The 57,003-nt window shown below is 68.4% G+C and carries 48 protein-coding genes, 2 tRNA genes and 1 pseudogene (1 of these 51 only partly in view); 29 read left to right on the top strand and 22 right to left on the bottom strand.

The window, feature by feature from the left end; all coding sequences use genetic code 11:
• Both V6B97_RS11030 and V6B97_RS11025 read left to right on the top strand, forming a co-directional pair.
• Nucleotides 1–1,013, top strand: the 3' portion of a protein-coding gene (locus V6B97_RS11030) for a DUF294 nucleotidyltransferase-like domain-containing protein (protein ID WP_333506555.1). It extends 1,009 nt beyond the left edge of the window; 1,013 of the gene's 2,022 nt are visible here — the last part of the coding sequence; its start codon lies beyond the left edge, outside the window; its stop codon occupies nt 1,011–1,013.
• Nucleotides 1,010–1,849: an exonuclease domain-containing protein gene (locus V6B97_RS11025; RefSeq protein ID WP_333506554.1), complete on the top strand. Its 840-nt coding sequence runs from the start codon at nt 1,010–1,012 to the stop codon at nt 1,847–1,849. The genes V6B97_RS11030 and V6B97_RS11025 overlap by 4 nt, the downstream gene beginning before the upstream one ends.
• 177 nt (nt 1,850–2,026) lie before the next feature.
• Here the strand turns inward: V6B97_RS11025 and V6B97_RS11020 are convergent, their stop codons facing one another.
• A complete protein-coding gene (locus tag V6B97_RS11020; protein ID WP_333506553.1) occupies nt 2,027–2,536 on the bottom strand; it encodes a 4Fe-4S dicluster domain-containing protein in 510 nt (169 codons plus the stop codon).
• A 10-nt stretch (nt 2,537–2,546) separates the two neighbouring features.
• Nucleotides 2,547–4,694: a molybdopterin-dependent oxidoreductase gene (locus tag V6B97_RS11015; RefSeq protein ID WP_442935482.1), complete on the bottom strand. Its 2,148-nt coding sequence runs from the start codon at nt 4,692–4,694 to the stop codon at nt 2,547–2,549.
• 480 nt (nt 4,695–5,174) lie between these two features.
• Here V6B97_RS11015 and V6B97_RS11010 point away from each other — a divergent pair, with 480 nt between their 5' ends.
• The 16 genes from V6B97_RS11010 to V6B97_RS10935 all read left to right on the top strand — a co-directional run bounded on the left by V6B97_RS11010 (nt 5,175) and on the right by V6B97_RS10935 (nt 23,176).
• Nucleotides 5,175–6,356 carry an iron-containing alcohol dehydrogenase gene (locus tag V6B97_RS11010; protein ID WP_333506551.1) on the top strand — a complete coding sequence of 394 codons (1,182 nt, stop codon included), beginning with the start codon at nt 5,175–5,177 and terminating at the stop codon, nt 6,354–6,356.
• A gap of 277 nt (nt 6,357–6,633) precedes the next feature.
• The gene (locus V6B97_RS11005) at nt 6,634–7,194 is read left to right on the top strand and encodes a 4Fe-4S dicluster domain-containing protein (RefSeq protein WP_116305517.1); all 561 of its coding nucleotides are present in this window, start codon (nt 6,634–6,636) and stop codon (nt 7,192–7,194) included.
• The gene (locus tag V6B97_RS11000; protein WP_333506550.1) at nt 7,191–8,180 is read left to right on the top strand and encodes a CoB--CoM heterodisulfide reductase iron-sulfur subunit B family protein; all 990 of its coding nucleotides are present in this window, start codon (nt 7,191–7,193) and stop codon (nt 8,178–8,180) included. Before V6B97_RS11005 ends, V6B97_RS11000 begins: the two co-directional genes overlap by 4 nt.
• Complete coding sequence (locus V6B97_RS10995) at nt 8,177–10,135, top strand: CoB--CoM heterodisulfide reductase iron-sulfur subunit A family protein (protein ID WP_333506549.1); 1,959 nt, start codon at nt 8,177–8,179, stop codon at nt 10,133–10,135. Before V6B97_RS11000 ends, V6B97_RS10995 begins: the two co-directional genes overlap by 4 nt.
• Nucleotides 10,123–11,607 carry a hydrogenase iron-sulfur subunit gene (locus V6B97_RS10990; protein WP_333506548.1) on the top strand — a complete coding sequence of 495 codons (1,485 nt, stop codon included), beginning with the start codon at nt 10,123–10,125 and terminating at the stop codon, nt 11,605–11,607. The genes V6B97_RS10995 and V6B97_RS10990 overlap by 13 nt, the downstream gene beginning before the upstream one ends.
• The gene (locus tag V6B97_RS10985) at nt 11,607–12,701 is read left to right on the top strand and encodes a 4Fe-4S dicluster domain-containing protein (RefSeq protein WP_333506547.1); all 1,095 of its coding nucleotides are present in this window, start codon (nt 11,607–11,609) and stop codon (nt 12,699–12,701) included. The genes V6B97_RS10990 and V6B97_RS10985 overlap by 1 nt, the downstream gene beginning before the upstream one ends.
• On the top strand, nt 12,694–13,581 hold the full coding sequence (locus V6B97_RS10980; RefSeq protein WP_333506546.1) for an FAD/NAD(P)-binding protein: 888 nt from the start codon (nt 12,694–12,696) through the stop codon (nt 13,579–13,581). The genes V6B97_RS10985 and V6B97_RS10980 overlap by 8 nt, the downstream gene beginning before the upstream one ends.
• A gap of 240 nt (nt 13,582–13,821) precedes the next feature.
• Entirely contained in the window at nt 13,822–14,310 is a 489-nt protein-coding gene (locus V6B97_RS10975) for a ferritin-like domain-containing protein (RefSeq protein WP_333506545.1), read from the top strand.
• A 312-nt stretch (nt 14,311–14,622) separates the two neighbouring features.
• Entirely contained in the window at nt 14,623–15,525 is a 903-nt protein-coding gene (locus tag V6B97_RS10970; RefSeq protein WP_333506544.1) for a hypothetical protein, read from the top strand.
• A gap of 251 nt (nt 15,526–15,776) precedes the next feature.
• The gene (locus tag V6B97_RS10965) at nt 15,777–16,919 is read left to right on the top strand and encodes an iron-containing alcohol dehydrogenase (RefSeq protein ID WP_333506543.1); all 1,143 of its coding nucleotides are present in this window, start codon (nt 15,777–15,779) and stop codon (nt 16,917–16,919) included.
• A 1-nt stretch (nt 16,920) separates the two neighbouring features.
• Complete coding sequence (locus tag V6B97_RS10960) at nt 16,921–18,219, top strand: two-component system sensor histidine kinase NtrB (protein WP_333506542.1); 1,299 nt, start codon at nt 16,921–16,923, stop codon at nt 18,217–18,219.
• Nucleotides 18,220–18,224: 5 nt separating this feature from the next.
• Nucleotides 18,225–19,637: a sigma-54-dependent transcriptional regulator gene (locus V6B97_RS10955; protein ID WP_333506541.1), complete on the top strand. Its 1,413-nt coding sequence runs from the start codon at nt 18,225–18,227 to the stop codon at nt 19,635–19,637.
• Nucleotides 19,638–19,891: 254 nt separating this feature from the next.
• Nucleotides 19,892–20,959, top strand: coding sequence for an ADP-ribosylglycohydrolase family protein (locus V6B97_RS10950; protein WP_333506570.1), 1,068 nt, complete (start codon nt 19,892–19,894; stop codon nt 20,957–20,959).
• Nucleotides 20,960–21,074: 115 nt separating this feature from the next.
• Nucleotides 21,075–21,151 (top strand) — tRNA-Arg (locus V6B97_RS10945).
• Between the two features lie 218 nt (nt 21,152–21,369).
• Entirely contained in the window at nt 21,370–22,524 is a 1,155-nt protein-coding gene (gene gluQRS / locus V6B97_RS10940) for a tRNA glutamyl-Q(34) synthetase GluQRS (RefSeq protein WP_333506540.1), read from the top strand.
• A gap of 259 nt (nt 22,525–22,783) precedes the next feature.
• A complete protein-coding gene (locus V6B97_RS10935; RefSeq protein WP_333506539.1) occupies nt 22,784–23,176 on the top strand; it encodes a pancreas/duodenum homeobox protein 1 in 393 nt (130 codons plus the stop codon).
• A gap of 307 nt (nt 23,177–23,483) precedes the next feature.
• On the opposite strand, the gene V6B97_RS10930 is transcribed toward V6B97_RS10935, so the two are convergent.
• From V6B97_RS10930 to V6B97_RS10900, 7 genes are all read right to left on the bottom strand, one after another.
• Entirely contained in the window at nt 23,484–24,059 is a 576-nt protein-coding gene (locus V6B97_RS10930) for a TetR/AcrR family transcriptional regulator (protein WP_333506538.1), read from the bottom strand.
• Between the two features lie 810 nt (nt 24,060–24,869).
• The gene (locus V6B97_RS10925) at nt 24,870–25,697 is read right to left on the bottom strand and encodes a lysophospholipid acyltransferase family protein (RefSeq protein ID WP_333506537.1); all 828 of its coding nucleotides are present in this window, start codon (nt 25,695–25,697) and stop codon (nt 24,870–24,872) included.
• A 160-nt stretch (nt 25,698–25,857) separates the two neighbouring features.
• Nucleotides 25,858–26,523, bottom strand: a complete 666-nt coding sequence (locus V6B97_RS10920; RefSeq protein ID WP_333506536.1) for a glycosyltransferase family 2 protein — start codon at nt 26,521–26,523, stop codon at nt 25,858–25,860.
• A 96-nt stretch (nt 26,524–26,619) separates the two neighbouring features.
• Nucleotides 26,620–27,846, bottom strand: a complete 1,227-nt coding sequence (locus V6B97_RS10915) for a replication-associated recombination protein A (RefSeq protein WP_333506535.1) — start codon at nt 27,844–27,846, stop codon at nt 26,620–26,622.
• 230 nt (nt 27,847–28,076) lie between these two features.
• Nucleotides 28,077–28,796: a 16S rRNA (uracil(1498)-N(3))-methyltransferase gene (locus tag V6B97_RS10910; RefSeq protein ID WP_333506534.1), complete on the bottom strand. Its 720-nt coding sequence runs from the start codon at nt 28,794–28,796 to the stop codon at nt 28,077–28,079.
• Between the two features lie 159 nt (nt 28,797–28,955).
• Nucleotides 28,956–30,044 (bottom strand): glycine cleavage system aminomethyltransferase GcvT, encoded by a 1,089-nt coding sequence (gcvT, locus tag V6B97_RS10905; protein WP_442935481.1) that lies wholly within the window; start codon nt 30,042–30,044, stop codon nt 28,956–28,958.
• 267 nt (nt 30,045–30,311) lie between these two features.
• The gene (locus V6B97_RS10900; protein WP_333506532.1) at nt 30,312–32,030 is read right to left on the bottom strand and encodes a hypothetical protein; all 1,719 of its coding nucleotides are present in this window, start codon (nt 32,028–32,030) and stop codon (nt 30,312–30,314) included.
• Between the two features lie 512 nt (nt 32,031–32,542).
• Here V6B97_RS10900 and V6B97_RS10895 point away from each other — a divergent pair.
• The 3 genes from V6B97_RS10895 to V6B97_RS10885 all read left to right on the top strand — a co-directional run bounded on the left by V6B97_RS10895 (nt 32,543) and on the right by V6B97_RS10885 (nt 35,682).
• Nucleotides 32,543–33,646, top strand: coding sequence for a GAF domain-containing protein (locus V6B97_RS10895; RefSeq protein WP_333506531.1), 1,104 nt, complete (start codon nt 32,543–32,545; stop codon nt 33,644–33,646).
• Nucleotides 33,647–33,709: 63 nt separating this feature from the next.
• Nucleotides 33,710–34,732 (top strand): rod shape-determining protein, encoded by a 1,023-nt coding sequence (locus tag V6B97_RS10890; protein ID WP_333506530.1) that lies wholly within the window; start codon nt 33,710–33,712, stop codon nt 34,730–34,732.
• A gap of 119 nt (nt 34,733–34,851) precedes the next feature.
• Complete coding sequence (locus V6B97_RS10885) at nt 34,852–35,682, top strand: inositol monophosphatase family protein (RefSeq protein WP_333506529.1); 831 nt, start codon at nt 34,852–34,854, stop codon at nt 35,680–35,682.
• Nucleotides 35,683–35,687: 5 nt separating this feature from the next.
• On the opposite strand, the gene V6B97_RS10880 is transcribed toward V6B97_RS10885, so the two are convergent.
• Nucleotides 35,688–36,161, bottom strand: a complete 474-nt coding sequence (locus V6B97_RS10880) for an NUDIX hydrolase (RefSeq protein ID WP_442935483.1) — start codon at nt 36,159–36,161, stop codon at nt 35,688–35,690.
• A 217-nt stretch (nt 36,162–36,378) separates the two neighbouring features.
• On the opposite strand from V6B97_RS10880, the gene rimI reads away from it, so the two are divergent.
• The 4 genes from rimI (at nt 36,379) to V6B97_RS10860 (ending at nt 38,369) form a co-directional block, all read left to right on the top strand.
• A complete protein-coding gene (gene rimI, locus V6B97_RS10875) occupies nt 36,379–36,939 on the top strand; it encodes a ribosomal protein S18-alanine N-acetyltransferase (protein WP_333506527.1) in 561 nt (186 codons plus the stop codon).
• 159 nt (nt 36,940–37,098) lie between these two features.
• Complete coding sequence (tpiA, locus tag V6B97_RS10870; RefSeq protein WP_333506526.1) at nt 37,099–37,854, top strand: triose-phosphate isomerase; 756 nt, start codon at nt 37,099–37,101, stop codon at nt 37,852–37,854.
• A gap of 38 nt (nt 37,855–37,892) precedes the next feature.
• Complete coding sequence (gene secG / locus V6B97_RS10865; protein ID WP_333506525.1) at nt 37,893–38,246, top strand: preprotein translocase subunit SecG; 354 nt, start codon at nt 37,893–37,895, stop codon at nt 38,244–38,246.
• Nucleotides 38,247–38,282: 36 nt separating this feature from the next.
• Nucleotides 38,283–38,369, top strand: a tRNA-Leu gene (locus tag V6B97_RS10860).
• A 201-nt stretch (nt 38,370–38,570) separates the two neighbouring features.
• Here V6B97_RS10860 and V6B97_RS10855 read toward each other — a convergent pair.
• The 11 genes from V6B97_RS10855 to xerD form a co-directional block, all read right to left on the bottom strand.
• Nucleotides 38,571–39,386, bottom strand: a complete 816-nt coding sequence (locus tag V6B97_RS10855; protein WP_333506524.1) for a substrate-binding periplasmic protein — start codon at nt 39,384–39,386, stop codon at nt 38,571–38,573.
• A 439-nt stretch (nt 39,387–39,825) separates the two neighbouring features.
• A complete protein-coding gene (locus V6B97_RS10850; RefSeq protein ID WP_333506523.1) occupies nt 39,826–39,990 on the bottom strand; it encodes a hypothetical protein in 165 nt (54 codons plus the stop codon).
• 298 nt (nt 39,991–40,288) lie between these two features.
• Nucleotides 40,289–41,041 (bottom strand): LexA family transcriptional regulator, encoded by a 753-nt coding sequence (locus V6B97_RS10845; protein ID WP_333506522.1) that lies wholly within the window; start codon nt 41,039–41,041, stop codon nt 40,289–40,291.
• Between the two features lie 357 nt (nt 41,042–41,398).
• Nucleotides 41,399–42,649 (bottom strand): diaminopimelate decarboxylase, encoded by a 1,251-nt coding sequence (gene lysA / locus V6B97_RS10840; RefSeq protein WP_333506520.1) that lies wholly within the window; start codon nt 42,647–42,649, stop codon nt 41,399–41,401.
• Nucleotides 42,650–42,718: 69 nt separating this feature from the next.
• Nucleotides 42,719–43,306 (bottom strand): hypothetical protein, encoded by a 588-nt coding sequence (locus tag V6B97_RS10835; RefSeq protein ID WP_333506519.1) that lies wholly within the window; start codon nt 43,304–43,306, stop codon nt 42,719–42,721.
• Nucleotides 43,299–46,031, bottom strand: a complete 2,733-nt coding sequence (gene mutS, locus V6B97_RS10830) for a DNA mismatch repair protein MutS (protein ID WP_333506569.1) — start codon at nt 46,029–46,031, stop codon at nt 43,299–43,301. The genes V6B97_RS10835 and mutS overlap by 8 nt, the downstream gene beginning before the upstream one ends.
• Before the next feature lie 647 nt (nt 46,032–46,678).
• Nucleotides 46,679–47,830 carry a tetratricopeptide repeat protein gene (locus tag V6B97_RS10825; RefSeq protein WP_333506518.1) on the bottom strand — a complete coding sequence of 384 codons (1,152 nt, stop codon included), beginning with the start codon at nt 47,828–47,830 and terminating at the stop codon, nt 46,679–46,681.
• 12 nt (nt 47,831–47,842) lie between these two features.
• Entirely contained in the window at nt 47,843–48,232 is a 390-nt protein-coding gene (locus tag V6B97_RS10820) for a lipopolysaccharide assembly protein LapA domain-containing protein (RefSeq protein WP_333506517.1), read from the bottom strand.
• A gap of 10 nt (nt 48,233–48,242) precedes the next feature.
• A complete protein-coding gene (locus V6B97_RS10815; RefSeq protein WP_333506516.1) occupies nt 48,243–48,740 on the bottom strand; it encodes an HIT family protein in 498 nt (165 codons plus the stop codon).
• Nucleotides 48,741–48,952: 212 nt separating this feature from the next.
• On the bottom strand, nt 48,953–52,168 hold the full coding sequence (locus V6B97_RS10810; RefSeq protein WP_333506515.1) for a CBS domain-containing protein: 3,216 nt from the start codon (nt 52,166–52,168) through the stop codon (nt 48,953–48,955).
• Nucleotides 52,169–52,195: 27 nt separating this feature from the next.
• The gene (gene xerD, locus V6B97_RS10805; RefSeq protein WP_442935480.1) at nt 52,196–53,233 is read right to left on the bottom strand and encodes a site-specific tyrosine recombinase XerD; all 1,038 of its coding nucleotides are present in this window, start codon (nt 53,231–53,233) and stop codon (nt 52,196–52,198) included.
• Between the two features lie 453 nt (nt 53,234–53,686).
• Between xerD and V6B97_RS10800 the strand changes: the two genes are divergently transcribed.
• From V6B97_RS10800 to fsa, 4 genes are all read left to right on the top strand, one after another.
• Nucleotides 53,687–54,856 carry an LL-diaminopimelate aminotransferase gene (locus V6B97_RS10800; protein ID WP_333506514.1) on the top strand — a complete coding sequence of 390 codons (1,170 nt, stop codon included), beginning with the start codon at nt 53,687–53,689 and terminating at the stop codon, nt 54,854–54,856.
• Nucleotides 54,856–55,500, top strand: a complete 645-nt coding sequence (gene folK / locus V6B97_RS10795) for a 2-amino-4-hydroxy-6-hydroxymethyldihydropteridine diphosphokinase (RefSeq protein WP_333506566.1) — start codon at nt 54,856–54,858, stop codon at nt 55,498–55,500. Before V6B97_RS10800 ends, folK begins: the two co-directional genes overlap by 1 nt.
• 99 nt (nt 55,501–55,599) lie before the next feature.
• On the top strand, nt 55,600–55,896 hold the full coding sequence (locus V6B97_RS10790; RefSeq protein WP_333506513.1) for a transcriptional regulator: 297 nt from the start codon (nt 55,600–55,602) through the stop codon (nt 55,894–55,896).
• Nucleotides 55,897–56,050: 154 nt separating this feature from the next.
• Nucleotides 56,051–56,704 (top strand): fructose-6-phosphate aldolase, encoded by a 654-nt coding sequence (fsa, locus tag V6B97_RS10785; RefSeq protein WP_333506512.1) that lies wholly within the window; start codon nt 56,051–56,053, stop codon nt 56,702–56,704.
• Nucleotides 56,705–56,888: 184 nt separating this feature from the next.
• Here fsa and V6B97_RS10780 read toward each other — a convergent pair.
• Nucleotides 56,889–57,003, bottom strand: a pseudogene (locus V6B97_RS10780) (IS1595 family transposase); the annotation flags it as partial.

Below are 57,003 nucleotides of genomic sequence, written 5' to 3'. Positions count from 1 at the left end.
GCATCGTGGCGCTGGGGGAACCGCCGCGCCCGTGGTGCTTCCTTGTTTTCGGCCCGGCGGCCCGGCGCGAGGCGTGGTTCCGCCACCGGCAGTGGAACGGCCTGGTGGTGGGAGACGGCCCCGGCACGCCCGGCAACGGCGACGGAGGTGAGGACGGCCGCGTGGCCGCCTATTTCGGGACGCTGGCCCGTTTCGTGCGCGACGGGTTGCGTGCGCTTGGTTTTGCTCCCTGCCCGCAGGGGCGCATGGCCGCCACTCCGGGGTGGACGCTGTCCGTTTCCGGCTGGCGGGACCGGTTCCGGCAATTGGCGGTGCCGGAGCGCGGTTCCACGGAACGTCACGGCGCTCCGGCCATGCCGCTGCCGGTGCGCCGGGGCATGTTCGACGTGCGCCCGGCGTGCGGAGACCGGGAACTGGGCCTGCGCGTGGCCGCCGTGGCCGACGCGGCGCTGCGCGACGTGGTGCGGGCCGGGGCGCGCTGGCCGTGGGAGGCGGACGGGGCAGGGCGGGGAACCATGCCGGGCGGGGAGATGGCCGACACGGCGCGCGCTCTGGCCGCCGGGCAGGGCGTGCAGCCCCCCGGCACCCTGGCGCGGCTGCGCGCCCTTTCCGCGTGCGTTGGTGGTGCGGGTGAAATCCTGGCCGATGCCCGGCGGGCCTGCGAATATCTGCTGCTGCGCGCCGCCCGGACGGAGCTTGCCCGGCGCGGCGCGGGAGATGGCGGGGGCGACGAAGCCGAGGCCCCTGATGCGGTCACGGATGTGGTCCCTGACGAGGTTACGGACGGGGCCGCCGCCATGGCGGCGGATTCTCCCGGCGGCCCTGATGCCGCCCTTGGAATGGATGGTCTGGACGCGCTGGCCTTGCGCCGCGCCCGCGAAGCCCTGCGGGCGCTGGACGGGCTGCCGGGGCCTCGTGAGGACGCCCCGGCGCCCCGGCGGGGGGACGCCGGGGCCGCCGTTCCGCCGGGGGATGCGCCATCGTTCGCGGCCAGGCGCGGGGACACCCCATGAAGCGCCTGCTGCGCCGCCTGCTGTCCGGCGCCGGACCGGACCCGGCCACGCCGTTGCGGCAGATGGTCTTCGTGTCCGTGGACTGCGAGATGACCGGCCTCAATCCCGCCCGCGACGATCTGCTGGCCGTGGGGGCCGTGGCCCTGCGCGGCATGCGCATGGACCTTTCCGCCACCTTTCGCGGCCTGCTGCGCCCGGCCCGTCCCGTACGGCCGGAAGGGGTGCCCGTGCACCGCATCCTGCCCGGCGAGGCGGCCAGGGGCGACGAGGCGGCGTCGGAACTGGCCCGCTTCGATGCCTGGCTTGCCGGGCTCGCCGCGTTGCCGTCAGGGGTGAAAGGGACCGGGCCGTCCGTGGTGCTGCTGGGCTGGTGCCTGGGGCTGGACGAGGCGTTCCTGGCCGCCGGGCGCAGGCGTGCCGGGCTGCCCGCCCGCGCGCATCCCCGGTGCGACGTGCTGGACCTGTTCCGGCACCTGCGCGCCTCCGGCCGGGCGGCACCAACCGGCGCGCCCTCGCCGCCTCTGGTCGGCGCGCCGTTTGCCCCAGCCCCGTCGTGTACTCCAGCCGCGCCCTGTACCCCGGACGTGCAGGCCGCGCTGGCGGACATCCCCCTCAAGGACGCGGACCTGTACGCGGTGGCCCGTGCGCTGGACGTGAACGTGCACGATGCGCACGACGCGCTGGGCGACGCCTGCCTGTGCGCGCAGGTGTTCCAGCGCCTGGTCCCGTTGCTGGAGCGCCGCCTTGGCCGCCGGGCGGCATGGGGCGACCTTGCCCGCGCGGAAGACGCGGCTGCCTGCGGGGCGCGCCATGGGGGCGGGGCCTTCGGGCTGTGAAGCGCATCGCATCGCCTTGCCCGCGCCACCCTGCGCCCAGCCCATTCCCTTGAACAACGAGGCCCCCTGAATACCCAAAGCCCATGCAAGACGAAGCGCCCCGCCGGAACGTCTGTTCCGGCGGGGCGCCCGATCATCTCTTATCGGCTCGACAGTCCGATGGCCATTCCGGCCCGGCTACCTTTCCGCCACTGGTCGCTGCGGCGCGCGCTTGCGCTGTTCGGCGTAGCGCGGGTCGTTCTGGCCCGTCAGCGAGAGCGCATGGGTGGTGCAGCCGGTGACGCAGGCGGGCTTCAGCCCGGCGTCGATGCGGTCCATGCACAGGTCGCACTTCACGGCCTTGTCCCCGTCCTCGTTCCATTGCGGGATGTGCCAGGGGCAGGCTTCCAGGCACGCGCCGCAGCCGATGCAGTCGTCGGCCTCCACGTACACGATGCCGTCGGCCTCGCGCTTGGTCATGGCCCCGGTGGGACACACGTCCACGCATTCCGGCTCCTCGCAGTGGAAGCAGGGCATGTACAGGGTGCGGTAGGCGGGCGCGCCGCCGGCACCGGCCACGGGGCCGTCGGTGAAGTGCACGCCCAGTTTGATGCCCACAGGCATCCCGTTCTTGACCTTGCAATGTACTTCACACGCCTTGCAGCTGATGCAGCGGCGCTCGTCGGTGACGATGCAGTAGGTGCTCATGTGCTGTCCCCTATGCCCTGGCTGCGGCCTTGCGCACGGCCACGAAGTGTTCCTGCATGGATATGCCGCCCCCGGCCCGGTCGTAGCGTTCCAGCCCGCCGGGCATCAGGTCCTGGTCGGCCACGCCCTTGCCCCGCGCCCGCGATTCCACCGGCAGCCGGTGGCCGAACCCGTGCACCATGAACAGCGCCTCGGGGTGGACGAAGTCGGTGACGAAGGCGCGCAGCCGCCCGGCGGCGGCGCCCCGGGCATCCAGCACTTCCAGCAGGTCGCCGTCGGAAATGTCCAGTTCGGCGGCCCTGGCGGTGTTGATCCAGGCCACGTTGGTGGGCATCTGCTCGGCCAGCAGGGGGTTGTTCACGGTGTGCCCCTGGGTGTGCAGGGCCGTGCGCCCGAAGGCGATGCGGAACATGCCCTGCGGGGGCGCGGGCGGCGCGGCGTAGGTGCGCAGGCTGGGTTCCCCGGCCTTGGTCCACTTGGGGCTGATCATTTCCAGCCTGCCCGACGCGGTGGGGAACTTCAGTTCGGCGTCCTCGCGGTACTTGGGCGCGTCGCACAGTTCCACGAAGCCCTTGGCGTCGAAGTCGGCCATGGTCACGCCCGTGGGCTGCAACTGGTATTCCCAGATGTCCTCGATGCGCTCGAAGGCCAGCTTGTCCATGCCCAGCCGTTTCGCCAGCCCGCACAGGATTTCCCAGTCCGCCCTGGTGTCCAGCGTGGGTTGCATGGCCCGCCTGCGCACGAAGAACTGCGGCTTCAGCCCGCCCTTGGAGGCGATGATGCTCTCGCGCGAAAGGTAGGTGGACAGGGGCAGCACCACGTCGGAATGCCACGCCGTGTCCGACCACGAGAAGGTCACGCTGACCAGCAGGTCCAGCCCTTCCCACTTGCGCTTCATGGCCTCCGCGTCGGGCATGGCCATCAGCGGGTCGTGCCGGTAGCAGATGTACGCCTTGACCGGGTACGGGTCGCCGGTGGCGATGGCGTCGTAGGCCAGGTTGATCAGGCCGGGGCCGCCGTCGAACTGGGTGTGCCGCCAGCCCACGCCGTCGGCGCGCTTCTCTTCGGGGGCGGGGTACAGGTCCACCAGCTTCTTCAGGCCCTTGCGGCCCACGTCGCCGGGCTTGTTGGCGATGGGCAGGCCGCCCTTGGCCCCGATGGAGCCGAGCAGGGCATTGATGATGTACGCGGTGCGACAGACGTGGAACGAATCGTCGTAGCGGGCCACCATCCAGCCGGGGTGCCAGATGACGTGGGGCGCGGCCTCCGCCAGTTGGCGGGCCAGCGCGGTGATGGCGGCGGCGGGCACGCCGGTCTCGCCTTCGGCCCACTGCGGGGTGCACGCGGCCACGTGGTCGGCCAGCGCGTCGAAATCCTGCACGTGCGCTTCCACGTAGGGCTTGTTGTACAACCCCTCGTTGATCAGCACGTGGATCACGGCCTGGTTGAAGGCCAGGTCGCTGCCGGGGCGCACCATGTAGAAATTGTCGGCCTTGCCCGCGGTGTAGGTGGCGCGGATGTCCACCACGCTGAGCTTGCAGCCCTTTTCCAGGCCGTCGAGCACCGCGTTGGCCTCGGCCACGTTGATGGCTTCAAGGATGTTGCGGGTTTGCAGCACCAGGTGCTTGCAGTTGCGGTAGTCGTAGACCACTTCCTTGCGGCCGATGCCCATCACCGACTTGGCGGCGTGCTGCACGTTGCGCGCGCAGGCGCTGTCGTGGTTGCAGTAGTTGGGCGAACCCAGGCCGCGCATGAAGGCCTGGTGCAGGTCCACGAAGGGGCCGCCCCGGTCGGAGAACAGCACGCTGCGCCCGCCGTGGGCGGCGGTGATGTCCTTCAGCCTTGCGGCCACATGGTCCAGCGCCTCGTCCCACGAGGCTTCGCGCCATTTGCCCTCGCCGCGTTCACCCACGCGGATCAGGGGGCGCTGCGGACGCTCCGTGTCCATTTCCAGCGCGATGCCCGCCGCGCCTCTGGGACACAGCGCTCCCTTCAGGGGCGACTTGGGGTTGCCCTCGATGCGGACGGCCTTGCCGTCCTCCACTTCCACCACGATGGGACAGCGCACGCTGCACATGCCGCACACGCTGTACACCTCTTGCCTGCCTGCCATGGCTGCCTCCGGTGTTTGCCTGCCGTTGGATATGTCTTCGAGCATGACCCGCCTACCAGCGCCCGTCCGCGCCGCGCAAGCAAAGCCGCGCATGTGTCGTTTGTAACAGGGACACGCATTCCGTTACACGCGTGACCCCGAAAAATCGAGAGTGTTTCGTGAAAACAATCACGATTTGTGCATGTGCCGTGCTTATTATGCTTTTTTAGGCACATGTGGCGTTTCGACCCAACCAGGCTTGCGAGGTGGCCCATTCTGTCCCCCGGTCCGCCAGCCCGCGCCCCGCCTTGCCTTGCGGGACCCCACAGACACGAAAAGAGGATGTGCCGTGCCCGGCGGACGGGCACGGCCGGGCGTGTCCGGGCCAGTTGGCGCCAGCCGTGCAGGCGGGGAATCATGCAGTATAACGGAATACAAGGAAAAGAGACTTTGGCCCCGTCCTTGCTGAATGAGGGCAGGAGTGTTCGCGGAGATTACGGGCTCCGCAATGACGTCGCTAACCCCAACTCAGCGAGGTAGGCAGACATGGCAGTGCAGGAACAGGTCTACGGGTTCTTCATTCCCAGCGTTACCCTGATCGGCATCGGCGCCTCCCGGGCCATTCCCGAAAAGATCAAGGCGCTCGGCGGGTCCAAGCCGCTCATCGTCACCGACATGGGCATCGTCAAGGCGGGCATCCTGAAGCAGATCACCGATCTGCTGGACGCCGCCAAGATGGCCTACAGCGTGTACGACGAGACCATCCCCAACCCCACCGACGACAACGTCCACAAGGGCGTGGAAGTCTACAAGAAGAACAAGTGCGACAGCCTGATCACCCTGGGCGGCGGCAGCTCGCACGACTGCGGCAAGGGCATCGGCCTCGTGGTCGCCAACGGCGGCAAGATCCACGACTTCGAGGGCGTGGACAAGTCGACCAAGCGCATGCCCCCGTACCTGGCCGTGAACACCACGGCGGGCACCGCCTCTGAAATGACCCGCTTCTGCATCATCACCGACACCAGCCGCAAGGTGAAGATGGCCATCGTGGACTGGCGCGTGACCCCCAACATCGCCCTGGACGACCCGCTGCTGATGATGGGCATGCCCCCGGCGCTGACCGCCGCCACCGGCATGGACGCCCTGACCCACGCCGTGGAAGCCTACGTTTCCACCATCGCCACCCCCATGACCGACGCCTGCGCCGAACAGGCCATCACGCTCATCGCCACCTTCCTGCGCCGCGCCGTGGCCAACGGGCGCGACATCGAGGCCCGCGAGCGCATGTGCTTCGCCCAGTACCTGGCGGGCATGGCCTTCAACAACGCCAGCCTGGGCCACGTGCACGCCATGGCCCACCAGTTGGGCGGCTTCTACGACCTGCCGCACGGCGAGTGCAACGCCATCCTGCTGCCGCACGTCTCGCAGTTCAACCTCATCGCCAAGCTGGACCGCTTTGCCCGCATCGCCGAACTGATGGGCGAGAACATCAGCGGCCTTTCGGTGCGCGACGCGGCGGAAAAGGCCATCTGCGCCATCAAGCGCCTGTCGGCCGACGTGGGCATCCCCGCCGGCCTGGTGGCCCTTGGCAAGCGCTACGGCAAGGACGTGAAACCCAAGGACATCGCCATCATGACCAAGAACGCCCAGAAGGACGCCTGCGGCCTGACCAATCCGCGCTGTCCCACCGATGCCGATGTCGCGGCCATTTACGAAGCGGCCATGTAAGGGGTACAGACAAAGCCGGGCGTGGTCCTTTTCAGGGTGACGGCGGGCAACCCCACCTGCATACCGGCCCGCGCGGAGGATGCACCAACATCCTCGCGCGAGCGCGTGAAGGGCCCCCAAAAAACCGGTCCCTCCCTTGCCGGAGCGGACCCGATCGGCCCCGACCGGCTTTGGCAATGTCCCCACTTGCGCTTTCGGCCGCCGCGGGAAGGAGAAATCCTTCCCCTTCCCGCGGCGGCATCCGCGAGCGCGCAACCGCAACGTGCCGGGAAACGACATGGACGTGACCAACCTTGAATCTGTCCGCGACGACGATTTCATCCATGCGGTCATGGAGGAAAGCGGGCAGGATCTTACGCACTGTTACCAGTGCGGCAACTGTACGGCGGGGTGTCCGTGCGGGTTCGCCTACGACATCCAGGTCAGCCAGATCATGCGCAACCTGCAGGCGGGCCGGAAGGACAAGGTGCTGAACAGCCGGTCCATCTGGCTGTGCCTGTCCTGCTCCAGTTGCACCACCCGCTGCCCCAACAACATCGACGTGGCGCGGGTGATGGACGTCTTGCGCCACATCGCCCGGCGAGAGGGCCGGGTGGCAGAGAAGGGCGTGACCACCTTCTGGGACGCCTTTCTGGCTTCCGTGCGCAAGCACGGCCGGGTCTATGAACTGGGCGTGGTGGCCAACTACGTGGCCCGCACCGGCAGAGTATGGACGGACATCGACCTGCTGCCGCGCATAGCGCCCAAGGGCAAACTTTCTCCCATGCCGCACGGCATCCAGGGCCGGGACGAGATCGCCCGCATCTTCCAGCGCTACGAGGAGGAAAGGACGCGATGAATCTCGCCTACTACCCCGGCTGTTCGGGGCTCGGCACCTCGCGCGAGTACGAACGCTCCACCCGGGCCGCCTGCGCGGCGCTGGGGGTGAAGCTGACGGACATTCCGGACTGGAGCTGTTGCGGCTCCACCCCGGCCCACGCGCTGGAACACGCGCTGTCGGGCGCGCTTTCGGCCCGCAACCTGGTGGGCGCGGCCCGCGCGGGCTGCGACACCGTGGCCACCCCCTGTCCGAGCTGCCTTTCCAACCTCAAGACCGCCCGCCACCGCATGGCCGACACGGCGTTCCGCGCCAAGGTCGGCCGCCTGCTGGACCAGCCCGCCGATGAGCTGGCGGCCCTTCCCGATGTCCAGTCGGTGCTGGAAACGCTGGTGACCCGCGTGGGGCTGGACGCCATCCGCGCCAGGGTGCGCCAACCCCTCGCCGGGCTGCGCGTGGCCCCCTATTACGGCTGCATCATGACCCGCCCGGCGGATGTCATGCGCTTCGACGATCCGGAAAACCCCACCTCCATGGACGACCTGCTCACGGCGCTGGGCGCCGAGGTGGTGCCCTTCCCCTACAAGGTGGAATGCTGCGGGGCCTCGTACGGCGTCACGCGGCGGGACATCGTGGCCCGGCTTTCCGGGCGGCTGCTGGGCGCGGCGCGCGACGCCGGTGCCCACGCGGTGGTGGTGGCCTGTCCGCTGTGCCAGATGAACCTGGACCTGCGCCAGTCGCAGGTGGAATGGCCCGGCGGCAAGGCCGTGGACATGCCGGTGTTCTACTTCACCCAGTTGCTGGGGCGCGCCCTGGGCGTGCCCGACGCGGAACTGGGGCTGGAACAGCTGTGCGTTGACCCGGCCATCGCCTTCCGCCGCGCGGCGCAGGTTGTCGCGGCACGGCAGGCCGAAGAGGCCGCGCAGGCCGCCAAGGCTGCCGCCCAGGCCGCCAAGACGGCGCAGGCCAAGCAGGCCGCCGCAGCGAATGAAGGGGGCAGGGCATGAGAATAGGTGTTTTCGTCTGCCACTGCGGCAGCAACATCGGCGGCACCGTGGACGTGCCCAGCGTGGCGGAAACGGCCCGCGCCTATCCCGACGTGGTCTTTTCCTCCGACACCATGTACGCGTGCTCCGAGCCGGGGCAGGCTGCCATCGTGGACGCCATCAGGGAACATGCGCTGGACGGCGTGGTGGTGGCCTCGTGCACCCCGCGCATGCACGAGCCCACCTTCCGCCGCACGGTGGAGCGGGCCGGGCTGAACCGCTACATGTTCGAGATGGCCAACATCCGTGAACATGTTTCATGGATCGGTAAGGACCGCGAGGCCAACAGCAACAAGGCGGCGGAACTGGTCCGCATGGCCGTGGAAAAGCTGCGCCTGAACGCGCCGCTGTACCCCAAGTCGTTCGACGTGACCAAGCGCGTGCTGGTCATCGGCGGCGGGGTGGCGGGCATCCAGGCCGCGCTGGACTGCGCCGACGGCGGCATCGAAGTGGTGCTGGTGGAGCGCGAATCGACCATCGGCGGCAAGATGGCCAAGCTGGACAAGACCTTCCCCACCGTTGACTGTTCCAGCTGCATCCTGGGTCCCAAGATGGTGGACGTGTCCCAGCACCCCAACATCCGCCTGTACGCCCATGCCGAGGTCGAGAAGATCGGCGGCTACGTGGGCAACTTCAAGGTGGACGTGCGGCGCAGGGCCACCTACGTGGACTGGGAACTGTGCACCGGCTGCGGCCTGTGCATGGAAAAGTGCCCCAGCAAGAAGTCGCCCGACGCGTTCAACGAGCACGTGGGCGTCACCACCTCCATCAACATCCCGTTCCCGCAGGCCATCCCCAAGAAGGCCATCATCGACCCCACGTCCTGCCGCCAGTTCGTCAAGGGCAAGTGTGGCGTGTGCGCCAAGGTGTGCCCCACCGGGGCCATCCGCTACGACATGGAAGACGAGGTGGTCACCGAGGAAGTGGGGGCCATCATCGCGGCCACGGGCTACGACCTGTTCGACTACACCCGGTACACGGAATACGGCGGCGGGCGCTACCCGGACGTGATCACCTCGCTCCAGTACGAACGGCTGCTGTCGGCCTCCGGCCCCACGGGCGGGCACGTCAAGCGCCCGTCCGACGGCAAGGAGCCGAAGACCGTGGTGTTCATCCAGTGCGTGGGCTCGCGCGACCGTTCCGTGGACCGCCCGTATTGCAGCGGCTTCTGCTGCATGTACACCGCCAAGCAGGCGGTGCTGACCAAGGACCACATCCCCGATTCGCGCAGCTACGTGTTCTACATGGACATCCGCGCCAACGGAAAGATGTACGAGGAGTTCACCCGCCGGGCCATGGAGGAATACGGCGTGCAGTACGTGCGCGGCCGGGTGTCCATGATCGTCCCGCAGGGCGACACCTATCTTGTGCGCGGGGTGGACACCCTGCTCGGCGAACAGGTGGAGGTGGCCGCAGACCTGGTGGTGCTGGCCGTGGGGGCGGAATCCTCGCGCGGGGCGCCGCAACTGGCCGAAAAACTGCGCATTTCCTACGACAACTACGGCTTCTTCATGGAAAGCCACTGCAAGCTGCGTCCGGTGGAAACCAATACCGCGGGGGTCTACCTCGCCGGTGCGTGCCAGGGTCCCAAGGACATCCCGTCCTCGGTGGGGCAGGGCAGCGCGGCGGCGGCCAAGGTGCTGGGCCTCTTCTCGCGCGGCAGGCTGGAAAGCGACCCGCAGATCTCGCAGGTGGACGTGCGCCGCTGCGTGGGCTGCGGCAAGTGCATCACCACCTGCCCCTACGGGGCCATCGAATGGATGGAACTGCGCGGCGAGATGAAGGCCCGCGTCATTGAAACGGTGTGCCAGGGCTGCGGCATCTGCACGGTCACCTGCCCGCAGGGGGCCATCCAGTTGCAGCACTTCACCGACAATCAGATCCTCGCGGAGGTCAACGCACTATGCCTGTCCTGAAGGGGAAGGAACTCCGCGTCGTAGGGTTCCTGTGCAACTGGTGCTCGTACGGCGGTGCCGACACCGCCGGGGTCGGGCGTTTCTCGCAGCCCACGGACCTGCGCATCATCCGCGTGCCCTGTTCGGGCCGCGTGGACCCCATGTTCGTGGTGAAAGCGCTGCTCAGCGGCGCGGACGGGGTGCTGGTCTCCGGCTGCCACCCGCGCGACTGTCACTACAGCCAGGGCAACTTCTACGCCCGGCGACGGCTTGAAACCCTGAAGGAATTCCTGCCCGCCCTGGGCATCGACCCGGACCGCTTCCAGTACACCTGGGTTTCGGCGTCGGAAGGGCAGCGCTGGAAGAATGTCGTATCGTCCTTTGTCGAGAAGGTGCACCAGTTGGGGCACGCCCCGCGCATCGAGGAAGCCGCCCCCTACCTGCCGCTGGCGGAAAAGGGCGACATCCCGCGCGCGTCGCTACGTCCGCTGGCGTATCCTGCGGCGGGCACGCTGGCCGCGTCGCTGGAACAACTGCGCGAGAAGATCCGCGCGGCCCTGCCGGAACTGGACTGCGTCATCGGCTGGCAGCAGGGCTTCGACGCGCTGCACGCCACGCCGCTGTTCATGCGCAAGCCCGAAGACGTGGACAAGCTGACCTGGGGACCGCTGAACGTGCACAACCTGGCCACCTACCTGCCGCAGTTCAAGAACCGCAAGGTGGGCGTGGTGGTCAAGGGGTGCGACAGCCGTTCGGTCATCGAACTGTTGCAGGAACAGCTCATCGAGCCCGACAGCGTGCGGGTGTTCGGCATGGCCTGCGAGGGCGTGGTGGACGTGACCCGCGTGCAGAAGGCGCTGGACGGCGTGGGTGACGTGGCCTGCACCGACACGGCTCCCGCAGCGGTGGGCGTTGACGGCGACGGCCTGTCCATTGAAGGCGAAGCCCCGGCCCGCCTCAAGCTGGCGGATGTGGTGGCCGAAAAGTGCCGCACCTGCGACACCCCCGTGCCCCTGCTGGGCGACGTGGTGGAGGGCAACGCCTCCGCCCCGGCCGGCCCCGCGCCCGACGCGCCGCCCAGTCTCGAAGCCCTGGACGCCATGACCCCGGAACAGCGGCGCGGCTTCTGGCGCGCCCAGATGGACCGCTGCCTGCGCTGCTACGCCTGCCGCAACGCCTGTCCCATGTGCGTGTGCCGCGACCACTGCATCGCCGAAACCCGCGACCCGCACTGGACCACCCAGGAAGGCAACATCCGCGAGAAGTTGCAGTTCCAGGTCATCCACGCCCTGCACCTGGCCGGGCGCTGCACCGAATGCGGCGAATGCCAGCGGGCCTGCCCGGTGAACATCCCGGTGCTGGCCCTCAAGCAGTGGATGAACCGTTCGGTGCGCACCCTGTTCGACTACCGCGCCGGGGTGGACGTGAACGCGGTGCCGCCGCTGCTGTGCTTTGCCGTTGAAGAAAAGAACATCAAGGAGCATGGGCTGTGATGAGCTTCGCACGATACATCGCGCGCGGCGAGCTTGCCCGCGCCCTCGACCTCATGGCGCGGGGCCGCGTGACGTACGCGCCCCGCAGGGAAGGCGACGCCGTGGTCTTCCGCCCCCGCGCGGAAGGCGAGGAACCGCTGCTGGCCCGCGCCACGGTGCCGCCCAAGGGCGTCATCTTTCCGCAGAGCGAGCGGCTGTTCGCCTTCATCCGCGAAAAGGACCCCAACGACCCCGGCCGCACCACCGTGCGCCTGGATTCCACCGTGGACATCGAACCGGCGCTGATCTTCGGCGGCCGCCCGTGCGACGCGCGCGGCTTCCACATCTTCGACCGGGTGTACCTGAACGGCCCCCACCGCGACCCGTACTATGCGGCGCGGCGCGAGGCCACCGTGGTGGTCACCCTGGCCTGCACACAGGCCGGGTCCACCTGCTTCTGTCACTGGACCGGCTGCGGCCCGGCGGACACCACCGGCTCGGACATCCTGCTGACGCCCGTCGGCAGTGGTGACGAGGGCGGCTTCGTGGCCGTGGCCGTCACCGAGCGCGGCGGGGCCGTGCTGGAACAGGCCGACCTGCCCGAGGCCGACGCCGCCCGCGCGGACGCCGCCCAGGCCGTGCACGCGGCCACCCTGGCGGCCCTGAACGCGCAAAGTCCGGCCCCGGACCTGTCTACCACCCCGGACCGCCTGCTGGAACGCTTCGGCGACGCCGACTTCTGGCGCGACATGTCCGACAAGTGCCTGTCCTGCGGGGCCTGCACCTACCTGTGCCCCACCTGCTACTGCTTCAACATCACCGACGAGAACGACGGCGGCGACGGCATGCGCGGCAGGAGGCTGCGCAGCTGGGACAACTGCATGTCCTCGCTGTTCACCCGCGAGGCCAGTGGCCACAACCCGCGCATGGGCAAGGCCCTGCGCCTGCGCAACCGCGTGGGCCACAAGTTCTCGTACTACCCCCGGCTGCACGAGGGCGTGGTGTCGTGCAACGGCTGCGGCCGCTGCATCACCGGCTGCCCGGTGTCCGTGGATATCCGCGAGATGGTGGTGCGCGCCACCGAACCCGACGCGAAGGAGACCCCCAATGCCTGACGCCATCACTCCGCAAGCGGGCGCGCACGCCACCACCCTGGGCACGGGGTTCACCGACAACCCCTACCTGCCCGACGTGGCTACCGTGCTGGAAACCGTGCAGGAAACCCCGGCCATCAAGACCCTGCGCGTGCGCATCGACGACCCGGCGCGCATGGAAGCCTTCCGCTTCAATCCCGGCCAGGTGGGCCAGCTTTCGCTGTTCGGCGTGGGCGAATCCACCTTCGTCATCAACTCGCCGCCCACCCGCATGGACTACCTGCAATTCAGCATCATGCGCGCGGGCGAGGTGACCGCCGCCCTGCACGGCCTGAAGCCCGGCGACAAGGTGGGCGTGCGCGCCCCGCTGGGCAACTGGTTCCCGTTCGAGGCCATGCGCGGCAAGGACATCGTGTTCGTGGGCGGGGGCATCGGCATGGCCCCGCTGCGCACGCTGCTGCTGTACATGCTGGACAACCGCGCCGACTACGGCAACATCACGCTGCTGTACGGCGCGCGCACCCCCAACGACATGGCCTTCCGCGACGACGTGCAGGACTGGCTGGCCCGCACGGACATGAATACCACCCTGACGGTGGACCAGGCCCCCGAGGACTGGCCGCACCGTGCCGGGCTGATTCCCCACGTGCTGCTGGACCTGGCCCCGCCCAATGCGAACAGTGTCGCCGTGCTGTGCGGCCCGCCCATCATGATCAAGTTCACGGTGGAGGCGTTGAAGAAGCTGCACTTCGCCGACGAGCAGATCATCACCACGCTGGAACGGCGCATGAAGTGCGGCATCGGCATCTGCGGGCGCTGCAACATCGGCACCAAGTACGTTTGCGTGGACGGGCCGGTGTTCACCTACGCCGAACTCCGCGATTTGCCCAACGAACTCTAGCCGCAAGTTGGCTTTTGCCCGCTGGCTGCGTCAACCGGCGCCCGCCATGCGGTCGAATACGAGAAGAGTATGCTCCCGCCTGGCGGGCTTGGTTTCCTTGCCAGCGAACAAAATCCTGCCTTGCGGGCGGGAGCGTTGGCGGAGGGGATAACCGCTCTCCGCCAGCCCCGAGAATACGTTAGTAAAGTCCACAAGCCCCCGGCGCGGGACCGCCGCGCCGGGGGGACACAGGGAGAACATATGGCCGAGTTCTTCAACGCCGCCGACGTCACCGCCGCCGCCATCCGTATCGAGCAGCGCGGCCAGGACGTGTACAATCAGGCCGTGGCCATGGCCACCAAGCCCGAGGTCAAGGCGCTGTTCGAGCACCTTGCCGCCGAAGAGGCCAGGCACGAGGCGATCTTCCGCGCCATGGCCGACCGCGTCGGCCCCGTGGAACTGCCCGCGTGGAGCATCGCCTCCGAATACGTGGAATATCTGCACGCGCTGCTCGATTCGCACGCGCTGTTCACCCAGTCCGGCGCCCTGACCTCGCTCAAGGGCGCCGCCGACGACCACGCCACCGCCCTGCGCATGGCCATCCAGTTCGAGAAGGACACCCTGCTGTTCTTCACCGAAATGCGCGAACTGGTGCCCGCCCGTGAAAAGGCGGCCGTGGATGCCTGCATCGCGGAAGAACGCGCCCACCTGCGCGCCCTCACCGCCATGTTGGCGCAAGTGCACGCCTAGCCCTTTATGCACCGGCGGCCGCCAGTGCATGCACGTTCCGCGCGCGGCGACTGACGCAACGGCGCGCGCGGAGCCGGTCCGCACCGGGTGCGGTCCGGCGCAATGGAGGGGCGGACGGCCGGAAAGAGGCACCCGGCCGTCCGTCATCTCCAGGATCCGGCGTCCCATGCCCGTCCCGCGCAGCCTCCCGCGGGGCGAAGGACACAGGCAGGCCGCCAGCGGCGGGCACGTAGCGCCCGTGCCGCCGGCCGGTCCGCCGACAGCCGATCCGCCGGGTGCGCGTCGCGCACCTGGTCGGCACGGGAGGCGTTCGTGTTTCTTCCATCCCCCTTCGAATCTTCTCCCCTTGGCGATCCGGACGCCGCCCTTCTGGCGTCCGTCGGCCGTCCCGCCGCATCCGGCGGCGTGCCCGCCTGGAGCATCGCCGACGAGCGCGCCTTTCTCGGCCACATCCCCTCGCTGTTCCTGGCTTCGGACCTGTTCGCCGCCACCTATCTGCGCGCCGGGCGGCATTGCCTGCGTCCGGTGACGCCGCTGGTCCTGTCTGCCGTGGTCACCTGCGAAGGGCCATGGCTGGACCAGGGGGACCTGGACGCCTATCTGGCCTGCGTGCTGCTGGCCTTGCGCCAGGGCGGACGCGTGCCCCGGCTGCGCTGTTCGGCCGACGAGCCCGCCCGCCTGGCCGGGGCGACGGGAAGGGCGGGGGCGGCGCGCTTCGCCGCGCGGCTGCACCGCCTGCACGAGGCGCGCATGACCTGCGGCGACGGCCGGTTTACGGCGCGGATGCAACTGCTGTCCGCCGTGGTGCGCGACGAGGCGTCCGGCTCCCTGCGCATCGAGTTCGGCCCCGAGCCGTTCGAGGCGTTGCGCGACGCGCCGGGCACGGCCCGCTTCATCGCCGACCGGGCCGCGCTGGGCCGCGACGGGCTTGGCAAATGGCTGCTGGGGGTGGCCTGGACCCTGCGCGAAACCTGCCTGATCGACCCGCAACGCCTGCGGGCCATGGCTCCCAGGGGAAAGGGCCGGGATATCCTGCCGCTGTTGCGGGAATTCGCCCGGCGTGGTTATATCCGCGATATGGTCACTCGTTCCGACGGGCTCGTGATCGTTCATCCGGTCCATGGGCCCGGCGGTGCGCATGCCGCCGGTGCGGACGCCGCCTTGTACGGGCAGGGCGGCGCGGACGTCGCGCCGGTGTGCAGGCTGCTGACGTAGCCTGCCGGACGTGGTGACGCTGCCGTGCCGCCCTTGTGGGAGGGCGCACGGAAACCCCACGTGGCGTTGTGGGACGCCGCGCGGAGGGAATGCGGGCAGGGCGCTGCCGTTACCGTGCGCGGCTCCGGCCGACACTCCGGGGCCGGTACTCGGAACCGGCGCTCCCAATGGCCGGGCCGCCCGGCAGGACGCGATACACAGGGCAGACGCCGCGCAATGGCGCGATGCGGCGCTTCGGGAGCAGGGACACCATGCGGATCACCAAGTTCGCCATTCCGGAGATCATCTTCGGGCATGGCAGCCTCGACCACCTCGCGCCGTGCGCCCGCAGGCTGGGCGCCTCGCGCGTGCTGCTGGTCAGCGACAAGGGGCTGGAATCCAGCGGCTGGGTGGAGCGGGTCATGGACATCCTGGGGGGCAACGGCCTCGAATGGGTGTACTTTTCCGACTGCAACTCCAACCCGCGCGACCACCAGGTGCACCACGGCGCGCAAATCTACCGTGACGAGCGGGCCGACGTGGTCATCGCCCTGGGCGGCGGCAGCCCCATGGACACGGCCAAGGGCATCGGCACCATCGTGGGCAACGGCGGGCGCATCAGCGACTACGAGGGGGCCAACAAGATCATGCGGCCCCTGCCGCCCATGATCTTTCTGCCCACCACGGCGGGCAGCGGGTCGGACATCTCGCAGTTCTGCATCATCACCGACGTGGAGCGCCGCCTGAAGATGTCCATCATCAGCCGGTCGCTGATTCCCAACGTGTCGATCATCGACCCGCAGGTGCTGCTGACCAAGAGCGAAGAACTGATCATCGCCTCGGCCATCGACGCCTTCGCGCACGCCGTGGAATCGTACCTTTCGCTGCTGGCCTCGCCGTTCACCGATCACCAGGCATTGCGCGCCATGGAGCTGATCATGGCCAACCTGATGCCCGCCGTGGAGCGGCGCGACCCGGGGGCGCTGGAACAGCTCAGCATCGCCAGCACGGCGGCGGGCATGTCGTTCAGCAACGCGGGGCTCGGCATCGGCCATTCGCTGGCCCATTCGCTGGGCGGCATGTTCGACGTGCTGCACGGGCTGGTGCACCCGGTGCTGCTGCCGCACGTGATGCGCTACAACCTGCCGGTGAGCGTGGACCGGCTGGCGGCCATAGGGCGCATCGTGGTGGGGCCGCGCGCGGCCAGCGCGGAAAGCATCGCCCGCGCGGGCATAGAACGGCTGCACGAATTCTTCGCCGGGCTGGGCGTGCCGGTGCGGCTGGGGCAGTTGCTGCCCGACCGGTCCGCGCTGGAAACCATCGCCCGCACGGCGGTCAACGACGCCTGCACCCTGACCAACCCGCGCTCGGTCACCTGGCAGGACCTGCTGGCCATCTGCGAAGAGGCGTGGTGACATGACCCAGTCCACCAGCCTCGACGACCTCATCGGCATAGAACACAGCAAGTTGGGCTTCTTTCAGGAACTGCGCCAGACCATCGTGCAACTGAAGGCCGCGCACCGCGAATCGGAGCGCAGCCGCCTGGAGATAGAGGCTATCCTGGACGGCATCACCGACCTGATGATGGTGCTTTCCAAGGACCTGCGCATCATCGCCGTGAACCACGTGTTCTACGACATCCTGGGGGTGCGCGCGCCGGAAGGGCGCTACTGCTACGAAATCTTCCGCCAGCAGGACCACCCCTGTCCGGAATGTCCGGCGCACCGTTCGTTCGTCACCGACGAGGTATGCCGCGAGACGTCCATCTTCCGCATCAACGGCCGCAAGTTGCAGTTCGAGATGGTGGCCTCGCCCATCAAGGACCCGGCCACCCAGGACCGCCAGATTCTCATCTTCAAGCGCGACGTGACCCTGGAAAAGGAATTCCAGGCCAAGTTCCACCAGGCCGAGAAGATGGCCACCGTGGGCATGCTGGCCGCCGGGGTGGCGCACGAGGTGAACAACCCGCTCACGGCCATCCACGGCTTCGCGGAGGGCATCCTGCGCCGGGTGGAGCGGTTGCGCGGCGCGGTGGACCCGGAGATGCACGCCGACCTCGCGGACTACGCGGGGACCATCCTTGGCGAATGCCGCCGCTGCCAGGAGATCGTGCATTCGCTGCTCACCTTCAGCAGGCCGCATTCCTCGGAATTCTCGCCCGTGAATCTCAATAGCGTGGTGGGCGACACCCTGAAGCTGCTGCAGAACCACCTGAAACAGCCCAAGTACCACCACGTGCGCATCGACGCCCGGCCATGCCCCACGGCCCCGGTGGTGCTGGGGTGCGAGGCGCAGCTGAAGCAGGTGATGCTGAACCTGCTGGTGAACGCGCTGGATGCGTTCGACGTGAAAAATGTTCAGGGCGGACTGAACGGGCTGGACGGCGCGGGCGACGGAGAGGGCGTTGCAGAGGCCAACGCCCGGAAAGGAGGCGAGGGGCGCGACGACGGCGCGGCGGTCATCACCGTCACCCCGTTTCGCCAGGGGCGCCACGCGGGATTTTCCGTGCGCGACACGGGCAGCGGCATCCCGCCGGAGCATCTCGACTCGCTGTTCGAGCCGTTTTTCACCACCAAGCCGGTGGGCCGGGGCATCGGCATCGGGCTGTCCACCTGCTACACCATCGTCACGGAACACGGCGGCGACATCCGCGTGGAAAGCCGGGTCGGCGAAGGCTCCACGTTCACCGTCACGCTGCCGCTTCCGCCGGAGTAACCGACGTGCGCACCGCCTACACCGTGCTGGCCGTGGACGACGAGCCGTCCATCGGCAAGCTGCTGGAAAAGGAGCTTTCCACCCCCGTCCGGGCCGTGCACGTGGCCACCAGCGCCCGCCAGGCGCGCGAACGGCTGCGCCGCGCCACCTACGAGGTGGTGGTGCTGGACATCCGCCTGCCGGATGCCGACGGCATCGAGTTCATGGTGGAACTGCGCCAGCGCTACCCGGATACCGAGGTCATCCTGATCACCGGGCACGGCAACATCGACAACGCCGTGGAGGCCATGAAGCTGGGCGCCTACGACTACATCACCAAGCCGTTCAACCTGACCGAACTGGAAGTGGTGGTGGAGCGGGCCTACCAGCGGGCCTTTCTGCGCAACGAGAACCGCGCCCTGCGCCACGCGCGCGACGGGGCGCGCCCGGCGGTGACCCTGATCGGCAATTCGCAGGGCATCAAGGAGGTGCGCTACCTGATCGAAAAGGTGGCCCCCACCGACGTGCCCGTGCTGATCACCGGCGAGAGCGGGGCGGGCAAGGAAGTGGCCGCCCACGCCATCCAGTCGCTGGGCAGCCGGGCGGACAAGCCGTTCATCATCAAGAACTGCGCCACGTTGCAGAAGGAACTGGCGCGCAGCGAACTGTTTGGCCACGTGCGCGGATCGTTCACCGGCGCGCTGGAAAGCCGCGACGGGCTGATGGCCTTCGCCAACAAGGGCACGCTGTTCCTGGACGAGATCGGCGAACTGCCGGTGGAGGTGCAGGCATCGCTGCTGCGCGTGCTGGAGAACAAGACCTACCGCCGGGTGGGAGAGAAGGACCACCGCAGTTGCGACATCCGGCTCATCTTCGCCACCAACCGGGCACTGGCCGGGGAAGTGGAGGCCGGGCGCTTCCACGAGGCATTGTACCACCGCATCAACGTGTTCAACATCGAAATGCCCCCCCTGCGCGAACGCAAGGAGGACATCCCCCTGCTGGCCGAATTCTTTCTGGCCCGCCTGGGCAACGGGCGCGACGACCTGCGCATTTCGGACCGGGCCATGGCCTGCCTGATGCAGTACGCCTGGCCGGGCAACGTGCGCGAACTGCGCAACGTGCTGGAACGCAGCATCATTCTGGCGGAAAACAACCTGATCACCGAACACGCCCTGCCGCGCGAACTGGCCGGCCTGGCGGGAGGGACGGGCGGCGCGGGAGGCGGGCAGGCAGGAGGGATGGCCGGGGGCGGTGGGCCGGGACAGCATGGCGCATCGGGCGAGGCGCAGGGGCCGCTGACGCTGGAAGCCATGGAGCGGGAGCACATCGCCAGGATTCTGGAGTTCTACGACAACAATCGCTCGCTGGCCGCCACCGCGCTGGGCATCAGCCGCAAGACCCTGTACCGCAAGATGCGGGAGTACGACATTGGGTAGGGGGTGCGGGGCGGCGTCATGGGCAGGTGCCCCAAGTGGCTGCGCGCGGCTGCGGTATATCCGTGGCCGCCTTGCTTTTCGGGGATGCACTGCCGCGTGCGGGGTGTCGCTTGTTCCGGAACGTGGTATGTTCGGGCATATTCAAGCAATGGTTGAAGGTGCGACGGCGTGAGTGGGCGTGCCGCAACCTCCCTTGGCATCCCTTGTCCTTTCATCCGTGCAGGAGTGCAGCCATGACGACAACACCTGATTCCATGCACGACCGCGCCGCCGGGGCGCTCATGGGCGCGTGGATAGGCGACGGGCTGGGCCTCGGCCCGCACTGGTACTACGACCTGGCCGAGTTGCGGCGCGACTACGGCGAGTGGATCAGCGGGTACACCGATCCGAAACCGGGCCGCTACCACGACGGCATGAAGGCCGGGCAGCTTTCGCAGGCGGGGTTCATCCTGAAGCTGACGGTGCGTTCGCTGGTGGAGCGCGGGGAGTACGACCAGGCGGACTTCTGCCGCCGCCTGGACGAGGAGTTGTTCCCGCTGCTCAACGGGCAGCCGGTGAGCGGGCCGGGCAACTACACCAGCCAGTCCATCCGCGAGGCGTGGCGGCGCAGGGTGGAGCAGGGGCTGGAGTGGGGCCAAACGGCAGGGCATGCGGACACCACCGAGGCCATCGAGCGTACCCTGGCCATAGCGGTGCGCTACGCCACGCAGCCCGCGCGGCTGGCCGCCGCCGTCAGCGCCAACGCGGCGCTCACCCAGGCGGACGACGTGGTGCTGTCGCTCACCGTGGCCTACGGCGCGGTGCTGGCCATGCTGGTGCAGGGCCACCGGCTGGATCCGGCCATTTCCGGAAAACTGATGCAACTGGTGAAGGACGGCGCGCTGCCGTTCCATGCCGTGACGCGCGACGGCTTGCAGGCCCCGCGCCCCGGAGACCCGGACCCGCCGCGCGCGGGCCGCTTCGCCTCGCCCGATGCGCTGCTGTCGCCCGGCTACATGGCGGCGGCAGCGGCGGACCCGGACATCCGCATCGAACCGGCGTGGAAGGTCTCGCTGGTGTACGGCATGCCCTGCGCCATCTACCACATGCTTCCGGCGGCCTACTATCTTGCGGCGCGCTTCCGCGACGACTTCGAATCGGCCGTGCTGCACGCGGTGAACGGCGGCGGGCAGAACCAGGTGCGGGCCATCCTCACCGGGGCGCTGGTGGGGGCGCAGGTGGGGTTGTCCGGCATTCCGCAACGGCTCATCGACGGCCTTGAAGAGGGCAGGGAACTGCGCGCCCTGGCCGTGCGGCTTGCCGGGCAGGTGACGGTGGGATAGAGCGATAGCCTCCAAGCTGTAAACCGAAGGTGCGTTTCCCCTTGCGTGCAGCCGTGTCCCGTCGATGTTGACCTTGACAATGCGTAGCGGCATCGTCTAGACACCATCGATTCCTGCGCCCGTAGCTCAGTCGGATAGAGCGATAGCCTCCTAAGCTGTAGGCCACAGGTTCGATTCCTGTCGGGCGCACCAGAAAAAACAAGAGGATACGAGATGACGTCTCGTATCCTCTTTGTCGTTCTGGTGGCCGTGGGGGAATGTTGCCTGTTTGTCGTTTGTTTGTTGTTGTATACATAATTATATGAAAATATGTTATTATTTTATGTATCCGTCAATGCAGACGGCCGCGTCCCGTCCCTTGTTCAGCCCCGTCCTTGACATTCCGGGCGGAAGGTGATGCCGGTACGGGCATGCCGTTTCAGGATTCTCCCATCATCACGCGGGGGACGGGCGCACCGCCCGCGCACGCCGCTCCCCGTTCCGATTCCCCGGCCGACGCACCGGCGGACCGTCAGCGCCCCGTTCGCGGGCGGCTGGCCCCCAGCCCCACGGGGCACATCCACCTCGGCAATGCCGGAGCCTTCCTGATGGCGTGGTTGTGCGCCCGCGCTGCCGGGGGGCAACTGGTGCTGCGCATGGAGGACATCGACCCGGACCGTTCGCGCCCGGAATTCGTGGTGGACCTGGTCCGCGACCTGTTGTGGCTGGGGCTGGACTGGGACGAGGGACCGGAATTTCCGGATATGCCCGACCTGCGGTCCGGTCTGCCGGTTGCCCCGGCCGATGCTCCCGGCCTCGCCCGCATGCCCGTACGCGGCGGCCCTCACGGCCCGTATTCCCAGAGCGAACGCCTTGCCCTTTACGCCGATGCGCTGGCCCGGCTGGAACGGGAAGGGCACGTCTACCCCTGTTTCTGCACCCGCAAGGAACTGCGTTCGCTGGCCTCCGCCCCGCACGCCGGGGAATGCGGACCCGCCTACCCCGGCACCTGCCGCGCTCTGGGCCCGGACGACCGCGCCCGGCGTCTGGCCCAAGGGCGACGCTCGGCCATGCGGGTACGTTGCGACGACACGGTGATTTCCTTCACCGACCGCATTGGGGGGCCGCAGCGCATGTCGCTGGCCGACTGCGGCGGTGACTTCGCGGTGCGCCGCTCCGACGGGGTGTTCGCCTACCAGTTGGCGGTGGTGGTGGACGACATCGCCATGGGCATCACCCAGGTGGTGCGCGGCGACGACATCCTGGCCAGCACGCCGCGCCAGATATGGTTGTACCGCCTGCTGGGCGCGCCGGTGCCGGACTACGTGCACGTGCCGCTGCTGCTGGATCACGAGGGCGAACGGCTGGCCAAGCGGCACGGCTCGCTGGCCGTGGCCGCCCTGCGCGAGGCGGGCGTGTCGCCCAAGGCGATCACGGGCTATCTTGCCTTTCGGCTGGGACTGCGCCATGCGCCGGGGCCTGCCGCGCCGCGCGAACTGGCGGCCGGGTTCGACCTTGCCCGCGTGGTCCGTCAGCCGGTGATCCTGCCCGTGGATGTGGCCGACGTGCTGCGTCGCATGGGTTAGGGCGTCGGGGCGGAGCACCGGGGTGGGGCATCCGGTTTACGCCCCTGTAAGGGGGTTGCCTCGCCGCTCCGCGCGTGCTAGCCAGATTTTCCGCGAACTCCGGCAATGGCAAGGGGTTTCGCCGCTCCGGCCCGCCGTGCCGTCCCGCTTTCCGCCTCATGTCCGTAGCGTGCCCGGCCGTTTTCGTCGCGGCACGTCGCGCAGCGACGGGGGAGCGGCACACCGCCGCCAGCCACTGCCGCGAAAAGGGAGAACAGCGATGCCCACCACCAGCAGCGAAAGCATCTTCACCCCGCAACGGCTTGCCGTCATGTTTCCGTCCGACCGCGCCGACGCCTTCTTCGACGCCCTGTACGGCGATGCGGAAGACGGCGCCTACGACATCGCCCTGGCCTTCGAGGGCGAGGGCGAGAACGGCATGGAGTTCTCGTTCCGGCTCACCCAGCGGCCCGGACACTGTCTGGCCTGCAACCTTACCTACGGCCTGCCGCAGGTCTTCGAGCGGCACCCGGTCATCGACCTGCCCGGCGTGGTGGCAAAGATCGCCAGCGCCATGGACCGGGCCGAAGGTTCGCTGCGCTGGCGCCTGCTGCCCACCCGCGAGATGTCGCGCACGCTGCACGTCATTCCGCTGCTGGTGACCTTCGCCTGATCCGGAGCCCGCCGACCGGCGTCCCCTGAACCGCTGCCTTGCCAACCTTCGACGGCTCTCCGCCGACGTGTCCGGCCTGCCATTGGGTGTTGCCATGGCGGCCTGCCGACATGATGCCGGTACAGGGGCCGGTGCTGCAATCTGCCGGTGCCGCGGCATCCGGAAGCCTTCCGGGGCGTCATGCATCAGTAACAAGCCCATGGGCCGAAACCGTGCAGGTTCCGGCCCGTTTTCGCGCACAAAAGAAAACCGCCCCCAGGGAGGCGGTTGTGAGAGGCGCTTGCTGTTCCGATCCGCGTGCGGCGCCCTAGGGGGCGATGCTGCGCGAGATGAAGCGGATGGCTTCCTCGTACAGGTTCGGCGGGGCATACGGGGTCAGCAGGCGGGTACGGTTGGCGCCGACCATCATGGAAATGATGACCTGGGACGTCTCGTGCACCGGCAACGGGCGGATGGAGCCGTCCTCGATGCCCCGGCGCAACTGGGCTTCCAGTTCGCGCGGGACCTGGTTGAACTTTTCGTACATCAGGTCGCGGTCGGTCTTGGTCTTCATGTCGCTGTACGGCGAGCACCGCACCAGCACCAGCCAGTTGGAGGTCTTGTCGATGGAGAAGTCGAGGTAGGCGGTGCAGAAGTTGATGACCGACTCGTACCCGTTCTTGCCCTTGGCGGAGGCGTCGCGCAACACGCCAAGGAATTGTTCGAGCACGTCGATGCCCGCGGCAAGGAACAGTTTTTCCTTGTTGCCGTAATGGTGCGTGAGCAGCCCAAGGGCCACTCCGGCACGTTCGGAAATCTTCTTGAAGGTGGTGTCGGCATAGCCGTATTCACCAAAAAGCTCTTTTGCCGCCTGAAGCAACGCTTCCTTCTTCGAGATGCTCATGTCAACGGCCCGTGGTAGTGCTTGAGGTGTGTATACAGGGGCTCCGCATCCGGCTGGCCGAATGCTCGTCGTGGAGCCGCAGAAGAACCGTCGGACCCGCACCCGACGGAACACCGGGAACACTTGTGCCTTCGCTGTCGGCCCGGCGAGGGGTTGCGAAGGGCTGCATCTGTGTAGCGTAACATGCATGTGGCAGTCAACGCCGCCTGTGCGCACAGTGAAAAGGTTGGCGCGGGTTTTGTCAACTAGATTCCTCGGAAATGTTGCATTGGCGGGACGCATGCGGAAGACATGCTGCTGAATGGTCGACCAATCTAACGGGGGTTGTGTCACTCCGGTGGCCGAATGACCATAACGAAGACGGCCCCACAATGGGGCCGTCTCGTGAGGAGTGTTCCGTTGCTTACCGTGCGCACCGAGGGAACCGACGTACCTGTCCAGGAACGCGTGAAGGAGGCAGGCGGAGTGCGTCGGGCCGGTTTGTTTGGCCAAGCAAACAAAAACTAGCACCACGAGTGCGGCGCGTCAAGGGCGGTGGGGTATGCCGCCAGACGGCTGGCGTGGTACCGTGACGGGAGACAGCGGTGCTTGTCCGGTGGGCGGTCGTTTTTTGCCGGTTAATCAAACAAGACGGCTCCCGTAAAAGGGAGCCGCCTCGGAGAGGAGTGTACTGATGCCAGGAGAGCTTGACCGGTAGGTGCATACCGGAGGGTGGATGGTGCAGATCACGCCCTGAAGCTGACTGGGTAATCAATCAGTGCAAGGAAACAATAGTACCACCCTGGGCAGGTGTCAACACTTCAATGTCCGTCAGGATGAAATGGCGCGAATTTCGTTCCGCCATTCGGCAAGGCACCCTTCTATGAAGGCGTACACGGCCGCCTGCTCGTCCTTGCCGCTGCCGGTGACGGCAAGCGGTGCGGCAAAGCGGAAGTGCACCGTGCGCTGGGGGCGGATGGGGCCGAAGTCCTTGATGGGCCAGCCGGTGCCCCAGGCATCGGTTTTCAGGGCCAGCGGCACCACCGGCACGGCGGCACGGCGCGCCAACTTGACGCCGATGGAGTTGAAGGTCTTGGGATCCAGGGCGTCGCTGCGGGTGGCCTGCGGAAAGATGATGATGGAGATGCCCCGTCGCAGCCGTTCCTCGCCGCCTTCCAGCACGGCGGCAAGGTCGTCGCGCGGGTTCACGCGGCCCACGGTGATGGGGTCGCGCGTGCGCAGCACGTGCTTGAAGACGGGGTAGTCGGCCAGGCTCTGCTTGACCACGAAGGTCACGTCCTTGTGCGGCTGGATGATGGAGGGCAGCACGAAGGTTTCCAGCGTGCTCATGTGGTTGCCCACGAACACGCACGGCCCCTCCAGCCGCGTGAAGTGGTCCATGCCTTCGATGCGCAGGCGCACGCCGGTGCGTTCCAGCGCCCGGACCACCTCCAGGCTGCTGCCCACCCATGCCGCCGGGGGATAGTCGCCCCGCAGCGCCGAAGCCGCCGCGCGACGCACGATGCTCGCCATCATGGGATAATAGGCCAGCGTCGGGAACAGCCGGGCTATGGGGCCCGCCGTGTCGGCCGGGGTGGTATATGTGTCGCCGGTGAACGGTACGGGCATGTGGGGCGCGGGAACGATGGCGTCGGTCATGTGGCGTATCCCTTGCGGTCTTGCTGGTCGTGTGGTGCGTGCGCGGTGTCCGGCGGAGCGGGCGTGCGCTGCAACGCCGTATATCCCGGCGGCAAGGAAAGGGAAATACCCTTGTGCGGGCTGCGCGGGTGGCCGATGCGCAACTGCGGCGCTCTTCCTTTCAGGTGTTCTCCTGTTCCTTCTTCACCTGACGGAAGTTCAGGCCGCCCTCGTCCAGACCCCGTCCGGAATCGTAGACGCCCACGGTGCGGTCTGTGAACTGCACGTTGCGGGCGCGGCGGTAGTAACGCAGCATGTTGCGGTAGTCCGCCTCGTAGCTGCGGCCCTGCCAGCCTTCGCAACGTACCACCGCCAGTTCGCGGGTCAGGCACAGGCACAGCGGGTCGATGTTGCTCTGCCACACCGGGTCGCGGCCTTCCTCGATAACCGGCAGGTAGGGGGCCTTGTGCGCCAGGCTCACGTCGATGCGCGCGATGAGCAGGTCCGCGTCCGGGTATGCCTCGTATATGAGGAAGGCTTCCGGCGTCAGCGAGTTGTCGTCGTCCAGGAACAGGATGCGGCGGCCGCGCGCGGCGCGCAGCAGGCCGTTGCGGATGGCGTTGCCGTAGTCCTTGTCGGGCCGGAAGTCGTACCAGCGCACGAAGGCGTCCGGCCGCACCCGTGCGCCCTTCACACCGTCGAAACCCACCAGCATTTCCACGTCGGCCGGGGACAGCCCGGCCCGGTCCATGGCCGTACGCACGCTGTCGACGGCAAGGCCCAGGGCCACCGGACGGTCGCCCCGGCTGGGGGTGATGATGGAGTAGCGCGGCATGGTTTCGGGCATGGGTGGTTCCGGCGGTTTCGTGTTGCTGCGGCCATGGCGGAGCGGCAGCGCACCCCCGGCATGCCGGAGATGCGGTTGCGGCAGTGCGCGGCGGCGCTATTCCGGGCGCGGCTTGCGCTGGCGGGCCAGCCTGCGCCACCAGTTGGTCAACCGCTGCTCGTCCCCGTGTTCCTTGGGCTGGTAGAAGCGGCGCTCCGTCAGGCCGTCGGGCAGGTAGTCCTGTTCGATCCAGCCGTCGGGGTAGTTGTGGGGGTACTTGTAGCCCTTGCCGTAGCCCCAGTCCTTTTGCAGCTTGGTGGCGGCATTGCGCAGGTGCATGGGCACCGGCTGCGGGCCGTTCAGTTTCACTTCGCGCGCGGCGTTGAGGTAGGCGGCGTAGCTGGAATTGCTCTTGCGGGCCAAGGCCAGGTGCACCACGGTCTGGGCCATGGGAATGAACCCTTCCGGCATGCCCACGAACTCCACGGCCTGCTGGCAGGCCACGGCCAGCGGCAGGGCCTGCGGATCGGCCAGGCCCACGTCCTCGGACGCGGAAAGGATGAGCCTGCGGCAGACGAAGCGCGGGTCCTCGCCGCCTTCCAGCAGGCAGGCCAGGTAGTACAGGGCCGCGTCCGGGTCGCTGCCGCGAATGGACTTGATGAGCGCCGAGGCCAGTTCGTAGTGGCTGTCGCCGTCCTTGTCGTGGCGGCTGACGATCTCGGGCATGGCGGCGCGCACGGCGTCGAGGCCCCGGTTGTCTGCGGGCAGCCCGGCCACGTACTCCACCAGGTTCAGCATGGCGCGGGCGTCGCCGTGGGCCATGCCGGACAGGAAGTCCAGCACGTCATCGGCCAGGGGGGCTTCCTGCGCCGTGCCGCCGCGCCGGCCCAGTTCCATCAGTTCTTCGCGGCCCAGCGGGCGCAGGCGCATGACGTGCAACCGCGACAGCAACTGGCGGGTCACGCTGAACGACGGATTCTCGGTGGTGGTGGCGATCATGGTGATTTCGCCGCTTTCCAGGATGGGCAGGAAAAAGTCCTGCTGCGCCTTGGAGAAGCGGTGCAACTCGTCCAGCACCAGCACGTCCACCCCGGACAGCGAGCGGCGCAACTGCTGCAATCCGGCCTCGGGCGCGCTGAGGCGCAGCACCTTGGTGCCGTGGGCGTTGGCCAGCAGCAGGGCCAGCGTGGACTTGCCGCACCCCGGCGGGCCGAACAGCAGCAGGCTGGGCAGCCGTTCGGCGCGCAGCAATGCGGCAATGCGTGGCGTAAGGTGGGTCTGGCCCACGAAGCCGTCGAGGGTGGTGGGCCGGATGCGCTCCGGCAGGGGCTGCTTCAGGGTCACGTCATGGTCTCCGGAAATGTGGCCGGGCAAGAATGCGAAAGGATGAGCCTGCGGCTGTGGTCCTGTGTATCAGGCCCGCCGCGCGAGGAAAAGGCGGGTGCGCGGCTCGGGACAGGGCAGGGACTTCGCGGGGCCTGTCGGGCCGGGAGAACCGGTGCTGCCTTGTGCGCTGCAAGACTGGCGCGGTGTGCAGGCTGTCGTCCGCGTCCGCTGAAAGGTGTGCCTGAAGGCTATCGCCCCTGCCGGGCCCACCAGTGCAGCCCCAGGCAGAGCATGGCCGCCGTTTCCCAGCGCAGCACGCGGTCGCCAAGGCTGACCGCCTGCATGCCGGATTCCAGCAGGGCAGCCACCTCGCGGTCGGAAAAGCCGCCCTCCGGCCCCACCACGAACAGGGTGCGCCCCGGCTGCCCAAGGTCCCCGGCGCCCAGCAGCACGCCGCCGGTGTCGCCTTCCCACAGGATGAACCGTTTGGCGAAATCCCGGCTGGCCTCGGCTAGTTCGGCCACGCCGCCGGGCAGGGTGCGCAGTTCCGGCAGCCACGGGTTGCGGCTCTGCTTGGCCCCGGCCTCCATCTGGGCGTGCCACGATTCGCGGGTTTCCTCGGGCACGCGCGACTGGCTGCGTTCGGCCTGCCAGAGCCAGATGCCGCCCGCCTCCAGTTCCACCGCCTTTTCCATCAGCCAGCCCCGGCGCACCTCCTTGCCCCAGCCCATGGCCAGCACCGCCTGCGATGCCGGGGCCGGATGTTCGGTGACGGACAACGGCTCAAGACGCACCAGAGCCTTTTCCGTGGCGGTGACCCGGAATTCGCCCTCGCGCCCCCGGCCGTCCAGCAGGCGCACCGTGTCGCCCGCGCGCACCCGCACCACCTTGACCATGTGGCGGGCCTCCTGCCCGTCGAGCAGGTACGGTTCGGCCCAGCGTTCGGGCGGCAGGAAAAAGGTGCGCATGACGTGGCTCCGGGAATGACGGGGTAAAGAAATGCCGAAGGCGGAGAGTTGTGACCACAGGTCCGATCCGCACGAAGTGTGGACCGGACCTGAAAAAGGGGTCAAGGGGGCGACTGCCCCCTTGCGGGGGGACGGGGGCAGCGCCCCCGCTTCCGCTTTTTACGTCAGTTTGGTACGCGCCGTCCCCTGCGTGTAGAACGGCAGCCCCGCGCGGGTGGCTTCCAGTTCCACCCTGGCGGCCTTGACCACGAAGGCCGGGGCCTCGGCATGGGCGGCGGCCACGCGGGCCAGGGCCACGGCATAGCCCAGCGACGGCGCGAACGACCCGCTGGTCACCACGCCCGCCACGGTGCCGTCGGGCAGGGCCACCACGTCGCCGTGGCGGGCGCTGCGGCGGCCGGGAATGGACAGCGCCACCAACGGCTCGCGCACGTCGCGGTCCGCGCCCTTGCCCACGTAGTCGGCGGGGTTGGTCAGCATGGCGCCGTAGCCTGCTTCCGCCGGGGTGTGGGTGTCGTCCAGGTCGTGGCCGTACAGGGGCAGGCCCACTTCCAGGCGCAGGGTGTCGCGCGCGCCGAGGCCCGCGGGCTTCACGCGCTCGTCGGCGAGCAGGGCGGTCCACAGGGCTTCGGCCTTGTCCCAGGGCAGGTACAGTTCCACGCCCAGTTCGCCGGTATAACCAGTCCGACTGACCAGCAGCGGCGCGCCGCCGAAGGTCACGGAGCGGAAGCCGAAGTAGGGCAGGTCGCGGAAGCTCTCGCCCAGCACCGCTTCCAGCACGTCGAAGGATTTCGGCCCTTGCAGGTCGAGCTTGGCGGTGCGGGCGGAAATGTCCTCGAAGGCCAGCGCGCCGGGCAGGCGGGAGCGCAGGGCGGCGAAGTCGCCTTCCGTGCAGGCGCCGTTGACCACCAGCATGTAGTCGTCCTCTGCCATGCAGTAGACGATGAGGTCGTCGAGGATGCCGCCCTTGTCGTTGAGCAGGAAGCCGTAGCGGCAGCGGCCGGGCTTCAGCGTTTCCAGGTTGTGGCTGACGGCGCGGGACAGCGCTTCGCGCGCGCCGGCGCCGCGCAGGGTGAATTCGCCCATGTGGCAGATGTCGAACAGGGCGGCGGAGTCACGCGTCTGCACGTGCTCGGCGATGATGCCGGTGGGGTACTGGATGGGCATGTCCCACCCGGCGAAGGGGGCCATCTTGGCCCCGGCGGCCCGGTGCCACGCGGAAAGCGGGGTTTGCAGCAGATCCGGCACGGTGTGCTCCTTCGTGTCTCCGTTGGGGGTTGGCGCGGTCATGTGGTATGGGGGCGCGCTGCGCCGGGGCAAGGCGGTCTTGCGTCCGGGGCGGAAATTCGGGTGCGCCGTGCGGCGCGCGACAGGAATAGCGCGAGAAGGGATTTGCGGCAACCGGCTGGCGCCATGACGGGGCGGGCCGTCGCGCGGCGGATGGCGCGTGCCGCATGCGGAAGGAGGACAGGCGGCGCGGGCGGCCGCGTAGCGCCACCGCGTGCGACGGCCGCGCTACGCGGCGGTCTTGCGGGTGCGCTGGATGGCCCGGAACTCGTCCACCAGCGCCACCAGCTTGCCGTAGTTGCGCTTGATCTCCAGGCCCCCGGGGGTCAGTTCGTCGTCGCGCTTTTCGATGTAGGTGCGCAGCAGGTAGCGGTCGTTCAGCATGTTTTCGCCGATGGCGATGACGCTGGAAACCAGCGTGTCGAAATAGCTGACGATCTCGAACTTCAGCCCGTGCAGCAGCTGCACGGCCTCGGCCAGCATGCGCCGGTAGCCGATGCGCTCGCCCCGGTACTCGCGGTCCTGGATGTCCTCGAGGTAGCGCACCTTGCGGGCCTGCTGGATGTAGCTGTATTTGGCCCAGACCTCCTGGTAGAGGTCGTGCAGGTGGCCGAAGGCCTCGTAGTTGTCCGGCGAGAGCAGGTAGTTGTCCAGCACCTTGATGACGTTGGCGAAGAATTCGTCGCTGTAGCCGATGATGCGGCGCTGGTGCTTGGACAGCCAGGCGTACAGGAACTTCAGGCGCTTCTCGTCCGTATCGGTGTTTTCGACGATCTCGTTGCGCTTGTAGATGATCCTGCCCGTGTATTCGCCCCGGGTTATGTCGTTCAGGCGCAGGAACATGTTGGTGGCGTCCTTGATGATGTTCAGGTCGCCCAGCACCTGTCCCGTCACCGGATGGATAACTTCCTGCGATTCCACGGACAAGGCGCGGTCCTGCCGCACGTTGTCGGGGTTGAACTTGTGCTGGCGGTAGGTCACCCGCAGGATGACCACCCGCCGCTCGCGGTCCAGGAAATAGCCCGCCTCGTCGATGGCGCGCAGGGCTTCCTCCTGGTCGGCGTCCACGCGCACCAGGGCCAGCTTTTCCACGCGGGGGTAGGGGCGCGAATCGCCCTCGCCCATCATGGTGGTGATGGTGCGGTCGGACTGGCCCAGCACGCGGATCATGAACCGCTCGCCCATCTTGTGCAGCCGCCGCGCGAACAGCGCGCCGGAGGTGCGCCGTTCGGACACGATGGGAAAGCCGTACAGTTCCATCAGGTACTGGTACACGAACAGGCGGTTGCGCTCGTACATCTCGTTGTCGCCCACCTCGAACTTGCCGATGCGCATGCCGAAGCGCTTGATCTCGCTGTCGAGGTCGGACGGGAACGAGGCATACACCCCGCCCAGGTGGAAATGGCCGAAGCTGTCCAGCGCGAAGACCTGCGCCCGGTCCATGGCCAGCAGAAAGGGCATCAGCGCGGGGTAGTGGTCGAGCACCGAGGTGTCGAACCGCCCGAAGCGCTGGCGGAAGGATTCCTGGTAGGCCTTGGGCAGGCGGGTCTGCATGGTCTGCACGTTGCGGGCGATGACCTGCGACTCCAGAGGGCACGAGGCGCCCTCGGCCACGCTGGCCGTATCCAGCACCGGGTGCAGGATGTCGAACTGGAAGACTTCCTGGAAGTAGTTGACCGGCCGTTCGAAGGCCACGATGCTGAAGCCGGGCAACTGCTTGTATTCCCACAGGTCCGCCTCGAACGAGGGCAGCAGCTCGCGCGATTCCACCAGCGGGTAGTCGGCCTGCTCGAAAAAGGGGCGCAACAGGCACTGCTTGACGTGCACCACGTCGAGAAAGCGCTTCAGCCGGGCAAGCGACGTAAGCTCCACCGGCTCGGACAGCAGCCCGTCCTCGCGGTAGACGAATTCTCCCTTGCTGAAGGCGTTTTTCAGGGTGATCTTCATGCGTTGTCCCGATGCACGCGGCCTTCCGCCATTCCCCTCCGGTATGGCGGGACGGATTGCAGTTGCCCCTTTGCGATACCCGAGCCTATTTTTTTTTCTAAAAAAATTCTACCATAATGTGACGGGCAAGGGCTCGCGCACAAGGGTTTCGCGGTGTCCGCGAGCCCCGGACGCCGCGCCGCGCGGGGCTGCGGCGGGCGTGCGGCTGTTGCGGGAACCTGCCCGGCTTTGTTAAAGCACCGGTTGAAACGGGCAACCGGGCCGCAATGCCGTACCGCGGTGCGCCGCCGCACGCCGGTGCATGATCGTCCGCATGCCCGTGCGGGCCGCGCGTTTGCCCGTCTTGCTGTCCGCATGACGCCGTCCTCCCCCTTGCGGGCGGCACCGCGCGGGGATAGGCTGACACCCGCCCCCGCTTCGCCCAACGCATGCGCCACCGCCGGATTCCGGCCGGGCCGCACGCCATACGCCATGAACTCCGGCCGCCGCACGGGGCCGGAGAGGAACCGGATATGAACAGCCAACGTTGCCACGAACGCATTCTTGCCATCATTTGCAGCGTGTTCGACGCGTATTCCGCCGTGCTCTTCCTGCCCGACGCCGGAGGCGCCGAAGGCGCGGACGACCTTTCGGCCGGCGCCGCCACGGCGGCGGCCGCCGCCGCGCTGGACCGCGACAACCAGTTGCACCGCCTTGCCGCCAGCTTCAGCCTGGGCGACATGGTGGACACGGGCACGTCCATCGCGCCGGGGCGCGGCCTGGTGGGCTGGATCATCCGCAACCGCGAACCGCTGCTGGTCAACAACTTCGACCAGCGCCAGAGCCACCTCGGCTACTACCGCAGCAACGAGGAGGCCACCATCAAGGCCTTCATGGGCTGCCCGGTGCCGGGCGGCGGCGCGCTGTGCATCGACAGCAAGCGGCAGTACTCCTTTTCCGACAAGGACCAGAAGATCCTGCAACTGTTCGCCGAGCTCATCTCCGGCGTCGAGGGCGTGGTCTGCCAGGGGGCCGGCCAGGCCAGCCTGACCCGCTACTACGCGGCGTTGCAGGTGATCAGCGAACTGCGCGGCCGCATCAGCCGCTGGCCGCAGTTCCTGGCCGAATTCCTGCGCCTGATGGCCGAGGCCACCGGCTTCGACCACGCGCTGTTCGCCGCCCGCGACGGCGACGGGCAGAACTACATCCTGGAAGGCGAAAGCCACCCGCTGCTGCTGGGCAAGGGCGACGCGCCCATGTACCCCATCGGCAACGGCATCGTGGGCTGGGTGTTCCGCAACGACGCCCCGGTGTTCACCGAAGGCACCGACGGCTCGCCCATGGCCCCGCTGTTCGGCAAGGGGGCGCACATGCCCGCCTTCAGTTCGGTGATGTGCCTGCCGCTGATGATCAACAAGGTCACGCGCGGGGTGCTGTGCCTGGGCCACGGCGAGCCGCGCGTCATCCCCGACGACCTGCGCGCCTTCACCCGCATGTCGGTGGACCACCTGGCCCTGTTCCTGGAAAACCTGTACCTGAAGAGCAGGCTGCGCGAACTGTTGCCCAAGGCCCGGCTGGAACGCCGCGTGCCCGCGCCCGTCCCGCACGACCGCCCCGATTCCGACGCCGACGATTGATCCTGACGACCGGCATCGACGACCGGCATCGACGACCGACACCGCAACCGCGAGAGCGACCAGATGCTGCGCAGACTGTTCGGCTTCCTGGGCAAGGACCTGGCCATGGACCTGGGTACGGCCAACACGCTGCTGTACACCCGGGCCGAAGGCATCGTGCTGAACGAACCTTCGGTGGTCGCCCTGGAAACCGAGCGCAACACCGTGCTCGCGGTGGGGCGCGAGGCCAAGGAATTCCTGGGCCGCACGCCCAAGCGCATCCGCGCCATCCGCCCCATGAAGGACGGCGTCATCGCCGACTTCGAGGTGACGCGGCAGATGATCGCCTTCTTCATCCGCAAGGTCATCAGCGGCTTTTCCCTGGTCAAGCCGGGCATCGTCATCTGCGTGCCCACGGGCATCACCCAGGTGGAGAAGCGCGCGGTCATCGAATCGGCCCACCAGGCCGGCGCGCGCGACGTGCGCTTGGTGGAGGAGCCCATGGCCGCCGCCATCGGGGCCAACCTGCCCATCCACGAACCGCTGGGCAACATGGTGGTGGACATCGGCGGCGGCACCACGGAAGTGGCGGTGATCACCCTGTCCGCCGTGGCCTACGCGGAATCGGTGCGCGTGGCGGGCGACGCCATGAACCAGGCGGTGCAGCGCTATTTCAAGGAAGAATTCCAACTGCTCATCGGCGAGAACACCGCCGAGCGCATCAAGATGGCCATCGGCTCGGCCTTTCCGCTGCCGGAACAGCTGATGGTCGAGGTGTCCGGCAAGGACATGGTGAGCGGCACCCCCAAGGTGGTGCGCGTCACCGACGGCCATGTGCGCGAGGCCTTGCAGGAGCCGGTGCGCATCATCGTCATGGCGATCCGCAAGGCGCTGGAAAAGACCCCGCCCGAACTTTCCGCCGACATCGCCAGCAACGGCATGCTGCTGGCGGGCGGGGGCGCGCTGCTGAAGGGCCTGGGCGCGCTGGTCTCGCGCGAGACGCGCCTGAAGGTCATCATCGACGACGACCCGCTGACCACCGTGGTGCGCGGCACCGGCCGCACCCTGGACGACCGCAGGTTCTACGGCCGCGTATACATCAACTAGGCGCGCCATCGGCGGCGGGGGACGGCGCCGGGGCATGCCGGCGCATCGTCGCGTCCGCCTGTCCGCCGTCCGCGCCGCAGCACCGGGCTTTGGCAACATGCCGCCCGCAGCGAGCCATCATGTCCGTACAGTCTTTTGGCCAGCCTTCCGTCACCCCCTCCGGTGCTTCCGCGTCCCCCTTCGCGGCGCACCTGCCTCGCATCCTCGACATCGTGCGCGAAAGCGGCGCTCTGGTCATGGACCACTGGCGCAAGCCGCGCGCCATACGGTTCAAGGCGCGCGCCGACCTCGTGACCGAAACCGACCTGGCCGTGGAGGCCTTTCTCAAGGACCGCTTGAAGGACGTGGTGGCCGGAGCCACCTTTCTGGCCGAGGAAAGCGCCACCTCGCGCGAACCGCGCGGGACCTGCTGGATCATCGACCCCATCGACGGCACCACCAACTTCGCGCATGCGCTGCCCTTCGTGGGCACGTCGGTGGCGTTGTGGCACGAGGGGCGGGTGGAACTCGGCATCGTCAACGTCCCGGCCCTGGGCGAGTGCTTCTGGGCGGTGCGGGGCGGCGGGGCCTTTCGTGACGGCGCGCCGCTGCATGTTTCCGTCAGCGAAGACCTGGAGCAGGCGCTGGTGGCCACCGGCTTTCCCTATACCATCGAGGAGAACGTGGACACGGTGATGGCCCGGCTGCGCAAGGCGATGCTGACCACGCGCGGCGTGCGCCGCTGCGGGGCCGCCGCCGTGGACCTGGCCTTCGTGGCGGCCGGACGGTTCGACGCCTTCTACGAGGCGGACCTGAAGCCGTGGGACACGGCGGCGGGCTGGCTGCTGGTGGAGGAGGCGGGCGGGCGCGTCACCGGGTTCGACGGCGCGCCCTACGATTTCGCCAACGAGGGCATCCTGGCCAGCAACGGGCTGGTGCACGAGGCCATGCGCGAAGTCCTGCGGCTGTAGCCCCGTCAGGGCAGGGCAGGCATGTCGCGGAACACGTCGCCGCGTTCCGTGGCCCAGATCAGCGCGGGCGTCAGCATGTCCCGGAAATGTTCAAGCAGCGCATCAAGTTCGTCGGCATCCACGAACATGCCGTCGGCCACCTCGTCCGGATTGGGACGGGGCGTTTCTCCGGCGGGCCCGGCCGCGAACAGGGTGATGTGGGCGAATCCGGTTTCTTCCGTGGCCGGTATCTCGGCCCGGCGGATCAGGCGCACGGCGGCGATGTCCAGTTCTTCGCGCAGTTCCCGCAGGGCCGCGTCCTCGCGCGATTCCCCGGCCCGCACGTGCCCGGTGGCCGAAAGGTCCCACCGGCCGGGGTACAGGTGCTTGTTCGCGCCGCGTTTCTGCAGGTAGACACGGCCTTCGGCGTCGTGCAGCATGACCAGCACCACCCGGTGGCGCAGCGTCTGGCGGCGCGCCTCGGCGATGGGCATGACCATCAGCGGCCGGTCGCGCTCGTCGGTGATTTCCAGGTATTCGACTCCGTCGGCGGGGACCGCGTCGTCCGGGCGCCCCGGCCTGTCGCCGGGGGCGCGGCGCAGGCCCGCGCGGCCACGGGATTTGCCGCGCGCCGCCCTGGGGCCGCGCGCGGCGGCAGCGCTAGCGCGGCGCATTCCGGCGGGTTCGTCCGCCATACGCGAAGGAGGGCGCTTGCCCATGCAGTCTCCTGTCCGTTCCGGTTGCGGCGAGAGCCCGCGCGTGGCGCGGCCGGAATTCTTTCGCCTGGGCCCCGGCGACATCGCCGAGGTGGCCGAACTGGAACGCCAGTGCTTCTCCACCCCGTGGAGCGAGGAGCAGTTCCGGCTGGCCTTCGACCGCCAGGTGTTTTCGGTGTTCGGCCTGCGCGACGCGGGCCGCCTTGTGGCGTACGTGGCCGTGTACCACCTGGCGGGGGAACTGGAAATACTGAACGTGGCCGTGAACCCCGGCCACCGGCGGCGCGGGCTGGGCCGCCGACTGCTGGCCATCCTGTTGCAAGTGGGTGCCAAAATGGGCATACATAGGGCCGTGCTCGAGGTCCGCACCGGCAATGTCCCGGCCATCGGCCTGTACGAAGGACTGGGGTTCACCCGCGCGGGCGTGCGGCCGCACTACTACGGCGACACCGGCGAAGACGCCATCATCTACGAATGCGACCTGGCGGACTGGGTCAGCCGCGAACCGGGCAGCGCCAGTTGCGAGCCCGGCCGCGCCGGGTCCGAATCCGGCGTGCGGTAAGCCCGTGCGCCGTGCCATCCGCCCGGCGGGACGCGGGGCGGGCCACGTCGCCGCGTGCCATCCGGCCTGCCGCAGTGATTGCAGGCATGATTTTTTTCGGACGGGGCGCACCCCGTTCGCCAATGTCCACCCTTCACGCAACACCGTCCGGAGACCCGCATGAAGAAGCTCATGGCCGCCAACTGGAAGATGTACAAGACTGCCGGAGAAGCGCGGACCACCGCCGCCTCGCTGGTGGCGCTGACGGCGGACACGCTGCCGGACGACCGCGAAGTGGTGATCTTTCCGCAGTTCACGGCGCTGTCGCCCGTGGCCGACGCCCTGCGCCACGCCGACGGCTACTCCGTGGGCGGGCAGGACGTGTACCCGGCGGCCGAAGGGGCCTTTACCGGCGAGGTTTCTCCGGCCATGCTCATGGACTGCGGGTGTGCCTGGGTGCTCACCGGCCACTCCGAGCGCCGCCACATCATCGGCGAAAGCGACGAACTGGTGGGGACCAAGACCGCGTTCAGCATCGGCGCCGGGCTCAAGGTGGTGCTGTGCATCGGCGAGACCATCGACGAGCGCGAGGCGGGCCGCCTGGCCGAAGTGCTGGAGCGCCAGTTGGCCACCGGCCTTGCCGGGGTGAAGAGGGACGCGGTGCCCGGCGCCATCGCCGTGGCCTACGAGCCGGTGTGGGCCATCGGCACCGGCAAGGTGGCCGGGCCGCCGGAAATCGTCGAGGCCCATGCCCTGGTGCGCCAACTGCTGGTGGCCCGCTTCGGCGAGGCGGGCAGGGCGGTGCGCATCCTGTACGGCGGCAGCGTCAAGCCCGACAACGCCCGTGAAATCATTGCCCTTGACAATGTGGACGGTGTCTTGGTAGGAGGCGCTTCTTTGCAGGCTGACTCGTTCAGCCGCATCATTCTGGCGTAAGCCGTGCCCCGGCGCGGAGTTTTCACAAGGAGAGTACGGTGCAGACCCTGATCCTGACCCTGCATGTGGTCGCGTGTCTTGCCCTGATCGTGCTGGTGCTGCTTCAGTCCGGCAAGGAAGGCATGGGCGTGATCTTCGGCGGCGGCAACACCTCGCTGTTCGGCAGCACTGGCGCCGGCGGCATGCTTGCCAAGCTGACCGCCTTCCTGGCGGTCCTGTTCATCATCACGTCGCTGTCGTACAACGTGCTCACCAGCAGCCGCAAATCCGACGATTCGACCATCCTGGACGTGAAGCTGGAAGACGTGCAGCCCGCCCCCGCTGCGCCAGTAGCGCCGGCCGCGCCTGCCGTTCCCGCTCCCGCCGCCCCGGCCGAGCAGAAGTCCAACTAGCATCGCACATTTCGGCGCGCCTCGCGCCAACCCCGTGCCGAGGTGGTGGAATTGGTAGACACGCTATCTTGAGGGGGTAGTGGGAGAAATCCCGTAAGGGTTCGAGTCCCTTCCTCGGCACCATAATCGCGCAGGCGAGCAGACAAGGCCCCGAAAGGGGCCTTTTCGCGTTTCCGGGGGAGTCGCGCGGAGTGTTTGGGGGGCGGAAGGACAGGCGCGGCGGATCGGGAAGGAGGGGGCAGGCCGCCCGTCTGGCTGGCAGGGGCGGACTGGGGCAGGCAGGGGCCGGGGCATGGCCGGTGGGCCGGACCGGGCCATGCGGCTTCAGGGCGCGGGCGGGCCGATGCGGGGGCAGTTGCGCTCGGCGGGGAACGAGTCCGGCGTGAAGAACGGAGCGTACGGGCGGGCGATGCGCGCAAGGGCGCTGGTCCCCGGCGCTCCGCCGTTGCAACGCATGGCGTCGAGCGTGGATTGCAGGCGGGCCACCAGGGCGTCGTCCGTGTCCCGGCTGAGCGCCATGTACAGGTCTAACTGTCTGAGCACCATGGTCACGGCGTACTCGGCGCTGTCGATGTTGCCCTGTTCCATCATGTACAGCGTGGAGTGGATGTTGAACGCCAGCACGTCCACCCGCCCGGCGGCCAGCATGCGCACCGCGTCGGCGGGGGTGGTCACGGAATGCAGCAGGGCGGACGGCACCCCCTGTTCGAGCAGCAGTTGTTCGCCCACGGTGTTGCGCACCGTGCCCACGCGCAGCCCTTGCAGGTCGCGCCATTGCCGGGGGGCCACCCGGCTGTTCTTGTGCACCACGGCACCCACAGTCACATGCATGACCGGCCCCACCCACTTGAACAACCCCTCGCGTTCCGGGGTGCGGGCGGTGCTGAACAGCAGGGCGTCCGGGGTATTCAGGGCCTGGTTGAAGGCCCTGGGCCAGGGCAGCACCCTGATGTCCCCGAGTTCGACCGGCAGTCCGTTGCGGTGCAGGACCTGGATGACGATGTCCACCCCAGGGCCGCGCGGTAGGCCGTCCTGCACGTAATTGAAGGGGGGAAGGTCCTCCGTGAGCAGGGTGAACGCGCCGACGGGGTGCGGGCATGCGGTGCAGAACGCCCACGCGGCAAGGCAGGCCGCCAGCACGGATATCCGGATTCGCCTGGAGGCCGGAACCTGCCCGCTGGCGCGGGGTGCCCCGGCGCGGCCGGGCCGTGCGGACCTGGCTGGTGGCGCACCGGGGGCGGGGCGAGGAAAGATGGTGTCGGCGTGTTCCGGCATACCGTCAGGCGGCTGAGGATGAAGGGAGGGCCGCAGGGATCACGGCCTCGCACGGAGGAACGTTGCGCAGGGTGCGCGACATGTACGGTTTTCTGGAAGTATCGCCCGGAGGCGGGATGGGGTCAAGGCAGGCTGGCCCTGCACTTGCGAGAGGCAAAGGTGGGGGAGCCTGGGGGGGCCTACGCACGCCGGAAGCGGCCATGGAAGGAAGATTGCCCGGCGGCCCGCCGCATGGGATGGCGACGGGCCGCGTCCGGTGGGATTGATGGGACTGGCGGGCGCATGGGGGGCCGCACGTGGCGGCCTAGTTCAGACGGTTGATGTCGAGGGGGGCGCCGCAGCAGGGGCAGGTATCCACGCGCTTGCCGCTGAAGCAGGTACCGGCGAAGAACATGGTGCGGAACTTGCGCTCGATGGAGCTGTACAGGACCCAGAGCTGATGGCCGCAGGTGCAGAAACGCTGTTGCATGACGGTCTCCTTGGGGATGTGGCGGGGCATGCCGCCGGTTGTCGTGTTCATAAAAGTGAACACTTCAGGTAAAAAAATATGCAGGGGGTGTCGCCAAAGCAGGATTTTCGCCCGTTGGCAAGGAAAACGAGTTCGCCATTACAGGAGTATACTCTTCTTGTATTCGACTGGAATGGCGACGAAGTTTGACCGCGTTGCGCTCGATGCCCGTATAGCTCGCAGACTCGCTTAACGGGCACGCTTCGCGCCCTTCGGGTCGGTCAGCCAACGGGCGAAAAGACCATTTGGAGATACCCCTCTACCCCAATTCGCGGCACAGCCAGACAACCCGGCCGATGACGCGGAACTGTTCCAGTTCGTCGCCGCGCACGCGGATGGGCGCATACGCGGGGTTGTCGCTGACCAGGGCCAGGCCGTCGGGGGTGCGCATGACGCGCTTGACCAGCACGGCGTCTTCCAGGCCCACGGCGTAGACCTGGCCGAAGCGCAGATCTTCGGTGGCGCGGTCCACCAGTACGGTGTCGCCGTCGCGGATTTCCGGCTCCATGCTGTCGCCCACCACGTCCATGAGCACCATGGCCGAGGGGGTGCCCTTGCGGGCCAGCCAGGCATGGGCGAAGGGCTGGCCGCCCACGGGCATGGCCTGCACCTCGAACGAGCCGCCTCCCGCGCTCAGCCGGGCGCGCACCTTGGGCACCATGTGTACGGCGGGAGGCAGGTCGGCAAGGGGAGAAGCGGGCATGGCCGGGCGCAACGCCGCCGCACGTCCGGGAATGGAACCGGCGGTCTGGCTGACCGGGGTGCGCGCGCCCTGTGCCGCTGCTGTCAGGGGAGTGGGGCGGGGCGTACCGCGCCCGTATTCCAGCCAGTCCGGCGACAGCCCGTACACCCGCGACAGCCGCAGGATCCACTTCTGCGGAATGGCGTCGCGGTTCTTGGCCTGGGTGATGGCGCTGCGGTTCACCCCCAGCACGCGGGCAAGGGCCTGCTGGGTGGTGATGTCCGTGCCCTGCATGACCCGGGCGAAGAAGGTGTCGAAGGCGTCCGGCATGGTGGTATCCTGCGTGCGGCCCTGCGGATGGTCCGGTGATGTGTCCGGCAGACATGTTCGGCGGACGTGTCCAGCGGACGTGTCTGGCAGGGGTGTTTGGGGCGTCCTGGCGAAAGAGGGGCGCCGCCCGTGCCGATGCGGTCGGCTTGTTCACTTTTATAAACAAGATTCCGTGCCGGGCGCAAGCGGAAAATTCGCCGTGCCGGAAAATTTCATGTTTCATCCATGAAATCACGGGAATAGGATGCCGTATTCCCGATTTCCGGCCGTATCGGCAGGCCGCAACGCGAAAGGGGCCCCGTGGGGCCCCTTTGTTGGCGTTGGATACTGCGGCACTGGCGTTACGCGCCGCTTCGGTCAGCCGTCGGCGTTCAGTTCCGGGGCCACCAGGTCGTCCAGCGTTTCCCGGCGGCGGATGCACCGGGCCGTGGCGCCGTCCACCAGCACCTCGGCCGCGCGGGGGCGCGAGTTGTAGTTGGAACTCATGGAAAAGCCGTAGGCCCCGGCGGAGAACACGGCCAGCAGTTCGCCCCGCCGCATGTCGGGCAGGATGCGGTCGCGCGCCAGAAAGTCGCCCGATTCGCAGATGGGACCCACCACGTCGGCGGTGATTTCCTCGCGCCCGGCGGGGTGCACCTCGGCGATGCGGTGGTACGACTGGTACAGCGAGGGCCGCACGAGGTCGTTCATGGCCGCGTCGGCGATGATGAAGTTCTTGCTGGGCGTGGCCTTGGTGTAGATCACCCGGCCCACCAGGATGCCCGCGTTGCCCGCGATGACCCGGCCGGGTTCGAGGATCAGCGACAGCCCGCGCCCGCGCAGCCGGTCGGACACGGCCTCGCCGAACTCCCTGGGATGGGGCGGGGTTTCCTCGCCATAGGTGATGCCGAGCCCGCCGCCAAGGTCCAGATGGGTGATGGACAGCCCCAGGTCGCGCAGCCGCTCGTGGAAGTCCAGCACCCGGTCCAGCGCTTCCAGGAACGGGGCCAGGGTGGTGAGCTGCGAGCCGATGTGGCAGTCGATGCCCACCGGGGTCACGTTGGGCAGGTCGCGCGCCAGCAGGTAGGCCGCTTGGGCCTGTTCCATGTCCAGCCCGAACTTGTTGTTGCGCATGCCCGTGGAGATGTACGGGTGGGTCTTGGGGTCCACGTCGGGGTTGATGCGCACGCCGATGCGGGCGGTGCGGCCCATTTCCCCGGCCACGGCGTCGATGCGCTCCAGTTCCTGCACCGATTCGACATTGAACAGCAGGATGTCGGCCTCCAGCGCGGCGCGGATTTCGTCGTCGCGCTTGCCCACCCCGCTGTACACGATGCGCTGGCCGGGCACCCCGGCCGTGAGCGCGCGGTGCAGTTCGCCCCCGGACACGATGTCCATGCCCGCGCCCATGTCCGCCAGCAGGCGCAGCAGGTGCACGTTGGAGTTGGCCTTGACCGAATAGCAGGTCAGGTGGCCGACACCGGTGAACGCGCTGTCGAAGGCCTGGAAGTGGCGGCGCAGCGTGGCGGCCGAATAGACGTACAGCGGCGTGCCGTAGCGGCTGGCCAGTTCGCGCACCGGCACGCCTTCGGCGTGCAGTTCGCCGTCGCGGTACTGGAAGTGGTGCATGCGTCTCCTCCCTGCGGGCGGGCGCGGCCATGCGCGCCCCTGCCGGGTACGCCCGGCGCGGCCCCGTCGTTACGGAATCACGATTTCGGTCTGCTGCTGGGGCGGCGCGTCTTCCACCGGCAGTTCGAAGCCGGGGGCGTCGGGGTCCACCACCAGCGTCTGCACCTTGCCGAGGGCGTGCGCGAAGCGGGTCAGCACGTTCACCCCCACCAGCCGCCAGCGGTAGGCCGGGGCCTTGCGGTCGGGGCACATGGTCATTTCCACGATGGCGGTGTCCTGCGGGGTGATCTGCTTTTCCGGCCGGAATTCCTGGCGCGACGTGGCCTGGAAGGGGCACCCCGCGCAACTGTCCGCGCTGCCGTCTATCGGCTGGATTTCCAGGATCACCGAGGCCAGGTTGTCCACGTTGCCCTGGGCCTCGCCCCGCGCGGCGATGCAGCCGTTGGCCGTGGCCATGGCCGTGGTGGCGCGCCAATTGAACAGTTCGCGGTTGTCCTGCGGCTGGGGCATGATCTTCTTGCCGCACGCGGCCCCCAGGGCCAGCACCGCGCACAGGGCCGCCACGGCCCCCACGCGCCGGATGCGGGCACGCGGAGCATGGCCGGAGGTCCGGTCAGAGGTCCGGCCAGCCGTGCGGGAAACGGGTGCGTCAGTCACGGTCGTTTCCCGGCGCTGCCGGGGGCTGGTCGGGAACGGTATCTTCGGCATGGGCGGGGCCTCCCCAGAGCAGTTTCCATTCGTTGAGCAGTTGCAGCGCCCCCATGGGCGTCAGGTGGTCGGTATCCAGGTCGCGCAGGGTGGTCAGCAGCGGGTGGGCCACCGGCTCCGCCCGCGCGGTGAGCATGGCGCGCGGTTTCGCGGCCTGCTTCGGCTCGGGCATGTCCAGCCCCGGCAGCACGGCGCGGGCCGCGCGGGGGGCTTCGCCCCTGCCGTCGCGGGTCTTTTCCAGTTCGTGCAGCAGGTCCCGTGCGCGCTGTACCACCGGCTGCGGCACCCCGGCAAGCCGGGCCACCTCGATGCCGTAGCTGCGGTCCGACGGGCCGGGCACCAGGCGGCGCAGGAACACGATGTCGCCGCCCCATTCGCGGATGGCGATGTTCATGTTGTGCACGCCGGGGATGCGCCCTTCCAGCGCCGTCAACTCGTGATAGTGGGTGGCGAACAGGGTGCGGATGGTGCCGCCCGCGCGGCGGGCAAGCTCTTCCACCACGGCCCAGGCCAGGGCCAGGCCGTCGAAGGTGCTGGTGCCGCGCCCGATCTCGTCCAGGATGACCAGGCTGCGCTTGCCCGCCTGGCGCAGGATGCGCGCGGTCTCCATCATTTCCACCATGAAGGTGGATTGCCCCTGCGCCAGGTTGTCCGAGGCTCCCACCCGCGAGAACACCCGGTCTGCGATGCCCAGGCGCGCCTCGCGCGCGGGCACGAACGAGCCCATCTGGGCCAGCAGGCAGATGATGGCCGTCTGGCGCAGCACGGTGGATTTGCCCGCCATGTTGGGGCCGGTGATCAGCAACAGCCGCCGGGCCTCGTCCATGCGCAGGTCGTTGGGGATGAAGTTGGCGCTGCCCTGCATGGCCTCCACCACGGGGTGGCGGCCTTCGCGGATCAGGATGTCGGTGTCCTGCGCCAGCACCGGGCGGGTCCAGTTCCAGCGGCGGGCCGTTTCCGCAAGGCTCTGCCAGTAGTCGAACCCTGCCAGCAGATCGGCCATGAACAGCACGCGGGGCCGCGCCTCGGACACGGTTTCGCGCAGCTTCTGGAACAGCTTGTACTCCAGCGACTTGCGGCGGTCGCTGGCCGAGACCAGCTTTTCCTCCAGCTCCTTCAGGCGCGGGGTGGTGAACCGTTCGGCGTTGGCCAGGGTCTGGCGGCGCACGAAATGCTCGGGCACGGCGTCCGAGGCGGCGCGCGACAGCTCGAAGTAGTAGCCGAACACCCGGTTGAAGCCCAGCTTGAGCTTCGGCAGGCCGCTGGCGGACTGTTCCTCGGCCAGCAGTTGCTGCAACATGTTCTCGCCGTGTTCGGTCAGGTCCAGCAGTTCGTCCAGTTCGGCGTGGAAGCCGGGCCGGAACAGCCCCCCTTCGGTGACCAGGTGGGGCGGGTTGTCCACCAGCGCGCGTTCCAGCAGGTCGAAGTAGTCGGACAGGTCGTCCCAGCCCTTCAGCGCCGCGCGCAGGAAGGGTGGGCGGCCGTCGCCGCGCGCCTCGCCGTCGGTGGGGTAGCTGCCGGGGGCCGTTTCCGGGCGTTCCAGCACGCCGCGCACCCTGGGCAGGGCGGCCAGGCTCTGGCGCAGGGCCACGTAGTCCTTGGGGGCGGCGCGGTTCAGGAAGATGCGCGTGGTCAGCCGTTCAAGGTCGTACACGTCGTTGAGGGCGGCCCGCAGGTCGCGCCGGGTGTCGTCGCGCTCGAACAGCCAGGTCACCGCGGCCTGGGTTTCCTCGATGGGGCCCGTCTCGCGCCAGGGATGGCGCAGGCGTTCTTCCAGCAGGCGGCCGCCCATGGGGGTCTGGGTGTGGTCCAGCACGTGCCACAACGTGCCCGGCCCCTTGCGGCCGTCCAGGCGGCGGAAGATTTCCAGGTTGCGCTCCGTCACTTCATCCACGATGAGGTGGCGGCCGAGGTTCAGCGGGCGGAACGGGGCAAGGTGGATGAGGTCCTGCTTCTGGGTCTGCACGATGTAGGCCAGCAGCGCCCCGCAGGCCCGGACAAGCTCATCCTTTCCTTCAAGTCCCAGCGCTCCGGTGTCGCGCACGCCCTGGGCGTGCAGCAGCCGTTCCGTGGCGGCCTTGAGGTCGAAGGGCGCGCGGCCGGGCACCCGCACCACCTGCGTGGAGGTCAGCGACAGGGACGAGGGCACCTGCGCGCCTTCGGTCACCAGCAGTTCGCGGGGCTGCATCTTGCGCACCCACTGCCACAGGTCGGCGGCCTTCTTGGCGTGCAGGCCCGACCATTCGCCGGTGGAAAAATCGAGCCAGGCGAAGCCGCCCGCCTCCTTCTCCTCGTCCCAGAACAGCGCCCCCAGGTAGTTGTGCCCCTTGGCGTCGAGGTTGGCGTCCTCGACCACCGTGCCGGGGGTCAGCACGCGGGTGACGGCGCGCTTGACCAGCCCTTTGGCCTCGCGCGGGTCCTCTATCTGGTCGCACAGGGCCACCTTGAAGCCCTTTTCCAGCAACTGGCTGATGTACCCCTCTACCGAATGGTGGGGCACGCCGCACATGGGCACGCGCAGGTCGGCGTTGGGGTTGCGGCAGGTGAGGGCGATTTGCAGTTCGCGCGCGGCCGTTTCCGCGTCGTCGAAGAACATCTCGTAGAAGTCGCCCATGCGGTAGAGCAGCAGCGCGTCCGGGTGGTCGTCCTTGATGCGCAGGTACTGCTCGAACATGGGGGTGAGCTTTGACGGATTGGCGCGGGCCGCCGCCGCCGTGGTGGCCCCGGCCAGGCGCGATGCGCCACGCGCGCCGGAGGTCATGCCGGACGTGACGGCAAGCCCCCCGTCTTGCGGACCGGGCGGACCGGAAGTGGGGCCGCAGTCGCAGCCCGCGCCGGGAGCGTCGCTGGAGGGGGCGGCCGGGTCGTCCGTGGGGGCATCGGACTGGGCGTGCGTGAAGAGGGAGGTGTCTGTCATGCCTCGTGTGTACACCGCGAAGGGGTGGGGATGGAAGTACCGGCCGACGGGCCGGACGGAAATGCGGCGCTGGCCGCGACGACCGCCATGCTGCGGCGTCCGGCCAGCGGGTGGAAAGACAATCCGGAGGCCCTGGGGGCTGTTTCTAACGTAGGATTTTTGTTCGTTGGCAAGGAAAACAAGCCTGCCATGAGGGAGTGCCTCAGCCGTTAGGCGAGCACGCAGTGCGAGTCTTACGGATGAGGGCCGCAGCGCGTACTCTTATCGTATTCGACCGATGTGGCAGGCGCAGTTTGACCGCGTTGCGCACGATGGCCATAAGGCTCGCAAGCTCGCCTAACGGCCACGCTTCGCGCCCTTCGGGCCGGAAGCCAACGGACGAAAGGACAAGTTAGAAACGGCCCCTAATCCTGCAAGGACATCCTGAACGTGGCCGAATGCCAGCTGCGGCAGCGCGGGCACACGCTGAAGGTGTGCTCGCGGCGCAGGCCGCAGGTCCCGCACACGAAGCGCTTCACCTTGCGGGCGTGCTCGATGAAGTATTCCAACTGGCTGCGGAACACCGGGGACAGGTGCTGCTGCTCCATGGACAGCGAGAGCAGTTCCAGCCGGGCGGCCCAGAAATCGGGGCGCAGCACCATGGCCTTGGCCAGCCAGTTGCCCGCCTCCTCGCGGTTGCCGCAGCGCAGCAGGAACAGCGCGCCGTAGTATTGCAGCAGCAGGTCCGGCTCCTGCGCCTCCATGGCGGCAAGCACCGTGGCGCAGCGTTGTTCCTCGAAGTCCGCGACGGCGGTACCGGTCCCGTTGCCGTTCCCGTTGCGGGGGTCGGGGGCTTCAAGTTCAAGCAGTCCTTCAAGCAGCAGGAAGCGGATGGAGGCGGGCACCCGTTCCAGCCCTTCGCGCAGCAGCTTGCCCGCGCGGCGCCATTCGCCCGCGCGCGCCGCCATGACCAGCCGCGCCCGCCAAGCCTCCACCGCGCCGGGGTAGACCTTCACCGCCCTGGCCAGCAGGGTCCTGGCCTCGTCGGCGCGGCCGCAGCGGTCCAGGTCTTCGGCGTGGCGGACCATGTAGTGGGCCTGCGCCGGACGGAAGCCCAGGCGCGCGTACTGCGCGGCGGCCTCTTCGAAGGCGCCGCTGTCCGCGTGGAGCAGGGCCAGCTCGAAGGTGATCTGTTCCGGGTCGGCCCCGAGCGCCCGCGCCTCGTCGAAGGCCGCGAGCGCCCGGTCCATGACCCCGCCGCGCCGGTAGTCGCGCCCCAGTTCGAACAGGGCCCGCGCCTTGAACTGAGGGTCCAGCCCCGGCCGCACGATGAGGCTGCTGCGGATCTGCACGGCGCGCTCAATGTCGCCGCGCAGGCGGTACAGGTTGCCGAGGGCGAGGTAGATCTCCACCGCGTCCGGGTCATTGCGCACCACCCGGCTCAGTTCCTGGATGGCCGACAGCGCATCGCGCGCGCCGGGAGATTCGGCATCCGGCCCCATGGGCGAAAGGATGTCGGCGCGCCGGTGGCCCAGCAGGGTGCGCGCGCCCGCCTTCAGTCTGTCCAGCAGCGTCACGGGGTCTCCCGCCTAGCCGGCCTTGGCCGGGGTGGGCTCCGCCGGGGCAACGGGCGCGGGAGCGGCCACCGGTTCCGGGGCCTTGCGCGCGGTTTCCAGCGGCAGGTTGCGCAGCGAGTTCAGTTCCTTCTCCAGCACGCGGATGCGCTTGTTGGCGCGGCGCAGGGCGGCGCCGGCGCGCATGCGGCTGATCATGAGCAGCAGCATGGTCAGCAGGGCGCCCAGCAGGAAGGCACACAGCACCATGAAGTAGAACGGCAGCTCGATGGAGCTCCACGCGGTGTCGAAGAACAGGTCCAGCTTCAGGGTGACCGTCTGCGAGAGCACCGCGTTGTTCTGCACGAAGAACATCATGGAGATGAAGAACACCAGCACCAGAACGAGAACCTTGACGAAGCGCATGTCGGCCTCCTTACCGTCCCGCGCGGGGCAGGCGGTCGAACAGGGGTTTCAGGGCATGATACGTGGAATGCAGATGTTCGGGAATGACCCGTGTTTCGCTCATCACCGCCATGAACGACGAATCGCCGTTCCAGCGCGGCACGAGGTGGAAATGCAGGTGTTCGCGGATGCCCGCCCCGGCGGCCTCGCCAAGGTTCAGCCCCACGTTGATGCCCTGCGGGCTGAAGCGCTGGCGCAGCATGGTGGCGCAGGTCTGGAGCAGGTCCATCATCTCGTGGGCCTCGTCCGGTTCCAGCGCGGCCAGGTCCATGACGTGCCGGAACGGCGTGACCATGAGGTGCCCGTTGTTGTACGGGAACTTGTTCATGATCACGAAGTTGTGCCGCCCCCGGTACAGGACCAGGCGCGCCTCGTCCTCGTCGGTGTGTTCGGGCAGGCAGAACACGCAGCTGTCGGGCTTGGGGCCCAGAATGTAGTCGAGGCGCCAGGGCGCCCAAAGGGTTTCCATGATCCGTTCCGTCTCCTGGGGCACGGCGCGCGCCACTGTTTGTGCGCATGCGCAAGGTGCCGTATTTCCGATTGAAATTCCTTCGGTCTGTTGTGCTTACACCCTAGGGCCTTGCGGGGCAAGGGGGGCGGGGCGTTGGGGCCGATGTTTGTGGCGCCGGCGGGCGCGGCAGCGCCGCTGGCGGCCGGTGCCGAAGTAATTCCGGACCGGGGTCAGGCCCCCGGCGCGGAGGGGGGACCTTCGGTTTCGTCGCCGGTGCCGGGGGTATCCGGTGCGTCCAAAGTATTCGGGGCATTCGGGGCCTCCGGGGAATCCTGGCTGTCCGGGCCGTTCTCCCCGCCCTGCCTGTCCTGTCCACCTTGCCCGTTCTGAAGCTTACGCCAGCCCGGCGGCCGGTAGCGCCGGGTCCCGGACGCCATGCCCTGTCCCTGGGCCACGCAGGCCGCCTCCGCGTCTTCCCCGTCGCCAGCCGCCCCGCCGGTCCCATCGGTCCCGCCGGTCTCCCCGCTCTGATTGACAAGCGCCTCGCGCGCGGTTTCCTCGCGCAGCAGTTCGTGGGCCAGGTCCAGTTGGGCCGCGCGGGTGCGGGCCAGGCCGTCCAGCTTGGCCGCCAGCACCCGGCGCAGCACGCGGCCGTAGGCGGGGCCAGCCGGAATGCCCATGGCCAGCAGGTCGTTGCCGGTGATGTCGGGCGTCTCGCCGCGCAGGCGGGTGAGGTAGTGCGAGATGTGCTTGCGCGCGGCCTCGGTCTTGGCGCGGGCCATCAGGTACAGGATGCCTTCCGGCGCGATGGGCGCCAGCAGGTTGTTCAGGCCGCTCATGGAGCCGTCGCGCTGCATCCACTGGTTGAGCAGGTTGTATGCCTCGCGCACGTTCTCGCGCAGGGTCAGGAAGTCCTGCCGCACCTTGCGCGAGAAGGCCAGCCGGTCGGTGACGGCGGCCACGTCCAGGTACTTGCCGTTGCCGCACAGCCCCAGCAGGTAGAGCACCCACGGTTCCGGCGCGGGCGAAAGGTACAGCAGCCGGTACCAGTGCAGCACCCGTTCCAGTTCGGTCAGCACGTCCATCTTGGCCGGGTTCAGCTTCAGCAGCGGGTGGATCAGGCGCAGGATGTCGTAGTCCTCCATGCGCCGGATGCACGGCAGGGGGGCCTTTTCGTCGAAGATCAGCTTCAGTTCGTGGAACAGCCGCGCCCCGGACAGTCGGTCCATCATGCCCAGTTGCAGGGCGTTCTTGATGAGCCGCTCGCACTGCGCGCCGATGCGGAAATCGTAGCGCTTTTCGAAGCGGATGGCGCGCAGGATGCGGGTGGGGTCTTCCACGAAGGACAGCGAATGCAGCACGCGGATGGCCTTGTCCTTCATGTCGCGCTGCGCGCCGAAGAAGTCCACCAGCCGCCCGAAGTGCGCGCCGTTCAGCTGCACGGCCTGGGCGTTGATGGTGAAGTCGCGCCGGTACAGGTCCATCTTGATGGACGACAGCTCGACCGTGGGAAGGGCGGCCGGGTATTCGTAGTACTCCAGGCGGGCCGTGGCCACGTCGATGCGCTGTTCCGGCCGGGCGGCGGCGCGGTGGGCGGCTTCCGCCACGGCGTCGTCGGCCGCGTCTCCCGCAGCGGGAAGGGCGGCGGGCGGCGCGGGCGGGGCATCCGGCGTGCCGGGGGCCTCATCCCGTTGCGCGTCCGCGCCCTTGCCACGCCGTTTTTCCGACTCCCACGCGGGAAAGATGACCACGGCGGTCTTGAACTTGTGGTGCGCGCGCATGCGGCCGCCCAGTTCGTCGGCCAGGGCGCGGGCAAAGGCGATGCCGTCCCCTTCGACCACCACGTCAAGGTCCAGGTTGGGCCGTCCCAGCAGGATGTCCCGCACGAAGCCGCCCACGGCGTACACCGGCACGTCCAGCCTGTCGCCCAGCCGTCCCGCTAGTTCCAGCAGGCGGAAGTGGGTGTCGGGCAGGCGTTCCTGCAACAGGGAGCGGATGTTCCGCTCGCGCCGGGATTCGGGCAGCAGGGTTTCCGGGATGCGGGCCGGTTCCTCGACCAGGGTGTTGATGAGGTCGGTGCGGGTGATGACGCCCACCACCTCGCCGGTTTCCTCGCCCGCTTCCGCAGCGGGCGGGGGCGTGCGTTCGACGCCGTAGCTGCCCGCCAGGTGCGGCGCGGGCACCCGGTCCACCACCGGCACCAGCCGCTGGCGCTGGCCCACGATGATTTCCATGACCTTGTACAGGTCTTCGTTGGGGGTCACGGTCTGTACCCGGCGGTGCATGTATTCCGTCACGCCCATGTGTCCCAGCCCGTGCGAGATGGCCCGCGCGGCGGTCTGCTGTTCCAGGTAGCCCACGCACCGCCGGGCGCCCGCGGCGAACACGGGCACGGCCTTCAGGCCGTAGCGGGTCATGGTTTCCTCGGCGTCGGCGATGGTGCGGTCGTCGTCCACGCCCACCACGGGCGAGGACATCAGGTCGCGCACCCGTATCTGCGGATTGACCGCCGAGAAGAGCAGGGCGAACAGTTCGTCGCGCACCTGTTGCAGGGTCTTGTCCTTGACCGAGGCGGACGCCGCGTAGGGATGCCCCCCGCCCCCGAGCGACGTGCACACCTGGGCCACGTCCACCTCGGGCAGGCGGCTGCGGGCCACCACCTGCACCCTGTCGCCCATGCGGCACAGGGCGAACAGCACCTTGATGTTCTCCATGTCCATGATCTTGTGGGCCAGCAGCGCGAAGTCGCCCATGTAGGTTTCCATGGACGCCTCGGCGATGGTCACCAGGGTGCCGTTGATGTCGTGGGTGCTGGCGGTCTGGAGCAGGGCGTTGAGGATGACCACCTGCTCGCTGGTCAGGTCGCGGGCGATGAGTTCCGCGATGGCGTTCAGGTCCATGCCCTGCGTCTTCAGCCAGCCCGCGGCGGAAAAGTCGTGCTCGGTGGTGGAGGAGAAGGTGAACGAGCCGGTGTCCTCGAAAATGCCGAGGCCGAGCATGGTGGCTTCGTCGCCGGAAAGGGTCAGCCCCCGCTCGCGGATCTCGGCCACGATGATGGCTGTGGTGGAGCCCCAGGGCCGCACCCGGCTGAACGCGGCGGGAATGTCCTCGTCGGTGTCCGGATGATGGTCCCAGAGGTGCACGGTGACCCCGGCCCGGGCCAGCACGTTGTGCACGTGGGGCACCCGCGAGTGCTGGCGGGTATCCACGATGACCAGGGTCTGCACGCTTTCGGGGTCGATGTCGCGCGCCTGCCGGAAATTGAACATGTAGGTGGCGCTTTCGATGAAGAAGTTGCGCAGGGTGCGTTCCTGGCTGCCGGGAAACACCAGCACCGCGCCGGGGTACAGCTTGCCCGCCGCCACCATGGCGGCCAGCGCGTCGAAGTCGGCGTTGGCGTGGGCGGTGATCAGCACCGGCGCGGCGATCTTGGGGGGCTGCTGCATGCGTGGGTGTCCGTGGGGTGCGCCGGGTCAGGAGCGCGAGCGGGGGTGATGGGCGCGGTGCACCTGGCGCAGCCGGTCGGCCTGCACGTGGGTGTAGATTTCCGTGGCCGCGATGTCGGCGTGCCCCAGCAGCATCTGCACGGTGCGCAGGTCGGCCCCGCCGTCCAGCAGATGGGTGGCGAAGGAATGGCGGAAGGTGTGCGGCGAGATGTCCTTGCGGATGCCCGCCTCGGCCACGTGGCGCTTGACCGCCTTCCACACCGCCTGGCGGGTCAGCCCCTTGCCGGAACGGTTCAGGAACAGGGCGTCCTCCACCGGGCGGAACGCGGGCCGCCAGTCGCGGATGTAGGCCGCCAGCAGCTTGGCCGCCGTGTCGTGCACCGGCACGATGCGCTCCTTGGACCCCTTGCCGAATACCCGCACCAGGCCGGTCATGGGATCGAAATCCAAAGGGCGAAGTCCGCACAGCTCGGAGACGCGCAGGCCAGAGGCGTACAGCAGTTCCAGCATGGTGCGGTCGCGAAATCCCAGGCGGTCGGAAAGGTCTGGCCGGGCCAGCACGGCGGCCATCTCGTCGCGGGTGAGCACGTCGGGCAGGGTGCGCGGCAGCTTGGGGTTTTCGAGGTAGCGCAACGGGTCGGCGGCAAGCTGGCCCTCGGCCACGCCGTGGGCGAACAGCCCGCGCAGGGCGGACAGGTGGCGGGACAGGGTGCGGCTGGTCAGGCCGCGCCGCCGCAGGTCCACGATGTACAGGAACAGGGTCTGTTCCGTGGCGGCGTGCAGGTCGATGCCCCCCTGCGCGAGAAACCCGGCGAAGTCGGCCAGGTCCGCCGCGTAGGCGGCCAGGGTGTTTTCCGCAAGGCCGCGCTCGATGAGCAGATGTTCCAGATACCCGTCGATGAGCGGATGCGAGGCGCGGGGCGCGTCATCCTGTCCGGGGCGAACTGGTGCGGCCCGCCGGGGTTTGGAAGACACGGCGGGCTTGGCGCCGCGACGGGCGGACGCCGCCCCGGCGGGCTTGCCGGGCGCGTTCGCTGCGGTGACGGGGGGACGGCGTGGGGGCATGGAACTCGCTGCGCGCGGCGCGGTCGTGCCCGGTCCCGGCGGCCTGGATGGCGCGGGGACCGGACGGTATTCGAGTCGGCATGGTACACGGGCGCTCACCATGCGGCAAGAGCGCGGGACGGACAGGGGTAGCGAACCGGGGTGGCGAAGCGGGGCTGGCCGGAGGGCATGGCGACGGGCGCGAGGCGTGAGCGAGGGGGGCTCCATCGGCTCCGGGATGTGCCCGCTGCCATGGCGCGTCCTTCGCCAGGAGCCATTATCAATTGACAGTCCGGGCGGGGGGCCTGTAGATTTCGCGCAACCGGACGAAACCGGGTACGCGGTTACCCGAACGGCATCGCAAGGAACGGGCTTCTGGCAGAGCCCTCTTTTTTTACCGGCGTGAGCGGCGCGCTCCGCCACAGGCGGACGGGCGCGCCCAGGGGATCGAAACCCGCAAGGAGAAGATTCGGAATGGCTGATTTCAAACTCGCGGACCGGCTGGCGACCCTGCCCCCGTACCTGTTCGCAGGCATCGACAAGGTCAAGGCCGAAGTGGCCGCCCGTGGCGTGGACATCATCAGCCTCGGCATCGGCGACCCCGACATGCCGACGCCCGGTTTCATCATCGAGGCCATGAAGAAGGCCGTGGAACGCCCGGCCAACCATCAGTACCCCTCGTACGTGGGCATGCCGGAGTTCCGGCAGGAAGTGGCCAACTGGTACGGCCGCCGCTTCGGCGTCAGCCTTGACCCCAGGACCGAGGTCATCGGCCTCATCGGGTCCAAGGAAGGCATCGCCCACTTCCCGCTGGCCTTCGTGAACCCCGGCGACCTGGTGCTGGTGTGCACCCCCAACTACCCGGTGTACCACATCGCCACCGGCTTCGTGGGCGGCGAGGTGCAGTTCATCCCCCTGGTGGAGGAAAACGACTTCCTGCCCGACCTCGACGCCATTCCCGCCGCCACCTGGGACCGGGCGAAGATGATCTTCGTCAACTATCCCAACAACCCCACGGCGGCCACGGCCCCGCGCGCGTTCTACGAAAAGCTCGTCGGCATCTGCAGGAAGCATCAGGTGATCATCGCGCACGACACGGCCTACACCGAGGTCTACTACGACGAGAACGACAAGCCCATGAGCATTCTCGAAGTGGAAGGCGCGAAAGACGTGGCCATCGAGTTCCACTCGCTGTCCAAGACCTACAACATGACCGGGTGGCGCGTGGGCATGGCCGTGGGCAATGCCTCGCTGGTGGCGGGCCTTGGCAAGGTGAAGGAAAACGTGGATTCCGGCATCTTCCAGGCCGTGCAGGAAGCCTCCATCGTGGCCCTGCGCGACGGCGACGACTTCTGCCGCGAACTGCGCGCCATCTACCGCAAGCGCCGCGACGTGGTGGTGGCCGCCCTGCAGAAGGTGGGCATCGCCTGCCGCGTGCCCACCGCCGCGTTCTACATCTGGGCCAAGGTGCCCGCCGGGTACGGCTCGTCGGCCGAATTCGTCACCACGGTGCTGGAGAAGACCGGCGTGGTGCTGACCCCCGGCAACGGCTTCGGCACGCCGGGCGAAGGCTACTTCCGCATTTCGCTCACCGTGGACACCGACCGCCTCGAGGAGGCCGTGTCACGCATCGCGAACCTGTAATCGCCTACGTCTGCCTGGGGTCCAACCTGCCCCCGCCAAAGGTACGGGCGGACGCGCCGGGGGGCGACCCCGCCGACAACCTCGCCCGGGCAGTGGCGGCGCTTGCCGCCCTGCCCGGCGTTGTCGTTGGCGCGGTGTCGTCCGTGTACCGCACCGAGCCGCAGGGCTACCGCGACCAGCCGTGGTTCGCCAACCAGGTGGCCCGGCTGGAGTGCGACCCGGACATGACGCCGGAAGGGCTGCTGGACCGCCTGCTGGCCGTGGAGCGCACGCTGGGGCGCCGCCGGGCGTACGATCCGGCGCGGGAAACGGCGGATGCTGCCAGCGGCGGAGTAGGGGAGGCGGCGGCATGCGGGTCGGACGGAGGCCACGCGTGCGCGGAGCAGGGGGAACGTGGAGCCGGGCCGGATTTGGCCGTTCGCTATGCCCCGCGTACCATCGACATCGACCTGTTGCTGTTCGGCGATGCGGTGCGGGACACCCCGCGCCTGACGCTGCCGCACCCGCGCATGCGCGAACGGGCCTTCGTGCTGGTGCCGCTGCACGAAATCGCCCCCGAACTCGCTTTCCCCGACGGGCAAAGTCTGATACACGCCCTGAAATCGCTGACGTTCACCCTGCACAACGGGTGCATCGGCCAGTGAACGGCCAGGCGGACGGAACGCGTCCGGCAGAACTGGCCCCGCTGGCCCGGCCCGACCGGCCTTCATCAACGCCTCAAGGACCCAAAGGGAGTCTGGCACATGCTCAAGTGGCTTTTGCTGATCGCGGCAGGCTATTTCCTCTACCGTCTCGTGACCAACGAGGCGCGCAAGAAGAGCAAGGATGACAAGAAGCAGAAGGAAGAAATGGTGGCCACCGGCGAAATGGTGCGCGACCCCATCTGCGGCGCGTACATCGACGCCAACGGCGGGGTCACCGTGCGCGACGGCGAGAAGACCTACCGCTTCTGCAGCTACGAATGCCGCGACACCTTCCTGAAGCAGCTGGAAAGCGGCGGCCGCGAAATCCCCGCCCGCCAGGAAAAGGACGCCGACTAGCCCCGGCCTTGCCGGGGTCTGGCGGGAGCCCTGTCCAAGTCCCGCAAGGGACATCGGCCTGGGGCCGGTATGGCATATCCGCAGCTGCGGATTCATCCGTGACGCCGCCGGACCGCACAGCCGGACGGCGGCCTGATGCAGGAGGCACCGTTTCATGCAGTTCTTCCTGGATACGGCGAACCTTGCCGAGATACGCGCCGCCAGGGCCTGGGGCCTGCTGGACGGCGTGACCACCAACCCCACGCTGATGGCCCGCGAAGGCGGCGACTGGCGCGCGGTGATGCGCGACATCTGCCGCGAAGTGGAAGGCCCGGTGAGCCTGGAGGCCGTGGGCGACACCGCCGACGAATTCGTCGCCATGGGGCTGGATCTTGTCCGCAACGGTCCCAACGTGGTGGTCAAGATCCCCATGACCCCCGAAGGGCTGAAGGCCGTGCGGGTGCTGAAGTCCAAGGGCGTGGACACCAACGTGACCCTGGTCTTCTCGCCCATGCAGGCCCTGCTGGCCGCCAAGGCCGGGGCCGCGTTCATCTCGCCCTTCGTGGGGCGGCTGGACGGTCTGTCGCAGGACGGCATGCAACTGGTGGCCGACATCATGGCCATGTTGCGCAACTACGCCGGCATGGGCATGGACGCGCGGGTCATCGTGGCCAGCGTGCGCCATCCGCGCCACGTGGCCGAGGCGGCGCTGATGGGAGCCCATGTGGCCACCGTGCCGTTCGCCGTGCTGCGCCAGATGTTCGACCACCCGCTGACCACGTCCGGGCTCGAAACCTTCAACAAGGATTGGGCCGCGCTGAACGGCTAGCGGATTTCTGCCGACGGGACCAGCGGACCGTCCTTTCCGGCATTTTTTCTTCGATACCCGATGAACGGGCATCATCCCCAGCGGATGGTGCCCGTTTTTGCGTCCGAAACGGAAAAACGTCCGGAATCGCTCGTTGGGGCGCGAACGGGGGTCGGGTGGGCAACGGCCCGGATTTTGAAAGGCTCTAGACCATCAGGTCTTTGTTTTTTGCTACCAGCCGTTTCATTTCGGCAATGAGTTGGGGCAGGGGCTTGTTGTAGCGCCATTCACATTCTTTGAGGTGTAATTCGAAGTTCCTC

This window comes from Nitratidesulfovibrio sp. 1201_IL3209 (genome assembly GCF_036763125.1).
Taxonomy (GTDB): domain Bacteria; phylum Desulfobacterota; class Desulfovibrionia; order Desulfovibrionales; family Desulfovibrionaceae; genus Cupidesulfovibrio.
Note: the sequence above shows the minus strand (reverse complement) of the source record. Positions and strands in the feature narration are given on the sequence as shown.

What these genes read in the sequence shown, in the direction of transcription:
- V6B97_RS11025 (WP_333506554.1), top strand. Translation starts at nt 1,010, where the DNA reads ATGAAGCGCCTGCTGCGCCGCCTGCTGTCCGGCGCCGGACCGGACCCG.
- V6B97_RS11020 (WP_333506553.1), bottom strand. Translation starts at nt 2,536, where the DNA reads ATGAGCACCTACTGCATCGTCACCGACGAGCGCCGCTGCATCAGCTGC.
- V6B97_RS11015 (WP_442935482.1), bottom strand. Translation starts at nt 4,694, where the DNA reads ATGCTCGAAGACATATCCAACGGCAGGCAAACACCGGAGGCAGCCATG.
- V6B97_RS11010 (WP_333506551.1), top strand. Translation starts at nt 5,175, where the DNA reads ATGGCAGTGCAGGAACAGGTCTACGGGTTCTTCATTCCCAGCGTTACC.
- V6B97_RS11005 (WP_116305517.1), top strand. Translation starts at nt 6,634, where the DNA reads ATGGACGTGACCAACCTTGAATCTGTCCGCGACGACGATTTCATCCAT.
- V6B97_RS11000 (WP_333506550.1), top strand. Translation starts at nt 7,191, where the DNA reads ATGAATCTCGCCTACTACCCCGGCTGTTCGGGGCTCGGCACCTCGCGC.
- V6B97_RS10995 (WP_333506549.1), top strand. Translation starts at nt 8,177, where the DNA reads ATGAGAATAGGTGTTTTCGTCTGCCACTGCGGCAGCAACATCGGCGGC.
- V6B97_RS10990 (WP_333506548.1), top strand. Translation starts at nt 10,123, where the DNA reads ATGCCTGTCCTGAAGGGGAAGGAACTCCGCGTCGTAGGGTTCCTGTGC.
- V6B97_RS10985 (WP_333506547.1), top strand. Translation starts at nt 11,607, where the DNA reads ATGAGCTTCGCACGATACATCGCGCGCGGCGAGCTTGCCCGCGCCCTC.
- V6B97_RS10980 (WP_333506546.1), top strand. Translation starts at nt 12,694, where the DNA reads ATGCCTGACGCCATCACTCCGCAAGCGGGCGCGCACGCCACCACCCTG.
- V6B97_RS10975 (WP_333506545.1), top strand. Translation starts at nt 13,822, where the DNA reads ATGGCCGAGTTCTTCAACGCCGCCGACGTCACCGCCGCCGCCATCCGT.
- V6B97_RS10965 (WP_333506543.1), top strand. Translation starts at nt 15,777, where the DNA reads ATGCGGATCACCAAGTTCGCCATTCCGGAGATCATCTTCGGGCATGGC.
- V6B97_RS10960 (WP_333506542.1), top strand. Translation starts at nt 16,921, where the DNA reads ATGACCCAGTCCACCAGCCTCGACGACCTCATCGGCATAGAACACAGC.
- V6B97_RS10950 (WP_333506570.1), top strand. Translation starts at nt 19,892, where the DNA reads ATGCACGACCGCGCCGCCGGGGCGCTCATGGGCGCGTGGATAGGCGAC.
- gluQRS (WP_333506540.1), top strand. Translation starts at nt 21,370, where the DNA reads ATGCCGTTTCAGGATTCTCCCATCATCACGCGGGGGACGGGCGCACCG.
- V6B97_RS10935 (WP_333506539.1), top strand. Translation starts at nt 22,784, where the DNA reads ATGCCCACCACCAGCAGCGAAAGCATCTTCACCCCGCAACGGCTTGCC.
- V6B97_RS10930 (WP_333506538.1), bottom strand. Translation starts at nt 24,059, where the DNA reads ATGAGCATCTCGAAGAAGGAAGCGTTGCTTCAGGCGGCAAAAGAGCTT.
- V6B97_RS10925 (WP_333506537.1), bottom strand. Translation starts at nt 25,697, where the DNA reads ATGACCGACGCCATCGTTCCCGCGCCCCACATGCCCGTACCGTTCACC.
- V6B97_RS10920 (WP_333506536.1), bottom strand. Translation starts at nt 26,523, where the DNA reads ATGCCCGAAACCATGCCGCGCTACTCCATCATCACCCCCAGCCGGGGC.
- V6B97_RS10910 (WP_333506534.1), bottom strand. Translation starts at nt 28,796, where the DNA reads ATGCGCACCTTTTTCCTGCCGCCCGAACGCTGGGCCGAACCGTACCTG.
- V6B97_RS10900 (WP_333506532.1), bottom strand. Translation starts at nt 32,030, where the DNA reads ATGAAGATCACCCTGAAAAACGCCTTCAGCAAGGGAGAATTCGTCTAC.
- V6B97_RS10895 (WP_333506531.1), top strand. Translation starts at nt 32,543, where the DNA reads ATGAACAGCCAACGTTGCCACGAACGCATTCTTGCCATCATTTGCAGC.
- V6B97_RS10890 (WP_333506530.1), top strand. Translation starts at nt 33,710, where the DNA reads ATGCTGCGCAGACTGTTCGGCTTCCTGGGCAAGGACCTGGCCATGGAC.
- V6B97_RS10885 (WP_333506529.1), top strand. Translation starts at nt 34,852, where the DNA reads ATGTCCGTACAGTCTTTTGGCCAGCCTTCCGTCACCCCCTCCGGTGCT.
- V6B97_RS10880 (WP_442935483.1), bottom strand. Translation starts at nt 36,161, where the DNA reads ATGGTCATGCCCATCGCCGAGGCGCGCCGCCAGACGCTGCGCCACCGG.
- rimI (WP_333506527.1), top strand. Translation starts at nt 36,379, where the DNA reads ATGCAGTCTCCTGTCCGTTCCGGTTGCGGCGAGAGCCCGCGCGTGGCG.
- tpiA (WP_333506526.1), top strand. Translation starts at nt 37,099, where the DNA reads ATGAAGAAGCTCATGGCCGCCAACTGGAAGATGTACAAGACTGCCGGA.
- V6B97_RS10850 (WP_333506523.1), bottom strand. Translation starts at nt 39,990, where the DNA reads ATGCAACAGCGTTTCTGCACCTGCGGCCATCAGCTCTGGGTCCTGTAC.
- V6B97_RS10845 (WP_333506522.1), bottom strand. Translation starts at nt 41,041, where the DNA reads ATGCCGGACGCCTTCGACACCTTCTTCGCCCGGGTCATGCAGGGCACG.
- lysA (WP_333506520.1), bottom strand. Translation starts at nt 42,649, where the DNA reads ATGCACCACTTCCAGTACCGCGACGGCGAACTGCACGCCGAAGGCGTG.
- mutS (WP_333506569.1), bottom strand. Translation starts at nt 46,031, where the DNA reads ATGTTCGAGCAGTACCTGCGCATCAAGGACGACCACCCGGACGCGCTG.
- V6B97_RS10820 (WP_333506517.1), bottom strand. Translation starts at nt 48,232, where the DNA reads ATGCGCTTCGTCAAGGTTCTCGTTCTGGTGCTGGTGTTCTTCATCTCC.
- V6B97_RS10815 (WP_333506516.1), bottom strand. Translation starts at nt 48,740, where the DNA reads ATGGAAACCCTTTGGGCGCCCTGGCGCCTCGACTACATTCTGGGCCCC.
- V6B97_RS10810 (WP_333506515.1), bottom strand. Translation starts at nt 52,168, where the DNA reads ATGCAGCAGCCCCCCAAGATCGCCGCGCCGGTGCTGATCACCGCCCAC.
- xerD (WP_442935480.1), bottom strand. Translation starts at nt 53,233, where the DNA reads ATGCCCCCACGCCGTCCCCCCGTCACCGCAGCGAACGCGCCCGGCAAG.
- V6B97_RS10800 (WP_333506514.1), top strand. Translation starts at nt 53,687, where the DNA reads ATGGCTGATTTCAAACTCGCGGACCGGCTGGCGACCCTGCCCCCGTAC.
- V6B97_RS10790 (WP_333506513.1), top strand. Translation starts at nt 55,600, where the DNA reads ATGCTCAAGTGGCTTTTGCTGATCGCGGCAGGCTATTTCCTCTACCGT.
- fsa (WP_333506512.1), top strand. Translation starts at nt 56,051, where the DNA reads ATGCAGTTCTTCCTGGATACGGCGAACCTTGCCGAGATACGCGCCGCC.